This window comes from Micromonospora sp. NPDC049047 (assembly GCF_040649135.1).
GTDB lineage: Bacteria > Actinomycetota > Actinomycetes > Mycobacteriales > Micromonosporaceae > Micromonospora.
In genome coordinates, this window is the sequence record NZ_JBEZEY010000026.1 from 55,966 (window position 1) to 105,585 (window position 49,620).

44 protein-coding genes and 1 pseudogene (1 of these 45 only partly in view) are annotated in these 49,620 nt (G+C 70.7%); 24 read left to right on the forward strand and 21 right to left on the reverse strand.

The annotated features are described in order from the left end of the window. Nucleotides 1–6, forward strand: the 3' portion of a protein-coding gene (locus AB0B86_RS29010) for a hypothetical protein (protein WP_357420216.1). Its footprint begins 900 nt before the window's first position; the window shows 6 of its 906 coding nt (coding positions 901–906); its start codon lies beyond the left edge, outside the window; the stop codon is at nt 4–6. A 102-nt stretch (nt 7–108) separates the two neighbouring features. Continuing rightward, nucleotides 109–438 (forward strand): hypothetical protein, encoded by a 330-nt coding sequence (locus AB0B86_RS29015; RefSeq protein ID WP_357405022.1) that lies wholly within the window; start codon nt 109–111, stop codon nt 436–438. Nucleotides 439–484: 46 nt separating this feature from the next. On the opposite strand, the gene dacB is transcribed toward AB0B86_RS29015, so the two are convergent. Then, nucleotides 485–2,071: a D-alanyl-D-alanine carboxypeptidase/D-alanyl-D-alanine-endopeptidase gene (gene dacB / locus AB0B86_RS29020; protein WP_357420217.1), complete on the reverse strand. Its 1,587-nt coding sequence runs from the start codon at nt 2,069–2,071 to the stop codon at nt 485–487. Between the two features lie 67 nt (nt 2,072–2,138). Next, nucleotides 2,139–2,855 (reverse strand): aquaporin, encoded by a 717-nt coding sequence (locus tag AB0B86_RS29025; protein WP_357420218.1) that lies wholly within the window; start codon nt 2,853–2,855, stop codon nt 2,139–2,141. A 289-nt stretch (nt 2,856–3,144) separates the two neighbouring features. Here AB0B86_RS29025 and AB0B86_RS29030 point away from each other — a divergent pair, with 289 nt between their 5' ends. The 4 genes from AB0B86_RS29030 (at nt 3,145) to AB0B86_RS29045 (ending at nt 6,854) form a co-directional block, all read left to right on the forward strand. Further along, nucleotides 3,145–3,426 carry an adhesin gene (locus AB0B86_RS29030; RefSeq protein ID WP_357405016.1) on the forward strand — a complete coding sequence of 94 codons (282 nt, stop codon included), beginning with the start codon at nt 3,145–3,147 and terminating at the stop codon, nt 3,424–3,426. A 60-nt stretch (nt 3,427–3,486) separates the two neighbouring features. Beyond that, nucleotides 3,487–4,374: a sulfotransferase domain-containing protein gene (locus AB0B86_RS29035; RefSeq protein ID WP_357405014.1), complete on the forward strand. Its 888-nt coding sequence runs from the start codon at nt 3,487–3,489 to the stop codon at nt 4,372–4,374. 239 nt (nt 4,375–4,613) lie between these two features. Continuing rightward, nucleotides 4,614–5,006, forward strand: coding sequence for a cupin domain-containing protein (locus tag AB0B86_RS29040; RefSeq protein WP_357405012.1), 393 nt, complete (start codon nt 4,614–4,616; stop codon nt 5,004–5,006). Nucleotides 5,007–5,054: 48 nt separating this feature from the next. Beyond that, nucleotides 5,055–6,854, forward strand: coding sequence for a glycoside hydrolase family 15 protein (locus tag AB0B86_RS29045; protein WP_357405010.1), 1,800 nt, complete (start codon nt 5,055–5,057; stop codon nt 6,852–6,854). A gap of 19 nt (nt 6,855–6,873) precedes the next feature. Here AB0B86_RS29045 and AB0B86_RS29050 read toward each other — a convergent pair whose 3' ends face one another. After that, entirely contained in the window at nt 6,874–8,064 is a 1,191-nt protein-coding gene (locus tag AB0B86_RS29050) for a threonine synthase (RefSeq protein ID WP_357405304.1), read from the reverse strand. A gap of 132 nt (nt 8,065–8,196) precedes the next feature. Here AB0B86_RS29050 and AB0B86_RS29055 point away from each other — a divergent pair, with 132 nt between their 5' ends. The 4 genes from AB0B86_RS29055 to AB0B86_RS29070 all read left to right on the forward strand — a co-directional run bounded on the left by AB0B86_RS29055 (nt 8,197) and on the right by AB0B86_RS29070 (nt 10,867). Further along, nucleotides 8,197–8,985, forward strand: coding sequence for an aldo/keto reductase (locus AB0B86_RS29055; RefSeq protein WP_357405008.1), 789 nt, complete (start codon nt 8,197–8,199; stop codon nt 8,983–8,985). Nucleotides 8,986–9,111: 126 nt separating this feature from the next. After that, a complete protein-coding gene (locus AB0B86_RS29060; protein ID WP_357405006.1) occupies nt 9,112–9,264 on the forward strand; it encodes a hypothetical protein in 153 nt (50 codons plus the stop codon). After that, nucleotides 9,264–10,229, forward strand: a complete 966-nt coding sequence (locus AB0B86_RS29065) for an N-acetylmuramoyl-L-alanine amidase (RefSeq protein WP_357420219.1) — start codon at nt 9,264–9,266, stop codon at nt 10,227–10,229. The genes AB0B86_RS29060 and AB0B86_RS29065 overlap by 1 nt, the downstream gene beginning before the upstream one ends. A 128-nt stretch (nt 10,230–10,357) precedes the next feature. Continuing rightward, entirely contained in the window at nt 10,358–10,867 is a 510-nt protein-coding gene (locus AB0B86_RS29070) for a hypothetical protein (protein WP_357405302.1), read from the forward strand. Between the two features lie 67 nt (nt 10,868–10,934). Here the strand turns inward: AB0B86_RS29070 and AB0B86_RS29075 are convergent, their stop codons facing one another. Then, nucleotides 10,935–12,062, reverse strand: coding sequence for a cellulose binding domain-containing protein (locus AB0B86_RS29075; protein WP_357405002.1), 1,128 nt, complete (start codon nt 12,060–12,062; stop codon nt 10,935–10,937). Between the two features lie 300 nt (nt 12,063–12,362). Here AB0B86_RS29075 and AB0B86_RS29080 point away from each other — a divergent pair, with 300 nt between their 5' ends. After that, complete coding sequence (locus AB0B86_RS29080; protein ID WP_357405000.1) at nt 12,363–13,469, forward strand: FAD-dependent monooxygenase; 1,107 nt, start codon at nt 12,363–12,365, stop codon at nt 13,467–13,469. 130 nt (nt 13,470–13,599) lie between these two features. Then, nucleotides 13,600–15,357, forward strand: a complete 1,758-nt coding sequence (gene ctaD / locus AB0B86_RS29085) for a cytochrome c oxidase subunit I (protein WP_357404998.1) — start codon at nt 13,600–13,602, stop codon at nt 15,355–15,357. Between the two features lie 503 nt (nt 15,358–15,860). On the opposite strand, the gene AB0B86_RS29090 is transcribed toward ctaD, so the two are convergent. Genes AB0B86_RS29090 through AB0B86_RS29105 form a run of 4 tightly spaced genes read right to left on the reverse strand, consistent with a single transcriptional unit; the run spans nt 15,861 to nt 21,767 of the window. After that, the gene (locus AB0B86_RS29090) at nt 15,861–17,114 is read right to left on the reverse strand and encodes an MFS transporter (RefSeq protein WP_357404996.1); all 1,254 of its coding nucleotides are present in this window, start codon (nt 17,112–17,114) and stop codon (nt 15,861–15,863) included. A 40-nt stretch (nt 17,115–17,154) separates the two neighbouring features. After that, nucleotides 17,155–17,736 (reverse strand): isochorismatase family protein, encoded by a 582-nt coding sequence (locus AB0B86_RS29095; RefSeq protein WP_357404994.1) that lies wholly within the window; start codon nt 17,734–17,736, stop codon nt 17,155–17,157. 49 nt (nt 17,737–17,785) lie between these two features. Beyond that, entirely contained in the window at nt 17,786–19,072 is a 1,287-nt protein-coding gene (locus AB0B86_RS29100; protein WP_357404992.1) for a nicotinate phosphoribosyltransferase, read from the reverse strand. A gap of 16 nt (nt 19,073–19,088) precedes the next feature. Then, complete coding sequence (locus AB0B86_RS29105) at nt 19,089–21,767, reverse strand: LuxR C-terminal-related transcriptional regulator (protein WP_357404990.1); 2,679 nt, start codon at nt 21,765–21,767, stop codon at nt 19,089–19,091. 195 nt (nt 21,768–21,962) lie between these two features. Here AB0B86_RS29105 and AB0B86_RS29110 point away from each other — a divergent pair, with 195 nt between their 5' ends. The 9 genes and pseudogenes from AB0B86_RS29110 (at nt 21,963) to rdgB (ending at nt 29,017) form a co-directional block, all read left to right on the forward strand. Further along, a complete protein-coding gene (locus AB0B86_RS29110) occupies nt 21,963–23,519 on the forward strand; it encodes a hypothetical protein (protein WP_357404989.1) in 1,557 nt (518 codons plus the stop codon). Nucleotides 23,520–23,667: 148 nt separating this feature from the next. After that, nucleotides 23,668–23,958: an ATP-dependent Clp protease adapter ClpS gene (clpS, locus tag AB0B86_RS29115; RefSeq protein WP_110565539.1), complete on the forward strand. Its 291-nt coding sequence runs from the start codon at nt 23,668–23,670 to the stop codon at nt 23,956–23,958. Between the two features lie 2 nt (nt 23,959–23,960). Beyond that, nucleotides 23,961–24,455 carry a DUF2017 domain-containing protein gene (locus AB0B86_RS29120; RefSeq protein ID WP_357405300.1) on the forward strand — a complete coding sequence of 165 codons (495 nt, stop codon included), beginning with the start codon at nt 23,961–23,963 and terminating at the stop codon, nt 24,453–24,455. A gap of 52 nt (nt 24,456–24,507) precedes the next feature. After that, entirely contained in the window at nt 24,508–24,996 is a 489-nt protein-coding gene (locus AB0B86_RS29125; protein WP_357404986.1) for a M67 family metallopeptidase, read from the forward strand. A 66-nt stretch (nt 24,997–25,062) separates the two neighbouring features. Beyond that, nucleotides 25,063–25,362: pseudogene (locus AB0B86_RS29130) on the forward strand (MoaD/ThiS family protein); the annotation flags it as partial. A gap of 212 nt (nt 25,363–25,574) precedes the next feature. Next, complete coding sequence (locus tag AB0B86_RS29135; protein ID WP_357404984.1) at nt 25,575–26,540, forward strand: pyridoxal-phosphate dependent enzyme; 966 nt, start codon at nt 25,575–25,577, stop codon at nt 26,538–26,540. A gap of 224 nt (nt 26,541–26,764) precedes the next feature. Continuing rightward, on the forward strand, nt 26,765–27,508 hold the full coding sequence (locus AB0B86_RS29140) for an MBL fold metallo-hydrolase (RefSeq protein WP_357404982.1): 744 nt from the start codon (nt 26,765–26,767) through the stop codon (nt 27,506–27,508). Between the two features lie 169 nt (nt 27,509–27,677). After that, complete coding sequence (gene rph, locus AB0B86_RS29145; RefSeq protein WP_357404980.1) at nt 27,678–28,403, forward strand: ribonuclease PH; 726 nt, start codon at nt 27,678–27,680, stop codon at nt 28,401–28,403. Further along, nucleotides 28,400–29,017, forward strand: a complete 618-nt coding sequence (rdgB, locus tag AB0B86_RS29150) for an RdgB/HAM1 family non-canonical purine NTP pyrophosphatase (RefSeq protein ID WP_357404978.1) — start codon at nt 28,400–28,402, stop codon at nt 29,015–29,017. Before rph ends, rdgB begins: the two co-directional genes overlap by 4 nt. Before the next feature lie 62 nt (nt 29,018–29,079). Here the strand turns inward: rdgB and hutH are convergent, their stop codons facing one another. The 6 genes from hutH to AB0B86_RS29180 form a co-directional block, all read right to left on the reverse strand. Next, nucleotides 29,080–30,618, reverse strand: coding sequence for a histidine ammonia-lyase (gene hutH / locus AB0B86_RS29155; RefSeq protein ID WP_357404976.1), 1,539 nt, complete (start codon nt 30,616–30,618; stop codon nt 29,080–29,082). Beyond that, the gene (gene hutI / locus AB0B86_RS29160; protein WP_357404974.1) at nt 30,615–31,814 is read right to left on the reverse strand and encodes an imidazolonepropionase; all 1,200 of its coding nucleotides are present in this window, start codon (nt 31,812–31,814) and stop codon (nt 30,615–30,617) included. The genes hutH and hutI overlap by 4 nt, the downstream gene beginning before the upstream one ends. Nucleotides 31,815–31,872: 58 nt before the next feature. After that, nucleotides 31,873–33,234 carry a formimidoylglutamate deiminase gene (locus AB0B86_RS29165; RefSeq protein ID WP_357420220.1) on the reverse strand — a complete coding sequence of 454 codons (1,362 nt, stop codon included), beginning with the start codon at nt 33,232–33,234 and terminating at the stop codon, nt 31,873–31,875. A 322-nt stretch (nt 33,235–33,556) separates the two neighbouring features. Beyond that, the gene (locus AB0B86_RS29170) at nt 33,557–34,759 is read right to left on the reverse strand and encodes an allantoate amidohydrolase (RefSeq protein WP_357404970.1); all 1,203 of its coding nucleotides are present in this window, start codon (nt 34,757–34,759) and stop codon (nt 33,557–33,559) included. Beyond that, nucleotides 34,756–36,444, reverse strand: a complete 1,689-nt coding sequence (hutU, locus tag AB0B86_RS29175) for a urocanate hydratase (protein ID WP_357404968.1) — start codon at nt 36,442–36,444, stop codon at nt 34,756–34,758. The genes AB0B86_RS29170 and hutU overlap by 4 nt, the downstream gene beginning before the upstream one ends. 16 nt (nt 36,445–36,460) lie before the next feature. Next, entirely contained in the window at nt 36,461–37,306 is an 846-nt protein-coding gene (locus tag AB0B86_RS29180) for a MurR/RpiR family transcriptional regulator (RefSeq protein WP_357404966.1), read from the reverse strand. Nucleotides 37,307–37,473: 167 nt separating this feature from the next. Here AB0B86_RS29180 and AB0B86_RS29185 point away from each other — a divergent pair, with 167 nt between their 5' ends. Beyond that, entirely contained in the window at nt 37,474–38,664 is a 1,191-nt protein-coding gene (locus AB0B86_RS29185; protein ID WP_357404964.1) for a hypothetical protein, read from the forward strand. Between the two features lie 152 nt (nt 38,665–38,816). Then, nucleotides 38,817–40,811, forward strand: coding sequence for a hypothetical protein (locus tag AB0B86_RS29190; protein WP_357404962.1), 1,995 nt, complete (start codon nt 38,817–38,819; stop codon nt 40,809–40,811). A gap of 150 nt (nt 40,812–40,961) precedes the next feature. Here the strand turns inward: AB0B86_RS29190 and AB0B86_RS29195 are convergent, their stop codons facing one another. The 7 genes from AB0B86_RS29195 to AB0B86_RS29225 all read right to left on the reverse strand — a co-directional run bounded on the left by AB0B86_RS29195 (nt 40,962) and on the right by AB0B86_RS29225 (nt 49,124). Continuing rightward, nucleotides 40,962–42,467, reverse strand: a complete 1,506-nt coding sequence (locus AB0B86_RS29195; protein ID WP_357404960.1) for a hypothetical protein — start codon at nt 42,465–42,467, stop codon at nt 40,962–40,964. A 222-nt stretch (nt 42,468–42,689) separates the two neighbouring features. Further along, complete coding sequence (locus tag AB0B86_RS29200) at nt 42,690–43,556, reverse strand: glycosyltransferase family 2 protein (RefSeq protein ID WP_357404958.1); 867 nt, start codon at nt 43,554–43,556, stop codon at nt 42,690–42,692. Then, on the reverse strand, nt 43,553–44,467 hold the full coding sequence (locus AB0B86_RS29205; RefSeq protein WP_357404956.1) for a glycosyltransferase: 915 nt from the start codon (nt 44,465–44,467) through the stop codon (nt 43,553–43,555). Before AB0B86_RS29205 ends, AB0B86_RS29200 begins: the two co-directional genes overlap by 4 nt. Then, nucleotides 44,452–46,017, reverse strand: coding sequence for an O-antigen polymerase (locus AB0B86_RS29210; protein ID WP_357404954.1), 1,566 nt, complete (start codon nt 46,015–46,017; stop codon nt 44,452–44,454). The genes AB0B86_RS29205 and AB0B86_RS29210 overlap by 16 nt, the downstream gene beginning before the upstream one ends. Next, nucleotides 46,014–47,093, reverse strand: coding sequence for a glycosyltransferase family 4 protein (locus AB0B86_RS29215; protein WP_357420221.1), 1,080 nt, complete (start codon nt 47,091–47,093; stop codon nt 46,014–46,016). The genes AB0B86_RS29210 and AB0B86_RS29215 overlap by 4 nt, the downstream gene beginning before the upstream one ends. Then, nucleotides 47,090–47,941: a glycosyltransferase family 2 protein gene (locus tag AB0B86_RS29220; protein WP_357404950.1), complete on the reverse strand. Its 852-nt coding sequence runs from the start codon at nt 47,939–47,941 to the stop codon at nt 47,090–47,092. Before AB0B86_RS29220 ends, AB0B86_RS29215 begins: the two co-directional genes overlap by 4 nt. Before the next feature lies 1 nt (nt 47,942). Next, complete coding sequence (locus AB0B86_RS29225; RefSeq protein ID WP_357404948.1) at nt 47,943–49,124, reverse strand: hypothetical protein; 1,182 nt, start codon at nt 49,122–49,124, stop codon at nt 47,943–47,945. 248 nt (nt 49,125–49,372) lie between these two features. Here AB0B86_RS29225 and AB0B86_RS29230 point away from each other — a divergent pair. Beyond that, nucleotides 49,373–49,620 (forward strand): NAD-dependent epimerase/dehydratase family protein (locus AB0B86_RS29230; RefSeq protein WP_357404946.1); only part of this gene is annotated, 248 nt, incomplete at its 3' end.

Consider the following 49,620-nt stretch of genomic DNA (forward strand, 5'->3'; position numbering starts at 1 on the left):
CGCTGACCGGTCGAGCGCAGCGCGGGACAGTTTGTCCGTCGCGGACCGTCGAGGACGCCGTAACTTTCTGCTATCCCCATCCGACTATCCAGTGTGGAGGCAGCGGAGATGAGCAGCAGCACCGCCCACCGCGTCCGTCGCGCCGCCAGCTCCGGCGATGATGAACCGTCCGGGGAGGTGCTCCGCGACATCCCCCTGCCGCCGTACGTGACCGGCGAGGACACCCAGTTCGCGGTGCGGGCGGTGGTGGTGCACGCCCCGCAGCGCTGGTCCGGGGGAGTGGTCTGCCGCAACGACGCCAGCCCGCACCCGTGCCGCCTGCACCGCTGGGGCACCCGGGTGCTCGCCCTGCGCGGGCTGCGGGCCGCCGACATCGACGCGCTGATCGAGCGCGGCGACCCGACGGCGGTCGTCCCCCCACCGGACCGGCCGGCCTGAGCGTACGACCGCCCGGGAGGCGCGGACACGCCTCCCGGGACGTCGCTCAGCAGGTGATCGGCTTGACCCAGGAGCACTCGATACCCTCCGGGGTGCGGGGCGTCTCCGGCACCGCCGGCGGTGCCACCCGTGCCGACGCGGCCGGGCCGTCCTCGCGGTACCCCGCCAACGTCACGGCGATCTGGTCCTCCAACGGCTTGACCGAGGACGTGAGGTAGTTGTTCAGCAGGATGGAGAACGCCAACAGCCGGCCGTCGGCGCTTGTGACATAGCCGGAGAGCCCGGAGACACCGGTCAGGCTGCCGGTCTTGGCGTGCACGTTGCCCGCTGCCGGAGTGCCGGCCATCCGGCTGCGCAGAGTGCCGCCGACGAACCGGTCGGGTTGACCAGCGATCGGCAGCGCCGAGTACCAGGTGGGAAACCACGGTTCGGCGCGGACGGCGCTCAGCAGGTCGACGAACTCGGCCGCGGGGACCAGATTGCGCCGGGACAGCCCGGATCCGTCGCGCTGACGCAGCTGCCCGGTGTCCATGCCGGAGTCGGCGACGTACTCGCTGATCGCGGTGACTCCGGCCGCCCAGGTGCCCGAGCCGGACAGCACCCGGCCGATCTCCTTCGTCAACACCTCGGCGTGGCCGTTGTTGGAGAGCTTGAGGAACGGCGTCATCAGCTCACCCAGGCTCATCGACTCGTGCTGCGCCACCGGGTCGGCCGTCTCCGGGGTGGGTTGGCCGAGCACGGTCCGGCCGAGCACCCGGACGCCGTGCCGGTGCAGCGCGGCCCGGAACACGTCGGCCGCGTAGCCGGCCGGCTGATCGACTGTCACCCAGTCGCTGGCGGGCGCGTCCCCGACGGCGATCTGGCCGGTCACCACGACGGTGTTGCCGCCGTGTTCGCGCTCGAACGAGATGGCGGTCTCGCCGTCGGCGACAGTGCGGGCCCGGTTGTCGATGCGCAGGTACCCGGTGGGCGGGGTGGTGCTGATCACCGGTGCGGCGCCGGCCCGGTCGCCCGCTGCGGCCTGCACGATCACGGTGCCCGCGTCATAGTCGGTGTTCGGTGCGACGGTGAGCGCGGAAACCTGCGCGGCGTAGTAGTAGGGCTCGTCGTCCCAGGTCCAGTCGGGGCCGAGCCGGGTCTGGTCGTAGCGGGTGTCGTCGGCGACCAGGTTGCCGGCGACCACGCGTACGCCGTCGGCGGCGACCTGCGCGGCGAGCGCGTCGTAGTCCGTGGCGAGCATCGTCGGGTCGCCTCCGCCACGCAGGTAGAGGTTGCCGGAGAGCAGCCCGGCGCGGCGCTTGCCGGTGGTGCGTACGTCGGTGGTGAAGTGGTGCCCCGGGCCGAGCAACTCCAGGGCCGCCGTCGAGGTCAGCAGCTTGGTGTTCGAGGCCGGGATCAGCCGGCGGGCACCGTTGCGGTCGTAGAGCGTCTGGCCGGTGCTGGTGTCCACCACCACCACGGACGTCTGCGCGCCGGTGAGTCGGGCGTCGGCGAGGATCGCGTCGATTGTGGCGTTCAGTCGGGTCGTCGCGGGTGTGGGCGACTCGGCGGTGGCGCCGGGCGCTCCGGCGGTGGCCGCGACGGCGGCCAGCGTGAGCAGCGCGAGGGCCCGGGGAAAGTGACGGCGATGCATGCGCTGATGCTGTCACGAAGGTAATCGCCGGAGAAGGGGCTCGGCTGTAGGTTCTTGCCGGACCGGGCTAGCTCGGCCGGCCGACCGACTTGTCGTGCCCACCCCAGTAGTGCCGCTGCGCGCCCATCACCATCGGCGCGACAAGCGCGGCGAGCGCCCCGCCGAGCAGCGGGAAGACGATGAACACCCAGAGCTGCCGCAGCGCCACACCGCCCTCGAAGACCGCCGGGCCGAACGCGCGGGCCGGATTGACAGCGCCGCCGGTGAGCGTCACACCCACCAGTTGGGTCACGGCGAGGGCCAATCCGATGGCCAGACCGGCGGTGCCCGGGTTCTCGCTACGACTCGTCACCACGAGGACGACAAGCACGAAGAGGAAGGTCAGGATGACCTCCAGCACGGCCGCGCCGCCCCGGTTGATGTGCGCGCCGTAACCGTTCGTGCCCAGTGCCCCGGTCTGGTCCGCGACGTCACCCCAGCGGGTCAGTGCCCAGAGCACGAAGGCCGCCACCGTCGCGCCGACGAACTGCGCGATCCAGTACGCCACAGCACCGATCACCGAGATCTTTCCGGAGAGCAGCACACCGAGCGTCACCGCCGGGTTGACGTGGCTTCCGGACAGTGGGCCGATCGTGTAGACGAGGGCGACCATCACGAAGCCGAAGGCCAGAGCGACCACCACCACGCCGCCCTGGATCCGCGCGGCCACGGCACTACCCACCCCGAAGAAGACGAGCAGCAGGGTGCCGAGGAGTTCGGCCGCGTACCGACGAAAGTCGCTCATCCACTCAGCGTATGCGCTGGCCAGGTGGCTGTTGCCGGATTGCCCTGGCTTCCCGATGTGCCCGCGCCGCCGGCTGACCCGGCACGCTCTCGACTGACCTGGCTCTATTTGACGGATGGCCCGCCAGCGGGCACGGTGGGAGTGACGGGGCCGTCAGCTGCCCCGATTCCTGCGACGGCGACGACAGGTCGCCCTCCGGTCGCCTCCCACGTGCGCTCGTACGCGAGCCGACCGTCCGGTCTGCCCATCATCGCGACCGCGAGCCGAGATCCCACGAGGAGTTCCGTACATGCTCACCATGACCGACAACGCCGTGCTCGTCATCCGTGACCTCGCCAACCAACAGGACGTCGGCCAGGACGGCGGCGTACGCATCGCCGCCGACACCGAGGCCGGCTCGCTGACCGTGGAGTTGGTGCCCGAGCCGGTGCAGGGGGATCGGGTGGTCGACAACCAGGGTGCCCGGATCTTCCTCGACGAGGACGCCGCCGAACTGCTCGGTGACGCCTCGGTGGACGCCACAGTCGACGAGGAGGGCGTCATCCAGTTCGGCTTCACCGAGCGGCAGTAGCCGCCGCGGGCGGGTCGGAATTCGGCTGCTCGGCACCGGCCCGATGGCTAGGCTGCGCCGATGCCCACGCCTACGCACCGTTACCGATCCGAGGACGAGGACAGCGCCCGCTGGACCGGCTTCCCGTTCCGCGACGGCGACATCGTGATCAGCACCCGGTCCAAGAGCGGCACCACCTGGATGCAGATGATCTGCGCCGTCCTGGTGCTGGGCACCGCGGAACTGCCGGCGCCGCTGGCCGTGCTGTCGCCGTGGCTGGACTGGTTGGCCGAACCGCGCGACGAGGTGTTCGACCGACTGGCCGCGCAGTCGCACCGGCGGTTCATCAAGACGCACACCCCGCTGGACGGCGTGCCGCTCGATCCTCGGGTGCACTACGTGGTGGTGGCCCGGCACCCGCTCGACCTCGCGGTGTCCCTCTACCACCAGGCCGGCAACCTGGACCGGGCACGCCTGGCCGAGCTGACCGGCGAGCCCGCCCCGGCCGGGCCGCCGCGGCCACGCCCACCGGTGGAGCAGTGGTTGCCGACCTGGGTGGACCGGGAGGTGGACCCGCGCGCCGAGCTGGATTCGCTGCCCGGGGTGATGATGCACCTGACTGACGCCTGGGACCGCCGGCACCAGCCCAACGTCGCGCTCGTGCACTACGACGACCTGCTTGCCGACCTGGCCGGCGAGATGCGCCGGCTCGCCGAACGGTGGGGCATCGCTGTCGTACCCGAACGATGGCCCGAGCTGGTCGAGGCGGCCACCTTCGGGCGGATGCGGGAGCGTGCGGACCGGCTCGCGCCGGACCGGCTCGGCGTGCTGCGCGACCGGCAGGCGTTCTTCCGCCAGGGTCGTTCGGGGCAGGGCCGTGACCTGCTCGACGCGGCCGCGCGGGCCCGCTACCGGAAGCGTACGGAGGCGCTGGCCGCGCCGGACCTGCTCGACTGGCTGCACCGCTAGCCACACGAGCGCGCGGCGCCGCTTCGACCTGAGGGTCGGAACGTCGCCGCGCTCTGGCCGTCTCCCACCACCGCAGCCGTTCGGCGGTACGACAGCGGGGACCTGGCTCGACCGGCAGTTGGTGCCGGTCCGAGTTGTCGATCCCCGTTCCGCCCGGATCCAAACCTGCCGACCAGGGGGACTACCACCATCTGCGATTCCCGGCGTGGCCCGCCACCGAACGGGGTATGTCCGTGGTCATGGAGCATTTCACTATCGCGACCGTCGCCGAGCAGAGTCCGGATTTCCGGCGGGTGCTGTGGACCGGCGAGCACAGCCAGTTGGTCATCATGACCATTCCCGAGGGCGGGGAGATCGGCGAAGAGGTGCACGACGACGTCGACCAGATCCTGACCTTCGTCAGTGGCGTCGGAGAGGCCCGGGTCGCCGGCTCGAAGCGCAAGGTCGTCTCCGGGGATCTGGTGGTCGTACCGGCCGGGACAAAGCACAACTTCGTCAACACCGGCCCCAACCCGCTTGTGCTGTACACCGTCTACGGGCCGGCGGAGCACGCGGACCAGGCCGTCCACCGGACCAAGGAGGAGGCCGACGCGGCCGAGGCGGCGGGCAAGGACGAGCCGCCGACCGAGTGAGGAGTCGGGCGGCGGCCTGATCCGGGCCGATGCGGGTACCCGCGGCGGGTGGAGCGGCAGCCGGAGATCTCCGACTACGGGTTCCTCTCGGACTCCCGTTCGGGCGCCCTGGTCGGCAAGGATGGCTCGATCGACTGGTGGTGCCCGGGCCGGTTCGACGGGGCGTCCGTGTTCGGGCGGCTGCTCGACCCGAGCGGCGGGCACTTCCGGTTGGCACCGGTCGGTGCCGGCGGCCCGGGGCACCGGTTGGAGCGGGCCTACCTCCCGGACTCGTTGGTGCTGCGGACGGTTCATCACACCCCGCAGGGCAGCGTGGCGGTCACCGACGCCCTCGCCGCCGAGGTCGGAGCCCGCGCGCACGAGCTGGGCAAGAACTCGCCCGCCGTGCTGATCCGGGTGGTGCAGGGGTTGTCCGGGCGGGTACGGATGGCGCTGGACTTCGCACCCCGACCCGAGTACGGGCTGCTCACGCCGTACCTGCACGAGCAGCCCGACGGTAGCGTGCTGGCCGGCGCGGGCCCCGTGGTGCTCGTGTTGCGCGCCGACGGGCTGGGCCTGCGGGCGGACGACGACCGGGTGACCCACGAGTTCGAGATCTCCGCCGGTCAGACGGTCGGCATGGACGTGGCGTTCGGCGAGGCGTACGGCACCCCGCCGGCCCGGGTCGAGCCGCTGACCGCCCTCGCCGAGACGACACAGGCGTGGCAGGCGTTCCGGGAGACGCACACCTATTCGGGCCGGTACCCCACACTCGTCCGGCACAGCGCGACAGTCCTGACCGGCCTCACGTACGCCCGCAGTGGCGCGGTCGCCGCGGCGCTCACCAGTTCGCTACCGGAGCAGATCGGCGGCGACCGGAACTACGACTACCGCTACTCCTGGCTGCGGGACTTCTCGTTGACGATGCGGGCGCTCTGGGTGGCGGCCTGTCCCGAGGAGACGTCCCGGCTGTTCGCCTGGGCGACCCGCTCGATCGGCCGGTTCGGAGACGAGCCCGTGCCGGTGCTCTTCGGGTTGGAGGGTGAGCGTGACCTTTCCGAGCACCACTGCAACCACCTGCGCGGCTACCGGGACAGCAGGCCGGTCCGGGTCGGCAACGACGCCTGGCGGCAGCGGCAGCTCGACGTGCCCGGGGAGGTGATGTCGGCGGTGTGGCGGCTGCGCGACTATCTCGGCGCGCGGTTCGAGGACGAGCTGCGGGAGATGGTGCTCGGGTTGGCCGAGCAGGTGGCCGCGACGTGGCGGCTGCCGGACCGGGGGATCTGGGAGACCCGGGGCGAGGAGCGCCACTACGTCTGGTCCAAGGTGTCCTGCTGGCTGGCGTTGGACCGGGCGGTGGGGCTCGCCGACCGGCTCGGCGACCGGGCCGACCCACGCCGCTGGGCCGGCGTACGCGACGAGATCCGCGACACCGTGCTGCGTGAGGGCTGGAACGACCGGATCGGCGCGTTCACCGGGGCGTTCGGGTCGGCCGAGCTGGACGCCTCGGTGCTCGCCATGCCGGTGGCGCGGTTCCTGCCGGCCACCGATCCGCGGATGCGCTCCACTATCGAGATGGTCGAGCGTGAGCTGGGCACCGAGGGTGGCTTGCTGCGGCGGTGGACCACCGACCCGGCCGGCTTCCTGCTCTGCTCGTTCTGGTTGGTGGAGTGCCTGGTGATGGTGGGTGAGCCCAAGCGGGCCGAGGCGCTGTTCGAGCGGGTCGTCGGGTACGCCAACGACGTGGGACTGTTCAGCGAGCAGATCGACCTGAGCACCGGGGTGCACCTCGGCAACACCCCGCAGGCGCTCTCCCACATCGGCCTGATCAACGCGGCCTGGCGGTTGACCGAGCCGAACAGTTTCTGATCGGCCCCGGTGCGCCGGCTCACTCCAGCACTGGTACGCGGGACACGTCGACGGTGTCCGGATACTTCAGCCCCGAGCCGGTGTTGAGCACCACCACCCGTTCACCGGCCCGGATCCAGCCGCCGGCGCGCAGGTGCCGCGCCGCCGTCAGGCAGGCCGCCCCCTCCGGGCAGAGCAGCAACCCCTCCCGGCTGGCGAAGTCCCGCAGGTCGGCGAGGATGTCCGCGTCGTCGACGGCAACCGCGGTGCCGGCGGACTCCCGCAGCGCCGTCAGGATCAGCTCGTCGGCGAGCGGGGCCGGTACGGTGATGCCGAACGCCACGGTGTGCGCGTCCGCCCAGGGTCGGGCCCGATCCTCGCCGGCGGCGAACGCCCGCACGATCGGGGCGCAGCCGGTCGACTGCACCGCCACCAGCCGGGGCAGCTTGTCGCCGACCCAGCCCAGCTCGCGCAGCTCGTGCATCGCCTTGTGGATGCCGATCAGCCCGACGCCGCCACCCGTCGGATAGATGATCACGTCGGGCGTCTGCCAACCGAGCTGCTCGACGATCTCGTACCCCATCGTCTTCTTGCCCTCCAGCCGGTAGGGCTCGCGCAGCGTGCCGGCGTCGAAGATCGCCCCGTTCGACTCCGCGATCAGCTCGGCCACCCACCGGCCGGCGTCGCTGATCAGCCCGTCGATCAGACGCAGGTCGGCCCCGGCCGCGACGCACTCGCGTCGGCAGATACTCGGCGCGTCAAGCGGCATGACGATCGTCGCACCCATCCCGGCCCGCGCGGCGTACGTCGCCCAGGCCGACCCGGCGTTGCCGTTCGTGGGCATCGCGATCTGCTGTACGCCCAGCTCGCGGGCCCGGCTCACGCCGACCGCCGCCCCGCGCGCCTTGAACGAGCCGGTCGGGATCAACCCCTCGTCCTTGACCATCAGGTCGGCGATGCCGATCTCGGCGCCGTAGGCCGGGGCGCGCAGCAGCGGTGTCCAGCCCTCGCCGAGCGTCGTGACGTGTCGTGGGTCGCCGACCGGCAGCAGCTCGCGGTAGCGCCACAGGTCGGCCGGGCGCAGCGGAAAGCGCTCCGGGGTGACCGCCTTAGCCACCGCCGGCAGGTCGTAGCGAGCCAGCAGCGGGGAACCGCACGCGCAGAGGTTGCGCAGCTCGTCGGCGGAGTGCTCCATCGCGCAGCGCGGGCAGTCCAGGTGGGTCAGGTACACGTCGCTCCTCACCGGTGCTCCGTCGGCCGGTCGGTCACAGGGGCATTCTCCGGCAAAGCGCACCGGCGCGTTGGCTGCCGGAGTGTCCGGTTCGCTCGGCGGCGGCGGGCTCGGCGGGGTAGAACGGACCTCATGGACCTCACCGACCAGCCCACCGTCCTGCTCCCCGGGGACGTCCGGATGCCCCTGCTCGGCTTCGGCACCTGGCAGGCCACCGGCCAGGCCGGCTACGACGCGGTGCTGGCCGCGCTCGACACCGGTTACCGGCACATCGACACCGCCGCGGTGTACGGCAATGAGCGCGAGGTCGGCCGCGCCGTGCAGGAGAGCGGGCTGCGCCGCGAGGACATCTTCATCACCACCAAGCTCCCGCCGAACCGGGTGGGTCAGGAGCGCGCCACGTTGGAGGCCAGCCTGGAGGCGCTCGGCGTCGAGCACCTGGACCTCTGGTTGATCCACTGGCCGCCGTCGTCGCCGTCGGACAGCATCCCGCTCTGGCGTGAACTGCTGGCGGCCCGCGACGAGAACCTGGTCCGCGCGGTGGGTGTCAGCAACTACAGCACCGGGCAGATCGACGAGCTGATCCAGTCGACCGAGGAGAACCCGGCGGTCAACCAGATCGAGTGGAGTCCGGCGCTGTACGACAGGCAGCGGCACGCCGAGCACCGGGACCGGGGGGTGGTGCTCGAGGGTTACAGCCCGTTCAAGACCAGCGACCTCAGCGACCCGGTGCTGACCAGGATCGCCGGGGCGCACGGGGTCTCCCCGGCGCAGGTGGTGCTGCGGTGGCACATCGACCACGAGATCGTGGCGATCCCCAAGTCGGTGACGCCGGAGCGGATCACCGCCAACTTCGACGTCTTCCACTTCTCGCTCACCGCCGAGGAGATGCGCGACATCGACGCGCTCGGCGACGCCTGATCTGGCGGTTTCCTTCAGTCATCTCTTCAGGGGTGAAGGGTATCGACATCGACGTTCGTGACGGTATAGCGTGCCCGTCATCACGATCGTCGATCCGTTCGTGCCCGCCGTCGCTGGAGGATCGCCATGACCCGATCACCATCCATCCGTCTACGCCGCCGCGGGGTGCTCGGCATCCCCGCCCTGGTGGTCGCCGCGCTGACGGTCGTCGCGCGCCCCGGCGCGGCGAGCGCCGCACCGAAGGCCGAGTGCCTCGCCGACCTGCTCCGGGACGTCTGATGGCGACCATTCCCTGGCTGGTGGACGTGCTCCGCGGCGCCGGGGTCCAGGTCGTCGTCGAGGGCGACTGGCTCAACCGGATGCGGCCCGGCTCCTTCGACCCGATCGGTGTGCTCTGGCACCACACCGCCTCGACCAGCAGCGCCAGCAACCCGCACCCGGCCCTCGGCATCTGCATAAACGGTAGGTCCGACCTGCCCGGGCCGCTGTGTCAGGCGCTCGTCGACTACAACGGTGTCTTCCACGTCATCTCCGCCGGCCGCTGCAACCACGCCGGGGTCAGCGGTGGCAGCGGGCCGATCCCGGCCGGAGACGGCAACACCCTGATGATCGGGTGGGAGATCGACTACAACGGCGTCGACCAGGAGATGACCGCCGCGCAGTACAACGCGTCGATCGCCGCGACCGCCGCCGTGCTCACCCGGCTCGGCCGGGACAGCAGTTACGCCCGGGGGCACCGGGAGACGAGCACCACCGGCAAGATCGACCCGTCCTTCATCGACCTGAACGTGATGCGCGCCGACGTCGCGGCGAGGATGGCCGGCGGCGGCACAACGTGGTCCGCCACAGTGGACAACGCCACGGCGGGCCGGTTCACCGCCAGCGCCAACTGGGGTGTCTCGACGTACTCCAGCCAGCGCTACGGCGCCGACTACCGCTACGCCGACCCGGTCGCCGTCAGCGATCCCGCCTGGTACCGGTTCAACGTCCCGGCGGCCGGCAACTACCGGGTCGAGGCCTGGTGGCCGACGAACAGCGGCTACAACAGCGCCACCCCGTACATCGTCGCCACCAGCAGTGGCAACCGGACCGTCTACGTCGACCAGCGGGCGACCGGCGGGCAGTGGCGGGTCCTCGGCACGTTCGCGCTGCCGGCCGGGGACGCCAACCGGGTCGCGGTGAGCCGGTGGAGCAACGCCGCAGGTCTGGTCATCGCCGACGCCGTACGCCTCACCCGGGTCTGACCCCTCGCTGCCGGCCGGCCCCGGCCGGCCACGCTCGGGCTTGATCGACCCGGCTGTCCGGAAGTCGGGGCATCCCACGTGGGAGGATGCCCCGACTTCAGGGATTCCGAGGGGATGTCGTGGAGAAGATGAGCGAAAGAGGTGTGCAGCGAGACGCGGGTCTGATGGCGGTGTTACGTCGCCTCGACGATCCTCGGTGGCTGGAGTTTCCCGCCGACTACGGCAGCGCCGCGCTCGCGGCCTCGTGCCGCACCCTGGTCGCGGATCTCGACTCCCGCTTCGCGACGAGTTGCCCGATCGAGCGAGACATCCAGGACTCCGCCCAGTACGGGCGAATCGAAGTGCCGGGGCCGGCCACTGTCTGCGGGACACGGATCGTCGTCCTGGTGAGCAAGTTCACGCCGCTGGCCATGGTCGCCGCCGACAACCCCGGTGCCTTTCTCGGCACCGATGAGGCATGCGCCGAAGGTGAACTCGACGCGGGTGACCTCGAAAAGGTCGAGCAGGCCCTCGTCGGGTCGGGGCACCTGGTGATCCCCGAAGAACTCCTGATGACGCGTTATGACGGGGTTGCCCACCTGCGCTTCTGCGGTTCCGGGGGGCCTTACTGGTGGGACCGGTTCTTCGGATCGTTCTGAATGGTCGTCCAGGCAGGGGTCAGGGCGTGCGCGGCCACGCGCACGCCCTGACGCCACCACGGTCAGTTCAGGAGCGGGAGCAGGTCGCCCCGTTGAGCGAGAAGTTGGTAGGCGACGAGTACGACCCGTTCAGGGTGCCCTGGTAGCCGAAGCTGGCCGTGCCGCCGGGAGCGATGGACCCGTTGTGGCTCACGTTGCGGGCGGTGACCGCGGAGCCGCTCTGGCTCACCGTGGCGTTCCACGCGTTGGTGACCGTCTGCCCGCTGGGCAGGTTGTAGTTGAGCGTCCAGCCGTTTATCGCGCTGGATCCGGTGTTGGTGACCAGCACGTCGGCGGTGAAGCCGTTGTTCCACGAGTTCGCTGTGTACTTCACCGCGCAACTGCCACCACCGCTGGGCGGCGGGGTCGTCGGCGGCGGGTTGGTGGGGTTGCCGCCACCGCCGTTGACGCTCGCCGAGAACGAGGTGACCGCCAGGCCGACACCGCCCTGCCAGGGCTCGAAGCCGGCCTGGATGCTGGTCAGGTACCAGGAGTTGGTGATCGCGCCCCGGTTGCGGGTGTCGTTGATGAAGTCCAGCACGCTGAAGTTCAGGCTGGAGATCGCCGACTGCGCCACGTACGAGATGACGTTGTTGGAGCCGTTGCTGCCCCGCCAGACCTCCCAGGTGCGGCCGGCCAGGTTGGTAGTGCCGACCACCGAGCCGATGGGCTGGATCGAGCCCTGTCGGTTGAGCCAGATCATGATCTCCATCTGGTTCACCCCGTCCCGCTTGGGCGACGGGTCCAGCCAGATGTCGTACGAGGCGTTGTAGGTCGCCCCGCTGACGTACCGGTAGGAGATGCTGCTGGTGGCGCTGCTGATCTGGCTCACCTGCATCGGCAGGTTGGTGCCGGGGGAGCAGTTGGTGTAGTGGCAACCGAAGAACACCGAGGGGTACGCCGTCGGTGCGCCGTTCGTGGGGCTGCTGCCGTTCAGGGTGGTGATCTCGAAGCCGTTGCTTGTGGCGTTGATGCACTGCTGGGCGGTGGTGCCCCAGCGGTTGTTCTGCACCACGTACCGGCCCTGGATCACCGTCGAGCCGTACTGTTCGCAGATCAGGGTGTCGGCGGAGGCGCTGCCGCCGAAGGCCACCGCTACCAGTGAGCCGGCGAGCAGCACGCCGGCCGCGGCCAGGGCCCGAAGTTGACGTTTCATGACGCTCCTTGACTCGGCGCATGCCGGGCGCCGCATGTGGTGGGGTCGTGCGGGAGCGCTCCCACGCTCAACGACACATTTACATGCTTGAAACTGCCGCGCAACCGTAAGCGCCAAACTGGTGAATCGGGCGGATTGCCGTGCACCCACCGGACGGCCGCCGCCCGCCGACCGGCCAAGCGGCACGGCCACACCGACGAGTGAAACCGGGCGACCGATCGGGCCTGGCGTGCGCCGATCGCTCCGAGTAGCGTGTTGCCTCCAACGCGTTCCGCTCCCCCTCCGGAGGCGTACACCACAATGGGTGGCTCCCCCCTGCGCATCCTCGTCGTCGGCGCGGGCATCGCCGGTCTGGCCGTGGCCCGGGCGCTGCGCCTTGCGGGCTTCCGGCCCGACGTCACTGACAAGTTGCCACCGGGGGAGTGCGCCGAAGCCGGCCTCTACCTGCCCGGCAACGCCGCCCGCGCGCTGCACCAGCTCGACCTGCACCACCCGGTCCGCCCGCTCGGTCAGGTGATCCACCGGCAGCGGTTCTTCGACGCCACCGGCGCGCGCCTCTGCGAGGTGGACCTCGACACCCTCTGGGCCGGCGTCGGCGAATGCCGGGCGCTGCCCCGGGCCGACCTGCACCGGGTGCTGCTCAGCGGTGCCGGCGGCGCGGTCCGGCACGGTGCCGAGGTGCGCACCCTGGAGTTGCTGCCGGGCGCGGTCGGGGTCACCTTCACCGACGGCACCGCCACCGAGTACGACCTTGTCATCGGTGCCGACGGGCCACGCTCCTCGGTCCGCGCGCTGGCCGCGCTCGGCGGGCCGCCCCGCCCGGTCGGTCAGGTGGTCTACCGGGCCGTGCTGCGCGACGGCCCACCGGTCACCGAGTGGACCGGTCTGCTCGGCCAACGCTCCGGGTTCCTGATGGTGCCGATGGGCGCCGGGCGACTGCACCTCTACGCCGACGAGGCCGGCACTGAGGCGCCTGCCGACCCGCTGGGTCGACTGCGCGCGCTCTTCGCCGACTACCGCGGTCCGGTGCCGGAGGTGCTGGCGGCACTCGACAGGGTGCACGTCGGGATCACCGACGAGGTGGAGTTGGGCCGCTGGCACCGAGGACGGGTGCTGCTGGTCGGCGACGCCGCGCACGCCACCGCGCCCACGTTGTCCCAGGGTGCGGCGATGGCACTCGAGGACGCCGTGGTGCTCGCGGAATCGTTGCGCGCCGCCGGCAGCGTGGAGGCGGCCCTGGTGGCGTACGAGAGTCGTCGCCGTCCGCGTACCCGATGGGTGCGGGACCGGACCCGGGACCGCAACCGGACCAGGGACGTGCCGCCGGCGCTGCGCGACCCGTTGCTGCGCGGGCGCGGCGGCCGGATCTTCGGGGAGCACTATCGGCTCCTGCTCGGTCCGCTGTAGGCCCGTAGTAGATCGTGTCACGCCACCCCACGCGGCGCTGCGACCTGCCGGGGACTATCCTCCTTGCGGATGACGGCCCGCCGATAACCAGCGTGTGCCGAGCGGGACAACCGAGAACCGGAGGCCACTCGTGACCACCGTCGCACCCAAGCCGGTCGTGACCCGGCCCTGGCCGGTCCGGGAGCCGGTCAAGGGGTCGGCCATCGCGCGGCTGCTGCGAACCACGGACGCGAAGCAAATCGGGATCATGTACATGGTCACCGCGTTCGCGTTCTTCATGATCGGCGGCCTGATGGCCCTGATCATGCGTGCTGAGCTGGCCCGACCCGGGCTGCAGTTCCTGTCGCCGGAGCAGTACAACCAGCTCTTCACGATGCACGGCACGATCATGTTGCTGTTCTTCGCGACGCCGATCGTGTTCGCCTTCGCGAACTACATCGTGCCGATCCAGATCGGCGCGCCTGACGTCTCCTTCCCTCGCCTGAACAGCTTCGCCTACTGGCTGTACCTGTTCGGCGGCACGATGGCGACAGCCGGTTTCCTCACCCCGGGTGGCGCCGCTGACTTCGGCTGGTTCGCGTACGCGCCGCTGAGCAGCGTGGAGCACTCACCCGGCGTCGGCGCCAACATGTGGATCATGGGTCTGGCCATCTCCGGCCTGGGCACCATCCTCGGCGCCGTGAACATGATCACCACGGTGCTCACCCTGCGTGCGCCCGGCATGACCATGTTCCGGATGCCGATCTTCACGTGGAACATCCTGGTCACCAGCCTCCTGGTGATCCTGGTCTTCCCGCTGCTGGCCGCCGCGCTCTTCGCGCTCGCCGCGGACCGCATCCTCGGCGCCCACGTGTACGACCCCGCGACCGGTGGGCCGATGCTCTGGCAGCACCTGTTCTGGTTCTTCGGGCACCCCGAGGTGTACATCGTGGCGCTGCCGTTCTTCGGCATCATCAGCGAGGTCATCCCGGTCTTCTCCCGCAAGCCGATCTTCGGCTACAAGGGCCTGGTCGCCGCGACCGTCGCGATCGCCGCGCTCTCCATGAGCGTCTGGGCGCACCACATGTTCGCCACCGGCCAGGTGCTGCTGCCGTTCTTCAGCTTCCTGAGCTACCTGATCGCCGTGCCGACCGGTATGAAGTTCTTCAACTGGATCGGCACCATGTGGCGGGGTCAGGTCAGCTTCGAGACGCCCATGCTCTGGGCGATCGGCTTCCTTGTCACGTTCCTCTTCGGCGGTCTCACCGGTGTGCTGCTGGCCAGCCCGCCGATCGACTTCCACGTGTCGGACTCGTACTTCGTGGTGGCGCACTTCCACTACGTGCTCTTCGGCACCATCGTGTTCGCGGTCTTCGCCGGCATCTACTTCTGGTTCCCGAAGATGTTCGGCCGGATGCTCGACGAGCGCCTGGGCAAGGTGCACTTCTGGCTCACCATGATCGGCTTCCACACCACCTTCCTGGTGCAGCACTGGCTCGGCAACGAGGGCATGCCCCGCCGCTACGCCGACTACCTGCCCAGCGACGGCTTCACCACGCTGAACATGATCTCCACGATCGGCGCGTTCATCACCGGTATCTCGACGCTGCCGTTCATCTACAACTGCTGGAAGTCGTACAAGACCGGCCCGGTGGTCGAGGTGGACGACCCCTGGGGCCACGGCAACTCGCTCGAGTGGGCGACCAGCAGCCCGCCGCCGCTGCGCAACTTCGACCGGATGCCCCGGATCCGCTCCGAGCGGCCGGCGTTCGACGCGAAGTTCCCGGAGCTGGCCGCCGGCCAGACCCTGGCCGGCCCGCCGGAGGGCGGCGCCAAGCCGCTCACCAGCGAGTCGGACGGCGGCGCCAGCTACCGCGAGGACACCGCGAGCGACGTCGACCGGCACTGACGCGCAGATCCAGCAGTACGACGGGCGCCGCCCCCGGGACCACCGGGAGCGGCGCCCGTCGCCGTGCGCCGGGTCGGCCCGTCGCCGTGCGCCGGGTCGGCCTGTCGCCGTTGCATCCGGGGCGCTGTGCGGACCGGTTGCTGCCTGGTGGCGGCCGGGGATCGTTCCTGGTCGGGGTGGTTCGGCGTGCTCTCGGGCCTGGGGTGTCGGGGTCGTGTTCTGGGTCGGGGTGATTCGGAGTGCCCTTCGGCCTGCCGAGGGCTGTGACCTGATGAGCTTGATTCCGCTGTGGCATCTAGATTCCGCTGCGGCATCACTGTCTCCCGCCGCCCGCCGCCCGCCGCCGGCCGCCCGCTGCCGGCCGCCCGCTGCCGGCCGCCCGCTGCCGGCCGCCCGCTGCCGGCCGCCCGCTGCCGGCCGCCCGCTGCCGGCCGCCCGCTGCCGGCTGCTCGTCGCCCGTTGCCCGCTGTCCGCCGGAGGGCAGCGACGCTGGGGTGCTGCCGTCAGCGAGCGGCGGAGGTGAGGTCCGCGTCGACCGGCGGTGGGGTGGCCGCGGCGGCGCGGCGGCGACGCAGCTCGATCGGGAGTACCACAAGGGTGATCAGGGCGCCGAGCGCTCCGGTGACCGCGAAGCCCCATGGTGGCGAACTGGCGTCGATGACCGCGCCGGCGAGCGGAGCGCCGACAGCGATGCCGACGGTGACCGCCGACCCGTGCAACCCCATCGCCTCTCCGCGTACCTGGGCCGGGACCAGGCGGCTCACCGCGTCGGAGCCGGCCGCGATTGTCGGCGCGCAGAGCGCGCCGGCCGGGATCAGCGCCAGGCACAGCAGCCACCAGTGCGCACCGCCCAGCCCGACCGGGATGGTGAACAGGGCAAGTGCGGCGGTCAGTACCAGCGGGGAGAACGAACGGTGCACGGCACCGTAGGCGAACCCGCCGACCAGCGAGGCGACCGCCCAGATGGTGAGCACCGCGCCGGTCCAACCGACCTCTCCGCTGGCCCGCAGGACGGCGACCACCGCCACGTCGGTGCCGCCGAGCACCAGGGTCGCGGCGGCGCTGAGCGCCAGCACGGCGAGCAGCCGAGGTGTCAGCCACTCCCGGCGGGGCGTCCGGCGTTGCGGGCCGGTGACCTCGGCCGCCTCGGCCGCGTCACGGATCGGTGGGTTCACCAGCCACAGGGCGATCCCGGCGGCGACGATGCCGCCGCCGACCAGGTACATGGTGGTCTGCGCGGAGATCGCGGTGACCAGCGCCACTGCCAACGCCGGGCCGATCATGAAGGACAGTTCCACAGACATCGAGTCCAGCGCGTACGCCGGGCGGCGTTGGTCCTCCGGAACCAGCGCCGCGATCGACTGACGGACCACCGAGAAGATGGGCAGGGCCAGGGAGCCGGCCACGAAGGCAGCCGGCAGCAGCACCGGGTACGGCAGTCCGGGTGCGGTGGTCCAGAAGATCGCCTCCGCGATGCCGGTGAGCACCAGGACCGGGCGCAGGCCACGCCGGTCCACCAGCCGGCCCAACAGCGGGCCACCGATCGCCGCACCCACGGTGACCGCCGCACCCACCAGGCCGGCGGCCCCGTAACCGCGATGTAGGTCGAACACCACGTGGAAGGTGAGCGTCACCCCGGTCGCGGTGAGCGGGATGCGGGCGAGGACGGCGACCACCAGCAGCGATCGCAGGCCGGGCAGGGCGAGCGCCTGCCGGTAAGGCTTCATGTTCACGTGGGTCCGTACCTCCGGCGACATCCTCAACCGGCGGCGTCCCGATGGCCAACCAATTACGGTGCTATGCGGTCCTGATCACAGGTCGGCCGTGCAAGGTCACCCCGGCGCCGTCCATGGCGCGCAGTGCCACGTCGGTGGTCGCCGGAGCGACGGCGGCGGTCAGTTCGAGCAGCACGGTGGTGGCGAAGCCCTCCCGGGCGGCGTCCAGCGCGGTCGCCCGGACGCAGTGGTCGGTGGCGATGCCGACCACGTCCACCCGGTCCACATCGTGCCGGCGCAGCCAGTCGGCCAGGCACTCGCCGTCTTCGGCGTGCCCCTCGAACCCGGAGTACGCCGCCGCGTGCTCGCCCTTGTGGAAGATCGCCTCGACCCGGCCGGTGTGCAGCTCGCTGTGGAACTCCGACCCGCTGGTGCCGACCACGCAGTGCCTCGGCCAGGACTCCACGAAATCCGGCGGATCGCCGAAGTGCGCACCCGGGTCGACGTGGTAGTCCTTGGTGGCGACCACGTGCGACCACCGCTCCGGCTCGGCGGCGAGCAGCCGGGAGATGCCGGCGGCCACCTCCGCACCGCCCTCGACGGCCAGCGAGCCGCCCTCGCAGAAGTCGTTCTGCACGTCCACGATGATCAGAGCGTTGGCCACCGGGGTTCCTCTCCTCACGGTCTGTCTGCGGCAGTGGTGTTCGACGTGCTCAGTCGGCGGGTACGACGGAGACCGGCACCGCCGGGTCGCCGGCCGACAGCTTGAGCCCCTCCCACGGGATGGAGATCAGGCATTCGCGCAGGTGCTCCCGCGACTCGTCGAGGGTGGGCAGCCACGCCGGTTCGCCGGCGACGGCGTACGAGTGTTGGAGCATGCGGTCGTTGGGCTGCCGGTCCGGTACACCCTGCGGCACGATGATCTCCTCGGTGGCGGTGCCGGTCGGCTTGTGCCGGCGGACCGCGACCTTCCGGCCGCCGATTGTCGCCTTGTGTTCGGAGCGCTTCACCACCGGCCGCCCCTCGACCTCGACGAGCTTGTAGACCAGCCCGGCGGTCGGGGCGCCGGAGCCGGTGACCACTGCCGTGCCGGCACCGTACATGTCCACGGGCTCGGCGGCGAGCGCGGCGATCGAGTACTCGTCCAGGTCACCGGAAACGATGATCTTGGTTTCGGTGGCTCCCAGCGAGTCGAGCAGTTCCCGCGACTGCTGGGCGATCACCGCCAGGTCACCCGAGTCGATCCGTACCGCCCGCAGCTCCGGCCCGGCCACCGCTATCGCGTTACGGATGCCCTGGCTGATGTCGTACGTGTCGACAAGCAGCGTCGTGTCCTTGCCCAGCGTGGCGACCTGCGAGGCGAACGCCGCCCGCTCGTCGTCGTGCAGCAGGGTGAAGGCGTGCGCCGCCGTGCCCGCCGTCGGGATGCCGTAGCGCGCGCCGGCGGCGAGGTTGGACGTGAACCGGAAACCGGCCAGGTACGCGGCCCGCGCCGCGGCCACCGCCGCCTCCTCGTGAGCCCGGCGCGACCCCATCTCGATAAGCGCCCGCCCCCGCGCCGCGGTCACCATCCGTGCCGCCGCCGCGGCCACCGCGCTGTCGTGGTTGAGCACGGAGAGCGCCAGCGTCTCCAGCACCACGCACTCGGCGAAACCGCCGGAGACGGTGAGGATCGGTGAACCGGGGAAGAACAGCTCACCCTCGGCGTACCCGTCGATGTCGCCGGTGAAGCGGTAGTCGGTGAGCCAGGCCGCGGCCGCGTCGTCGACCACGCCGGTCCGCCGCAGGAAGTCGACCTCGGTGGGGTCGAACCTGAACTCGCGGATCAGTTCGATCAGGCGGGCCGTGCCGGCGACCACGCCGTAGCGGCGGCCGCTCGGCAGCCGGCGGCTGAACACCTCGAAGACACACCGGCGGTCGGCGGTGCCGTCCTTCAGTGCGGCGCTGACCATGGTCAGCTCGTAGTGGTCGGTCAGCAGCGCGGGGCGGTTGATGCTCACCGCCCCAGCCTAAGGTTCAGTCGGCGTCGCCGTCGTCGTGGCCCGGGATCGCCCGCAGTGCGGCCCACAGCTCGGCCCGGCCGGTCACGCCCAGCTTGCTGTAGATCCGCTGGAGGTGATTCTCGACGGTGCGGGCCGAGAGGTAGAGCTGTTCCGCGATGGCCCGGCTGGCTATGCCGTTCGCGGCGAGACGGGCCACCTGCCACTCCCGCTCGGTCAACACCGGTGCCCCGGCGTGCAGCGCCGGCGTCCGGATCACGTCACAGCGCCCGAGCAACCCGGCCAGCCGTTCCCGGGCGCTGTTGGTCGCCGTCGAGTTCTGCCGGCGCAGCCGCTGCACGGCCTGGGCGGTGGCCTCGGCGGCGTACACGGTCAACTCCAGCGCGGCGTAGTCGTCGGCGACCGCGAGCAGATCCGTTGCGCAGTCGGTCACCGCCGCGCGGGCGTGCCGGGCCAGCAGCGGCGGGATCACCCCGTCGACCCGCTCGGAGAGCTCGGCCAGGCGCTGCGCCACAGTGCGCCGACCACCGTCGGAGCAGGTCGGTCCGACCGGCATGCCGGCCTGCTCCAGCCGGACGAGATCATGCAGGACGAGCACCTCGTGCCCGGCGAAGCCGTCCGAGCGCAGCCGGTCCACCAGGTCACCGAGGTGCTTGATCGCACCCGGCAGGTCACCCGACGTGGCGAGCACCGCACCCCGGGCCTGCTCCAGCCACGGGTAGAGCACCGCCATGCCCGGCGCGTGGGTGCGGTCCGCCTCGGCCATCGCCGCCGCGGCCTGGGCGGCGTCGCCACGCAGCGCGGCCGACTGGGCTCGCTCGGCCTGGGCCAGACCGGCGTAGACCCGGCTGGTGGCCAACACCGCGCAGGCACCGAGCGAGGCGCGGGTGGCGACGTCGCTCTGCCCGCGCAACCGGGCCGCGTACGCCTGGAGGATGGCCAGGTAGCCGGTGCCGAGCCGGAAATCGCCGGCGTCGGCGAGGTCGGCGAACTCGTCGGCCACTATCGCGTCGATCCCGGCCAGGTCTCCGCTGAGCATCAGCCGGGTGCCGCGGGCCAGCTCCAGAGCCAGTTGCAGGTACGGCATGTCGGTGCGCCAGGTGGCGACGGCCGAGTGCACCTGGGCGATAGCCGTGCCGCTGTGGGTCAGCTGGCCCTGCGCGGCCTGGACGTACGCGATGGTGCAGCGGGCCAACTCGCGGGCGGCGACGCCGGCCGCCGGCCGGTCCAGCACCTGTTGGCTGAGCCGTACTGCGGTGGTCGTGTCCATCCGGTGCAGGCGCATGATCGCCTCGAAGGCGTGCACCCGGGACCGGTCCGCCGAATCCTTGAGCTGCTCGACGCGGCTGGCGATCTCCTCCACGGTGGACTGTTGGCTCAACCCCCAGTAGCTGACCATTCCGCGTACGGTCAGCCAGCGGCAGTAGCGCCGTTCGTCGCCGGGCTCGGGGGTCACCGCGTCGAGGACGTCGATGGCCTCCTCCGGCCGGTCGGCGAACATCAGAATGGTGGCCAGCAGCTCCGCCGCGTCGGACCCGCCACCGGCGTGCAACGCAGCCCGCGCCAGGCGGGTCGCCAGCGGCACGTCGTAGCGGGTGAACGCCTGGACCGCCGCGTCCACGAGCAGGGCCGGATCCTGTGCGGTGCCCGAGTCGAGGCGCCACACCGCGACCCGCAGCAGGTCGTCGCGGCGGCGCTTGCCGACCTGTTCGAGAAGCTCCGCGAGGTGTGCCTGAAGCCGGCGGGTGCGGCTGACCGGGCAGCGGCGGCGCATCACCTCGCCGTACAGCGGATGGGCCAGTCGCACGTTCGTCCGTCTGTCGTTCTGGACCACGCTGATCAGCCCGCGCTCCTCGGCGGTCTCCACGTCGACCTGGTCGGCGGCCTGCTTGAGCAGGTGCAGGCCGAGTGGTTCGCCGAACGCGACAAGCTCGACGACCGCGCGGACGCCGTCGGTGAGTTTGCCGACCCGGGTGTCGATCAGGTCGGTCAGGTTGGGCGCCAGCTCCAGCCGTCCGGTCCACTTCCAGAGCCCGTAGGTCTGCTTCAGCTCCGAGCTGCCGTTGGCGGCGTGCACCAGCTCCCGCAGCAGCAGCGGATTGCCGGCCGACAGCTGGCCCAGCCGGTCGGCGGAGTTGGCGTCGACCGGGCCGCCCAGCATCTCGGCCAGCAGACCGGCGGTCTCCGCGGGTGGCATCGGGGTCAGCTCGACGTGCTCGACCAGGTCGTCGGTCCAGAGTGCGCGGATCGGCAGTGGGATCTGCTCGCCGTCGCGCAGGGTGCCGACCACAGTGGCGTTCTCCGCGCGGGCGACCAGGTGGACGAGTGCCGCCGAGGGTGGATCGAGCAGGTGCGCGTCGTCGATGGCGAGCACGATCCGTCGACCGGCCGCCTGCTGTTGCAGCACGTTGAGCGCCCAGCGCAGGATGCCGGCCGGGGAGAGGCCCTGGGGCTGCTCGGTGGGAAGGACCTGCACCAGCCCGCCGAACGGCAGGGCCGCGGTGGTGGCGCTTGCCGCGATGGACCAGATCGCGAAGCGTTCGGTGGGCAACGTGCTGACGCCTTCGCGGAGCAGCCGGCTCTTGCCGATCCCGGCGCTGCCGCTGAAGAAGAGCCCGCGGCCAGCCTCGCCGGTCACCGCCGCCATCAGGCGGTTGAGCTCATCGGTCCGGCCGACGAACTTCCATCGACTCATTCGCGCAGCATATCGACCGGAATCCGTCCGCGCCCGCATCGTCACTCAACGAAGTTGAGTAGCCGCACAATTACCGCTGAGTATCTGAGGTGTTCCACCTGGTTGCCGGCCCGCCCGTAGTCTTCCGGCAGCCGGGTTTTTCGACCGGGTTTCACCTGGCCGGGCGTCCGGCCACCTGCCACGGGAGGCCGCCTGATGAAGCAGGGCCCCCTCTCCTCGGTCGACTCCTCGGACGACGTGGCCGGCCCGAGCGATCCGCCGAGTTGCGGCCCGCTGCCCGCGCGCGTCGGCGTGACCAACCCTGGCCCGGAGGAGCCGCTCGGCGTGGTGGCGGTCGGTCCGGCCGGCGCCGAACGACGCGCCGTGCTCGCCTCACTGCTCGCGCTCGACCCGGTCATGCTCACCGTGCCGTCGGGCAGCTGGTTGCTTGTGCGAAACGCCAAGGTGCCCACCCGGGCGGCGTTCGTGCCCGGCTACCGCCAGCCCCACTCGTACGGGGCCGACCGACACGCCGCCGGCCCGGCGTTGGCCCGTCCACCCCGGCGGGTCGAGCTGAGCGTGCCCGAGCCGCTGCTGCGGCACTTCACGCTCATCGACGTGCCGGACACCGGGACGCTCGGGGTGTCCGGCCGGCAGGTGCTGCTCGACGCGGTGGGCCGGGCCGGCGCGATGCTCTTCGTGATCGCCGCCGACCAGGCGTTCACGGCGGCCGAGCTGAACCTGCTCGCCGAGGTCGCCTCGACCTCGGTGAAGGTCGTCTTCGCGGTGACCCCCGGTGCGGCAGGGCGGTCCCCGCTGGCCGAAGGTGCGGCGACAACGGAGGACGCGGGGGCGTCCGTCTCGCCGGTCGATGGTCAGGCGACCGAGGTGGACGCGGCGGCGGTGACAGTGGCGGCTCACCGTGCGGCGCTGCTGGCCGCGGTGCCGGCGCTGGCTGACGCGCGGTGGTTCCCGGTCGACGCCCACTCCGGCGACTCCGCGGCCGACCTGCGGCGGGCGTTGGTGGGCTGGGCGTCGGAGGAGGGGTTGCGGCGGGCCAGCGTCGAACCGCCGGTGCTGCCGGGGCAGCATGATCGGGTGGCCGTGGCCGCCGATCCGGGGGACTGGTCCGAGCGGCTCGACCGGCAGACCCGGACGTGTGCTCAGCGGATCCGTCAGCACCTCGCCCTGGAGTTGGCGAACATCCACCTGCGGGCCGTCCAGGAGATCGTGTTCGGGGTCGGCTGCGCGGGCCTACCGGATCTCCTGGATCGGGAGATGGCGGCGTTGTCGTTGTTGGCCACCGCGCAGTGTGACCAGGCGGTGCGCGGCATCGTCGCCGACGCCGCGGCCCGGGTGCTCGGCGCGCCACCTGTCGAAGGAGTGCGGCGGCGGATCGCCACCGCCGTGCGGTACGGCCTGGTCGACGACCGGCCGGGCCAGGAGTTGGACAACGTCCTGCTGATCACCAGCACAGCCGGGGTGGCCGGATTGACCGGCCCGGAGGCGATCGACGCCCTCGCCCACTATCCGACGGTGTTCCGCGACGAGGTGCTTCCGCCGATGGCGGTGGCGCTCTCCGGCGGGTGCTGGCAGCAGTGGCGGATGCCCGGCAGGGACGACCACAACGCGGCGCGAGCCTGGTCGCAGCGCGCGGTGCGGGAGGTCGAGTTGGGGTTGTCCCGGGAGATATCCCGACGGTTCGAGGTGATCCGCCTCTCGCTGGGCGTGGTGCTCTCCGATGCAGTCGATCACGGCATCCTGCTCGCCTGACGGTGGGGCCGCCCCCTGGTCCGGGTCCACGCCAGACCACGGATCCGCGGGCGCCCGCGGCGGGTCGGCGGGGTCTCAGGTGCACGATCCGCGCCCGGCCGGCGTTCCGGTTCCTCGGTTCCGGGAAACCGGTGGCACGATGGGGGACATGGCGGCTCCACAGGTTGCACCGGTCGAGACGCCGGACACTGACGAGGTGCCGGCGGCTGACCGGCAATGGGTGACGATCGTGTGGGACGACCCGGTCAATCTGATGACGTACGTGACCTGGGTCTTCCAGAAGCTTTTCGGCTACAGCCGGGAGAGGGCCGAGCAGCTGATGCTTGACGTGCACCACAAGGGCCGGGCAGTGGTCTCCACGGGTGCCCGGGAGCGGATGGAGCACGACGCGTCGCAGCTGCACGCGTACGGGCTGTGGGCGACGGTGGATCGGTCGTGAGCATGTTCCGTCGTCAGGCCGGCCACTACGTCGCCACCTTCGCTGTCGACGAGGTGCGGGTGCTGCGCAAGGTCGCCTCCGAGGTGGTCGGCCTGCTCACCGATGGTTTCGACCACACCGACCCGGTCGTGGGTCGGCTCTTTCCGGCGGTCTACCCGCAGGACGCGCCGGGGACCGCCGAGTTCCGGCGGTACACCGAGGGCGATCTGAAGACTGCGAAGATCGATCAGGCGGGGGCGATCCTGGCCGCGTTGCCCGACGACGCCGGTGGTGAGGTGCGGCTGGACGCCGAGGCGGCCGAGGCGTGGTTGCGGGCGTTGAACGACGCCCGGCTCGCGATGGGTGTCCGGCTGGAGATCAAGGACGGCACGGACCTGGGCGAGGAACTGGACGACGCGGTCGCCGAGGACCCGGGTTCCAGCCGGGTGTTCCAGCTTTCGGTCTACGCGTATCTCGGATATTTACAGGAGTCGCTGCTCAACGCCTTGATCGACTAGGCGTGACCGGCACCACTTCGGCCCGCGCTCATCAGGCGTTAAGGTGGTCCTCGTGCTGAGCATCGACCGGTCGATCGTCGACGCGATCGTCGCCCACGCCCGCCGGGATCATCCCGACGAGGCGTGCGGCGTGGTCGCCGGTCCCGTCGGCAGCGACACCCCGACCCGGCACATCCCGATGGACAACGCCGCGCGATCGATGACCTTCTACGAGTTCGACTCGATGGAGCACCTGCGCGTGTGGCGGGAGATGGACGACCGGGACGAGGAGCCCGTTGTCATCTACCACTCGCACACCGCCACCGAGGCGTACCCGTCGCGGACGGATGTCTCCTTCGCCGGTGAGCCGGGCGCGCACTACCTGCTCGTCTCGACCCGCGATCCCGACTCGGAGGAGATCCGCTCGTTCCGGATCGTCGACGGTGTGGTCACCGAGGAGCCGGTCCGGGTCGTGGAGGCCGGGGTGGACCCGCATGCCGTCCAGTCCTACATGTTCGGGCAGAGCCCGGCGACGGTCGACTACGAGTGTTCCGGCCGCTGATCCGTCAGCGTCCGCTCTCGTCCTGTCCCGTCACCGTAGGCACACCCGATCGAGGAGTTCGACATCATGGCCATTGAGGTTCGCATCCCCACCATCCTGCGCAGCTACACCGGCGGCGCCAAGGTCGTCGACGGCGCCGGCGACACCCTCGCCGAGCTGCTGACCGACCTGGATTCCCGGCACGGCGGGCTGCGGGGCCGGCTGATCACCGAGGCGGGCACGCTGCACCGCTTCGTCAACGTCTACGTCAACGACGAGGACGTCCGTTTCCTCGGCGCCCTGGACGCCAAGCTCTCCGAGGGCGACAGCGTCACCATCCTGCCCGCCGTGGCCGGCGGCGCGTTCGGCTTCGCCGCGGCGGCGGCGATCAGCTCGCACAGCGCCGCGGCGGCGGCGATCAGCTCGCACAGCGCCGCGGCGGCGGCGATCAGCTCGCACAGCGCCGCGGCGGCGGCGATCAGCTCGCACAGCGCGGCGGCGGCGGCGATCAGCTCGCAGAGCGCCGCGGCGGCCGGTTCGCACCGCGCCGCCGACGTGCTGGTCCGCGGCACCGTCGCGGCTCGCTGAGGCCGGCCGCCATGGCGCGGTACGACAGCCTGCTCGACGCCTGCGGGGGCACGCCGCTGGTCGGCCTGCCCCGGCTCTCCCCGACGGTGTCCGACGGGGCGCCGCCGGTGCGCCTCTGGGCCAAGCTGGAGGACCGGAACCCGACCGGCAGCATCAAGGACCGCGCCGCGCTGTTCATGGTCCGGGCGGCGGAGGAGGCCGGCCGGCTCCGGCCGGGTGACACCATCCTCGAACCGACGAGCGGCAACACCGGTATCTCGTTGGCGATGGTCGCCAAGTTGCGCGGCTACCGGCTGGTCTGCGTGATGCCGGAGAACGTGTCCACCGAGCGGGTCCAGCTGCTCCGGATGTACGGCGCCGAGATCATTTTCTCGCCGGCGGCGGGTGGTTCCAACCAGGCGGTCGCCACCGCCAAGGTGATCGCCGCCGAGCACCCGGACTGGGTGATGCTCTACCAGTACGGCAACGAGGCCAACGCGCGGGCGCACTACGAGACGACCGGGCCGGAGCTGCTGCACGACCTGCCCAGCATCACGCACTTCGTGGCCGGGCTGGGCACCACCGGCACTCTGATGGGCACCGGGCGCTACCTGCGGGAGAAGGTCGAGGGCATTCAGATCGTGGCGGCCGAGCCGCGCTACGGCGAGCTGGTCTACGGCCTGCGCAACATCGACGAGGGGTACGTGCCGGAGCTGTACGACGCCTCGGTGCTCTCCCGGCGGTTCTCGGTCGGCACCCGGGACGCGGTGCTGCGTACCCGCCAACTCGTGGAGGTGGAGGGCGTCTTTGCCGGCTTCTCCACAGGTGCCATCCTGCATGCCGCGCTGGCGGTGGCGCACGAGGCGGTGCGTGACGGCCGGCGGGCCGACGTGGCCTTCGTGGTCTGCGACGGTGGGTGGAAATACCTGTCCACCGGCGCGTACGGCGGCACGCTCGCCGATGCCGAGGACGCCCTGGAGGGGCAGCTCTGGGCCTGACCGATTCGGTCTGCCGACTACGGGCCGTCGACATTTTGTCGGCGGCCCGTCCGCTTGCCGGCGTACCGCGAGCGGGTGTCACGTTCGTGACACCTTCCAGCGGATGATTCTTGCTGCCGCCTGCGCCAGCGTAGGCTGCGCAGCGTGACGCAGGCGTCGGTAGAGATCATGGCCGGGACCATCGCCGGCGCGGATGCTACTGATAGTGACAGCGAGACCACTCGATGCGACTGACAGTCCTTGGGTGCGCCGGAAGTTTTCCTGGCCCCGAGTCGCCCTGCTCGGCCTATCTCGTCGAGGCTGACGGCTTCCGGCTGCTTGTCGACTTCGGTTCCGGTTCGATGTCCAGCCTCCAGCGGTACGCGGGGCTGCACGCCCCGGACGCGATCCTGCTGACCCACCTGCACTGCGATCACATCCAGGATGCCGTGACGTACGTGGTGGTCCGCCGGTACGCCCCGGAAGGCCCCCACCCCGCCCTGCCGATGTACGCGCCCTCCGGTGCTCCCGAACAGCTCAGCGCGGCGTACCACGACGACGGCCCGTTGGAGGACGTCTACCAGTTCTACGCGCTCGAACCGGGCACCTTCCCGATCGGCCCGTTCACGGTCACCGTCGACCGGGTGAACCATCCGATCGAGACGTACGGGGTGCGGCTGGAGCACGACGGTCGGTCGCTGTGCTACTCGTCGGACACCGCGCCCTGCGACGCGTTGCTGCGGTTGGCCCAGAACGTCGACGCCTTCCTCTGCGAGGCGAGCTTCCTCGACGGGGTCGACAATCCGCCGGATCTGCATCTGACCGGCCGGGAGGCCGGCGAGGCGGCGACCAAGGCGGTGGTGGGTCGGCTGCTGCTCACCCATCTGGTGGCGGCCTGGGGCAGCGAGGCGCACACCCTGGAGTCGGCCGCGGCCGCGTACACCGGACCGATCGACGTGGTCCGCCCCGGCGCCAGCTACGACATCTGACGCACCGGGTCCCGGTTCGCGCGACCGCGCCCCTGCCCCACCGTCGGCCTGCGGGCCGAGGAGTTCGGCTGGCCGGCGGCGGTCGCCGGAATCCTCCGGGTACACGGCGCGGCCACTTCTCGGGGACACCCCGGCCGAGGTGGATCAGCGCACCGCATAGGGTGCAGGGATGGCGCGACCTGACGGGCGAGGGCCCAATCAACTTCGACCGGTGACCCTGACCCGAGGCTGGAGCACCCATCCGGAGGGCTCGGTGCTCGTCGAGTTCGGCGGCACCCGGGTGCTCTGCACGGCGAGCGTCACCGAGGGGGTGCCCCGTTGGCGCAAGGGTTCCGGCCTCGGCTGGGTGACCGCCGAGTACGCGATGCTGCCCCGGGCCACCAACACCCGCTCCGACCGGGAGAGCGTCAAGGGCCGGGTCGGTGGCCGTACCCACGAGATCTCCCGGCTGGTCGGCCGCAGCCTGCGGGCCAGCATCGACCTCAAGGCGCTCGGCGAGAACTCGATAGTGCTCGACTGCGACGTGCTCCAGGCCGACGGTGGCACCCGCACGGCCGCGATCACCGGCGCGTACGTCGCGTTGCACGACGCGGTGAACTGGCTGGCCGGCCGCAAGGCGTTGGCAGGTAAGCCGGAGAAGGTGATGCACCGGTCGGTGGCCGCGGTCAGCGTGGGCATCATCGCCGGGGAGGCGCGGCTGGACCTCTGCTACGAGGAGGACGTCGCCGCCGAGGTGGACATGAACGTGGTCTGCACCGGCGCGGGTGACTTCGTCGAGGTGCAGGGCACCGGCGAGGCGGGCGTGTTCGCCCGCGACCAACTCGACAGCCTGCTCGACCTGGCCGTGGCCGGGTGCGCGGAGCTGGCCGAAGCCCAGCGGAAGGCTCTCTCATGAACAAGGTCCTGCTCGCCACCCGTAACCGTAAGAAGCTCGTGGAGCTCCAGCGGATCCTGGACGGCGCGCTCGGCGCGCAGCGGATCGCCCTGCTCGGGCTTGACGACGTCGAGCAGTACGCGGAACTGCCGGAGACCGGCCTGACCTTCGGCGAGAACGCGCTGATCAAGGCGCGGGAGGGCTGCCGGCAGAGCGGGCTGCCGACCATCGCCGACGACTCGGGGCTCGCGGTGGACGCGCTCAACGGGATGCCCGGGGTGTTCAGCGCCCGCTGGTCCGGCCGGCACGGCGATGACCGGGCCAACCTCCAGCTGGTGCTGGACCAGATCGCCGACGTGCCCGACGAGCAGCGCGCCGCCTCGTTCGTCTGCACTGTGGCGTTGGTGCTGCCCGGCGGCAAGGAGCACCTCGTCGACGGTCGGCAGCCGGGGCGGGTGCTGCGCGTTCCGCGCGGTGACGGCGGGTTCGGCTACGACCCGATCTTCCTGGGCGACGGACAGGACCGGACGAACGCCGAGCTGACCCCGGCGGAGAAGGACGCGATCAGCCACCGGGGTAAGGCGCTTCGCGAGCTGGCCAAACTGGTCGCCAAGGTGCTGCCGCCCGCCGCCTGACGTGCGTGAGGTGCTGTCGTCCGCCGCCTGACCCGCGGCGGACGACAGCTACCTGACGGAGCTCAGCCCAGCGGGCCGACCTCCCGTTCGATGGCGGCACGCAGCTCCGGGCCGGCGACCACGGCACGGGCCGCCTCCATCACGGGGGCGAGGAACACGTCCGGGCCGGGCTCACCGGCCGCGCCGCCGAGCGCGGCGACGGCCGCCCGGCCGGCCGGGGACGGCTCCAGCGGAGCACGCAGTTGCAGACCGCGCACGCCGGCCAGCAGCTCCACCGCCAGCAGGCTGGTGAGGTTGTCAAGCACGGTGCGCAGCTTCTTCGCCGCCGCCCAGCCCATCGAGACGTGGTCCTCCTGCATGCCGCTGGTGGGCAGTGAGTCCACCGAGGCCGGGGCGGCCAGCCGACGGTTCTCGGCGACGATCCCGGCCGCCGTGTACTGGGCGATCATCAGCCCGGAGTTGACTCCGGCGTCGGGGGAGAGGAACGCCGGCAGCTCGCGGGAGCGGGTGACGTCGAGCAGCCGGTCCACCCGCCGCTCGGCGATCGCGCCCACCTCGGCGGCGGCGATGGCGAGGAAGTCCGCGGCGAAGCCGAGCGGTGCGCCGTGGAAGTTACCTGTCGACTCGACCCGCCCGTCCGGCAGCACCACCGGGTTGTCCACAACGGACACCAGCTCCCGGCCCGCGACCGTACGGACGAAGTCCAGGGTGTCGCGGGCGGCGCCGGCCACCTGCGGGGCGCACCGCATCGAGTACGCGTCCTGCACGGCGTGCGCCAGGTCGTCGCGGTGCGAATCCATCACCCGGGAGTCCTGCAACAGCCGGTGGATGTTCGCCGCCGACGCCGCCTGACCGGGATGCGGCCGGATGGCGTGCAGCTCGGGCAGGAACGGCCGCTCGGAGCCGAGCATCGCCTCGATGGCCAGCGCGGCCGTCACGTCGGCCATGGCGAACAGGTGCGCCGCGTCGTGGCTGGCCAGCAGCAGCATGCCGAGCATGCCGTCGGTGCCGTTGATCAGCGCCAGCCCCTCCTTGGCGGCCAGCTCGATCGGCTTGAGCCCGGCGGCGGTGAGCGCGTCGGCCGCGTCCTGCCGCTCGCCGGTCGGGCCGAGCACCCAACCCTCGCCGAGCAGCACCAGCGCGCAGTGCGCAAGCGGCGCCAGGTCACCGGAGGCGCCGAGCGAGCCGTGCTCCGGCACCCACGGGGTGATGTCGTGATTGAGCAGGTCGACAAGGGCCTCCGCGACGAGCGGCCGGACCCCGGAGCGACCCAGCGCGAGGGACCGGACCCGCAGCAGCATCATGGCCCGGACCACCTCGCGTGGCATCGGGGCACCCACCCCGGCGGCGTGCGAGCGGATCAGCGCGTGTTGCAGCTCGGCCCGCCGCTGCGGGGCGATGAAGGTGTTGGCGAGCGCCCCGAACCCGGTGGAGACCCCGTAGACGGGCCGGCCCGACGACTCGATGCCGTCCACGATGGCCCGGCTGGTCGCCATCGCCTCGATGGTGGCCGGGGCCAGGACGACAGTGGCGGTGCCGCGAGCCACCGCCAGCACGTCGTCCGCGGTGATCCCGGTGGGGTGGATTGTCACGTTCGTCATTGCGGAACTCCGTTGCGTATTACCTGGCGGATCAGGGGTACCCCGGGCCGGTAGGCCAGGTGCAGGTGAGACGGCGCGTCCAGGATCACGAGATCGGCCCGCGCGCCGGGGGTGAGCACGCCGATGTCGTCGCGACGCAGGGCCCGCCCGCCGCCGGCGGTCGCGGCCCAGACCGCCTCCGCCGGGGTCATCCGCATCTCGCGGACCGCCAGGGCCACACAGAACGCCATCGACGAGGTGTACGACGAGCCGGGGTTGCAGTCCGTCGCCAGCGCGACTGTGACACCGGCGTCGAGCAGCCGGCGGGCGTCCGGGTACGGCGAGCGGGTGGAGAACTCGGCGCCGGGAAGCAGGGTCGCGACTGTGGTGGTGTGCGGGCCCTCGTGGCACATGCAGACGACCTGACTCGACGCGAGCGCGTCGATGTCGGCGTCGGACAGGTGGGTGCAGTGGTCCACGCTGGCCGCGCCCAGCTCCACGCCGAGCTGTACGCCCGGCCCGGGGCCGAGCTGGTTGGCGTGCACCCGCACACCGAGCCCGAGGGCCTGCCCGCAGGCCAGGATGGCCCGGGCGTGGTCCACGTCGAAGGCACCCCGCTCACAGAACACGTCGATCCACTTCGCGTGCGGAGCGGCGGCGGCCAGCATCGGCCCGCAGAGCAGTCCGACGTAGTCGTCCGGACGGTCGGCGTACTCGGCCGGCACCACGTGCGCGCCGAGAAAGGTGGTTTCCTCGGTGACCTCGGCGGCGATCCGCAACGAGCGGGCCTCGTCGGCGACGGTCAGCCCGTACCCACTTTTGATCTCCATGGTGGTGGTGCCCTGGCGCAGCGCCTCCCCGCGCAGCCGGCGCACTGTGGCCCGCAGCTCGTCGTCGCTGGCGGCCCGGGTCGCGCGGACGGTGGTGCGGATGCCGCCGCCGGTGTAGGGCTCACCGGCCATGCGGGCGGCGAACTCGGCCGACCGATCCCCGGCGAAGACCAGGTGGGCGTGGCTGTCCACGAAGCCGGGCAGCACGGCGGCCCCACCCGCGTCGAGCCTCCGGTCGGCGGCCGGCGCGGTCGCGGACGACCCGACCCAGGCCACCCGGCCCTCCTCGACAAGCACCGCGGCGTCGCGGCGGATGCCCAGCGGGCGCGTGCCGGGGCCGTTGGTGACCAGTTCCCCGATGTTGTCGACGAGCAGGCTGCCGCTCACGCGGGGCCTCCTTCCGTTCGCGACTGCGGGGCTCGCAGAATCGGCTCATTCCTCGCGTTCACCGGGTTGTCACCGCCTCGATCGCGGCGGCCAACTCGGCCGGCACGTCCACGCTCAGGTGCTGGCCCTCGGCCACCACCACCCGACCGTCCACGAGCACGTGCTCGACGTCCCCGGCGGTGGCCGCGAAGAACGCCCCCACCGCTGGCACCCCGGCGGTGCGGGGGGTGTCCAGCCGTACCGTCACCAGGTCCGCGCGGGCGCCGACGGCGATCCGGCCGGCGTCGGCCCAGCCCAGCGCGGCGTGCCCGCTGACGCTGGCCGCGGTCAGCAGGTCGACCGGCGCGAAGTGGCCTCGCCGGCGGGTACGCAGTCGCTCGTCCAACTCCACAGCGCGGGCCTCCTCGAACAGGTCGATGACGGCATGGCTGTCGCTGCCCAGGCTCAGCCGGATCCCCGCGTCGGCCATCCGGCGGGCCGGGCCGATCCCGTCGGCGAGGTCCCGCTCGGTGGTCGGGCAGAGGCACACCCCGGTCCGGCTGTCGCCGAGCACTGTCAGGTCGGCACTGGTCGGGTGGGTGGCGTGCACGGCGGTGCTGTCCGGCCCGAGCACGCCGTGCTCGGCGAGCAGCGCGGTGGGCGTGCGCCCGTGCACCGCTCGGCACTCGTCGTTCTCGGCGGGCTGCTCGGAGAGGTGCACGTGCAGCGGTGCCCGCCGCTCCCGGGCCCAGTCGGCGACGGTGCGGAGCTGGTCGGCCGGCACCGCCCGTACCGAGTGCACGGCCGCGCCGACCCGGACGTGGGCGTCCGCCGGCTGGAACGCCGCCGCCCGCTCGGCCCAGCGGGCCGCGTCGCCGTCACCGAAACGGCGCTGTGGCCCGGTCAGGGCCTGACCGTCCACGCTTGCGGTCAGGTAGCAGGCGTCCAGCAGGGTGAGCCGGATCCCGGCGTGCGCGGCGGCCTCCACCAGCGCCGCGCCCATCGCGTTCGGGTCGTCGTAGGCGCCGCCGTCGGGCCGGTGGTGCAGGTAGTGGAACTCGCCCACGCAGGTGATCCCGGCCAGCGCCATCTCGGCGTAGACGGCCCGCGCCAGGGCGAGGTAGGTGTCCGGGTCCAGCCGGTCGGCCACGGCGTACATCTGGTTCCGCCAGGTCCAGAAGTCGCCCCGACCGCCGTGGGTGCGCCCGCGCAGCGCCCGGTGGAAGGCGTGCGAGTGCACGTTGGCCAGGCCGGGCAGGGTCAGCCCGGGCAGCCGGGTGGCGTCGGCGTGCACCTCGACCCCGGCTGGCGGTTGACTGCCGGGGGTCAGCGGCGTCACCGCGCTGATCCGGCCGTCCTCGACCTCGATCAGCACGTCGGGGGTCGGTTCGGCGTGCTGAGGCAGCCACGCGTACTCGGCGAGCCAGCGGGTCGCGGTCATGCTCCTCGCCTCCTTTGGAGCTGAATCGTTTGCGACATCAACCGCGACGCGGGCCGCGATAGTGGCGCTGGCATCGGCCGCACCGGCCACGACGTCTGCGTCTGCCGCTGCGTCTGCCGCTGCCGCTGCCGCTGCGTCTGCCGCTGGGTCGATGGCGGGGTTGGGTTTGATGCGTTTGCGACATCAGCTCCAAAGGACGTCACCACCAGGTGTCGACCCCGGCTGGGCCGGAGGCCTGGCGGCCGGAACCCTGGCGGCCGGAACCCTGGCGGCCGGAACCGCCGCAGATCCGTGCCGTCCGTCGACCGGCTCGCCACCTCGTTCAGTGGCATGTCAGCTCCCGCAGCACGCTGGCCAGCGCCCGCACCCCGGCGGCGCAGTCGTCGTCGGTGGCCGCCTCGGCGGGGGAGTGCGACACCCCGCTCGGGTTGCGGACGAACAGCATCGCGGTGGGCAGGTGCGCGGCGAGCACTCCGGCGTCGTGCCCCGCGCCGGTGGGCAGCACCGGTGCGGCCAGCAGCGCGGCCAGCCGTTGGGCAAGCCCGCCGTCGAAGGCGACGAGTGGCGTCGCCGACTCCTCGGTGACGGTCACCGCCGTACCGTCGCGACGGGCCCGCTCGGCGAGCTTGCCCCACACCGCCTCGACCAGACCGGACAGCGTCTGCTCGTCGGCGGCCCGCGCGTCCAGCCAACCGGTCACCTTCGACGGGATCGCGTTGGTGGCGTTGGGTTCTACGGCGACCCGTCCCACTGTCGCGTGCGCGCCGCGCAGCCGGGCCTCCTTGTTGGCCGCCAGCACCGTGAAGGCGTAGGTGAGCATCGGGTCGCGGCGGTCGGCCATCCCTGTCGTACCCGCGTGGTTGCCCTCGCCGGCCACGTCGAAGCGCCACCGGCCGTGCGGCCAGATCGCGCTGGCCACCGCGACCGGCGCGGCCGTGTCGATGAGCGCCCGGCCCTGCTCGACGTGCAACTCCACGAAGGCGCCGAACCGGCCCAGCAGCTCCGGGCGGGCGCCCGCCGGCTGCCCGCCGAACGCCTCGGCGAAGCTCACCCCGGCCGCGTCCCGCAGGCCGGCAGCGCGCTCGGGCGACAGCGCCCCGGTGAGCAGCCGCGACCCCAGGCACGGTACGCCGAAACGCGCCCCCTCCTCCTCCACGAAGGCGGCCACGACAAGCGGCCGGTCCGGGGCCACCCCGGCGGCCCGCAGCTCGTCCACGGCGAGGAACGCGCTGACGATGCCGAGCGGCCCGTCGTACGCCCCGCCGTGCGGCACCGAGTCGAAGTGGCTGCCGGTCAGCACTGCGTCGGAGCCCTCCGGGTCACCCCAGTGGGCGAAGAGGTTGCCGTTGCCGTCCTCGGTGACCGGCATCGCACGCCGCTCGGCCTGCCCCCGGAACCAGGCACGCAGCTTCTGCTCCGGCTCGGTGAACGCGTACCGCAGGTAGCCGCCGCTGTGGGCGTCCCGCCCGATCGGCGCGATCTCGTCCCACAGGGCCCGGAACCGGGCGGAGAGGTCGTCGGTCACGAGTCGACGCCCTCAGCCATCGGGATGCGGACGCCGGTGCGCTCGGCCACCTCGCGGGCGCTGTCGTAGCCGGCATCGACGTGCCGGATCACGCCCATCGCCGGGTCGTTGGTGAGCACCCGCTCGATCTTCTGACCGGCCAGCGGGGTGCCGTCGGCGACGCAGACCTGACCGGCGTGGATCGACCGGCCGATGCCCACGCCACCGCCGTGGTGGATGGACACCCAGGACGCGCCGCTGGCGGTGTTGACCAGCGCGTTGAGCAGCGGCCAGTCGGCGATCGCGTCGGAGCCGTCTGCCATGCCCTCGGTTTCCCGGTACGGGCTGGCGACGCTGCCGGTGTCCAGATGGTCCCGGCCGATCACCACCGGCGCGGAGAGTTCACCGGAGGCGACCATGTCGTTGAACCGCACCCCCGCCCGGTCCCGTTCGCCCTGGCCGAGCCAGCAGATCCGCGCCGGCAGACCCTGGAAGGCGACCCGCTCACCGGCCAGCCTGATCCACCGGGCCAGCGACTCGTTCTCCGGGAACAGCTCCAGGATGGCCCGGTCGGTGGCCGCGATGTCGGCCGGGTCGCCGGAGAGCGCCGCCCACCGGAACGGACCCTTGCCCTCGCAGAACAACGGCCTGATGTACGCGGGCACGAAGCCGGGGAAGTCGAAGGCGCGCTGGTAGCCGCCGAGCTGCGCCTCACTCCGGATCGAGTTGCCGTAGTCGAACACCTCGGCTCCAGCGTCCAGGAAGCCGACCATCGCCTCGACGTGCGCGGCCATCGACGCCCGGGCCCGGTCGGTGAACTCGGCAGGCTTCGCGGCGGCGTAGTCCCGGGCGTCGGCCAGCTCGACCCCCACCGGCAGGTACGCCAACGGGTCGTGCGCACTGGTCTGGTCGGTCACGACGTCGATCTCGACGCCCCAGCGGAGCAGCTCGGGGAAGACCTCGGCGGCGTTGCCGACCACACCGACGCTCAGCGCCCGCCGCTCCCGCTTCGCCGCGCGGACCCGTGCGATCGCGTCGTCCAGGGAGTCGGCGACCTCGTCGAGGTAGCGGTCGTGCACGCGACGGTCCAGGCGGGTGCGGTCCACGTCCACGATCAGGCAGACACCGCCGTTCATGGTGACGGCGAGGGGCTGCGCGCCGCCCATCCCACCACAGCCGGCGGTCAGCGTCAGAGTGCCGGCCAGTGTGCTGCCGCTCTGCCCCTGCCCGTCGCCGCGGGCGTCGGCGAGTTTGGCGGCCACCGCGGAGAACGTCTCGTAGGTGCCCTGGAGGATGCCCTGGGTGCCGATGTAGATCCACGAACCGGCGGTCATCTGCCCGTACATGGTCAGGCCGAGCTGTTCGAGGCGGCGGAACTCGGGCCAGGTCGCCCAGTCACCGACCAGGTTGGAGTTGGCCAGCAGCACCCGGGGGGCCCACTCGTGGGTGCGCATCACCCCGACCGGGCGGCCCGACTGCACCAGCATCGTCTCGTCCTCGCGCAGGTCGGTGAGCGTGCGGACCAACGCGTGGTACGACGGCCAGTCCCGGGCCGCCTTGCCGGTGCCGCCGTAGACGACCAGGTCGTCGGGGCGCTCGGCCACCTCCGGGTCGAGGTTGTTCATCAACATCCGCAGGGCGGCTTCCTGCTGCCACCCGCGGGCGGTGAGCTGGCTGCCCCGTGCGGCACGGACGGGCTGGGTCATCTCGGGTCTCCTCCGGTCATCCGCGGAACAACTGTCGGCGGGCCGCGGAGGCCTCGAACGCCTCCAGTCGGCGTTGGGTGTCGGCCGGTGCCGCGTCGCAGATCGCCTGTAACAACACCATGGCCAGCGTCATCGGGGCGGTGTGCAGGTCGAAGACGAGCTGCGCGCCGACCGCCGCCGGCAGCACCACGTGGGCGTACTCGGTGGCCGGGCTGACCGGTGAGTCGGTGATCGCCACCACTGTCAGCCCGGCCTCGCGGGCGTCGCGGAGCGCGTCCAGTGTCTCCCGGGGGTAGCGGGGCAGGACGAAGGCGAGCACTGCGGACGCGCCGGCCTCGGCGGCCTGCTCCAGCCGGTCGGTGAGCAGGCTGCCGCCGTCGTCGAGCACCCGGACGTCCGGGTGCACCTTCGCCGCGAAGTACGCGAAGTACGCGGCGAGCGGTGCGGCGGCGCGTAGGCCGAGCACCGGTAGGGGTCGGCTCCGGGCCAGCAACCGTCCGGTCTCGGCGATCCGGTCCCGGTCGGCGAGTTGGCCGGCCAGCCGGTCCAGGTTGCCCATCTCCGCGCGTACCGCCTGCTGTAGCTCGTTGCCGGCGTCCGTCGACCCGCCCGGCGTCGCGGTGGTGAGGTGGCGCAGCCGGCGGCGCAGCGCCGGGTAGCCGTCGTGGCCGAGCGCGACGGCGAACCGGGTGACCGACGGCTGGCTGACCCCGGCCAGCTCGGCGACCTCGGCGGCGGACAGGTACGCCACGGCGGGCGCGTGTTGCACGAGGCAGTGCGCGATTCGGCGCTGGGTGGGCGTCAGCCGCACCCCGTCGAACAGGTCGAGCAGTTCGGTGCCCTGCGCACCACTTTCATTCACAGGCCGACTCTATGCATCAAATCTTTCACCTGGCAAGGCGGCGTCCGACGCCGTTCCGGCACGCTTGCGCGCCGTCCGGAGGGTGGTCGAGAGCACGTCCTGACGGGGCAGTCCGCGTTCAGAGGTGATCGGTAGTATCCGCTCGGCGAAACGACCGAGGAGCGCACATGCAGCCGGAAAATCCCTACAGGTTCACCCGTGTGCTCGGCGGGTCTCTGGTGGGAAAGGCGTGGTCCGCCGTCGACGGGCAGGAACGACCCGCGACTGTCATCCTGCTCGACGGGCCGGCGGCGGCTGACCCACGCTGGCGGGAGGCGTTCGCCCAGGCCGTCAGGATGTTGTCCGAGGCACCCGGCGGTCACCCCTACGCGGATGCCGACCTGTCCTCGACGAACCCGTGGGCGGCGTACGAGGGCGACCAGCCGGACGTGCCGGAGCGCCTGTTCGGGCTCCTGCAGCAGGACTACCGGGCTGACGACGCCACAATGCCGCTCGGTGCCTCCGTGACCCCGGTCAGCGGCACCCCCGTGTCGACCGGCGGCCCGGGGCAGGCCCCGACGGGCGGCGACGTCTCCGGCGCGCTTGCGGAGCCGACCCAGCAGGTCGCCCTGTACGCGCAGGCACCGTGGGCCGGGCCGTCGTCCCAGCCGGTCTCGGCGGCACCCTCGTCCGGCGTGCCGGTCCCGCTCGACCGGGAACCGTTCGGGATGTCCGGCCGGCGGATCGCACCGGTCCAGGTCGTCCGGAGAGGCGTGAGCTGGATCTGGCTCGTCGTCGGCGGGTTGGCGCTCACCCTCGTCGCCGGTGTCGCGGGGTACGCCCTCGGTGGACGTGGCGACTCGGACGAGCCGCCGCCCCCCGCAACCGCCTCCCTCCCGCCCTATCAGGCGACCCAGCTCTCCATCAACAAGTCGAAGTTCACCGGCGAGTTGGCGCAGATGGGCGACCTCTGGTTGGCCGAGGTCAGCGGCTGCGTGGTCTACGGTCGCGGCGGCCCCGCACTGCCGGAGAACGAGGAGGGCCACGTCTTCTGCCCCAACGGCGCACTGCAGGTGCACTTTTCGCTGTTCCGGGAAGAAGCCCTGAAGATCGCGGCGCGAGCGCAGCGTGAAGAACTCGGCCGCACTGCCAACGCGTTCGCCCCCGGAGTCCGGGAGGCGACCCGCACGACGGGCGGCGTGACGGGTGTGCCTGGTAGCTACGTCGAGTACGGCTTCCTGTTCGAGGGCCAGGCATACTGCGGTGTCTGGTGGGACCGGGACGACTCCAACGCCGTAATGGTTCTCGAGACTCCCTGCATGGTCGGCATCGCGGGCAACTGGGACGCGCTGCGCGACATGTGGCGTCGGCACAGCTGAGGCTCTGGCACAACTACTACCTGGTCGGCCTGGGCGTTGCGAACGGCCCAGGAGCGCCGCCGCGCTGACTACGGGGTCTTGCGCCGAGGAGGCAGCACGGGCTCCTGCAGCTGACCGCGCAATGCCCTCACCCCTTGAACAGAATGGTACTGATGAACGACATCACTGGTCTCCGTGGCCGGGCCACCCGCGCCGGCGGGAGATTCGTCCGTAGCATCTGGCTCTTCCCGGCTCTGTTGACTGTCGCGTTGCTGGGGCTGACGGCTTTGCAAATCAACGGGTCCTCAATGGGCATGGTCCACAACATGCTGTACGGCGCACAGCAGGACCCGGCCCTCCTGTTCAACAGTCCGCAGGGGATCCGGTCAGACGAGTGGAACGTCAACACTCAAATGACCGTCGCCCAGGACGCGGCCGGTTACCCCCAGATCAACCCGAACATGGGGGAGGAAGGCGAGGATGTCTCCCTGGTCAGGGACGTCCCGTACAAGGAGTGGTCGGTCGCCTTCAAGCCGCACAACCTGGCTTTTCTGGTGCTGCCGTTCGACTTTGCTTTCGCCTTCAAATGGTGGCTGATGGGCTATCTGCTCATCCTGAGTTGTTATTTCTTCGTGCTGGCTCTGATGCCCAGGCAACGATGGTTTGCCGCCGGGCTCTCCCTGGCGCTGTTCTTCAGTCCGTTCGTTCAGTGGTGGTACCAGTACGTGACGTTGTCGTCGATGTACTACGCCCTGTTCGCAGCTACGGTGCTGATTCTTCTGGTGCGTTCGAAACGGCTGCTCGTCACAGTTGCCTGGGGGGCGCTCCTGGCCTATCTGCTCACCTGCTTCGCGCTCGTGCTCTACCCGCCGTTCCAGATCGCCTGCGTCCTGGCGGTGACGCCGTTCGCCATCGGCTACCTGATCGAGCAGGGCCGTGTACTACAGCGCCGACTGCTGCTGCGGCAGCTGAGTATCGTCGCCGCATCGCTTGCGGTTGCGGGTGCCGTGATCGGTGCGTTTATCGCGACCCGGCTGACCGTCATCGACACCATGCAGAGCACGGTCTATCCGGGAAAGCGTGTCGTGGAGAGCGGTGGTTTCGATCTGCTGCACCTGTTCTCCGGGCACACCAGCTTCGGATTGCAGTTCGCCGAGAAGGCCGAGCTCTACCAGGTCATGGACAATCAGAGCGAGAACTCCAATTTCCTGCTCGTATTCCCGTACCTGGTAGTGCCCAGCATGATCCTGCTGTACCTGTTGTACCGCGCCCAGCGGGCCATTGACTGGCCGCTGCTGCTCGCCAGTCTCACGCTTCTAGGCGCATTGGTCTGGCTGTCCGTCCCCCATCTGGACCTTGTCGGCAAGATCCTGTTCCTCAACCTGGTGCCGCACGCGCGGTTGCTCGTCGGCATCGGTCTGCTCAGTGTCATCGGGGTGGTGCTGGTCGTCCGTCGGCTGCAGGACGAGCGATCGACCAAGCCGGGTTTCAAGGTCGTCGTCGGATACGCCCTCGTCGTCCTGCTCGTTCAGGTGCTGCTCAGCCTGCACGTGCAGCGGGCATTTCCCGGCTTCATGCAGTCGCGCGGCTTCCTCTTGTCGATCATCCCGGTTCCGCTGGTCGTGTATCTGCTGCTTCGTCAGCGTTTCACCTGGGCCGCATCCGTCCTGCTGGCCTTCTCGATTGCCATGACGGTGTTCATCCATCCGCTCTACCGCGGCACCGCAGCACTGACCCGCACGCCGCTGGCGGAGTCGATCCGAACCATCCATGCCGAAGACCCCGGCGCCGCCTGGGTGACCGATGTGGGAGGCATTCAGAGCTTCGCCTCGATGAGCGGCGCCCGCTCGTTGTCCGGCGTCTACGCCTATCCTCAGCTGGATCTCTGGCGGACCGCAGACGAGCAGGGCGAGCAGGACGCGGTCTACAACCGTTACGCCCACGTCTGGTTCGTGTTCGATCGGGACCCCGCCCGCGACTCACCGACTACCTTCGAGCTGCCGACGCCCGACCATTTCGAGGTCGCCACCGAACCGTGCGGCAGCTTCCTCCAGCAGCATCAGGTCCGGTACCTGGTGACAGCGACGGCGCTCAACGAGCCGTGTCTGGAACTTCGCGAGACAGTCCGCTATCCGGCTGCCACATTCCTCATCTACAAGATCCGGTAAGCCCGCCCGAAGGCGGAGATTCGCCCGGATGCATCATCGATATCTGGACGAATCTCCGCCTTGCCGAACCGCCGCTGGTCCCCACCCGGGCTTGACCAGAAGCCTTTTACCCACGCCCTGGCGCGCGGTGAATCTTCGGTGCCGGGTTGGTCACCTCTTGCTGATCAGCAGGACCGGTTCCACACCATCGGTAACCTGCTCGACCCGGTAGTCGGCGAACACCTTCTGCCAGTCCTCCGTCTCCCACATCACGTGGGTTCGGATCAGCCATACGCGCCCGCCACCCCGCTGTGATGCCAATGCCAGCGCCTCATCGATCTTGGCGTGTATGAGTGCGATGTCGTGGTGGGGAATCACGATGACGTCGGACCGGGTGGGCATTTCGACCTGCCAGCCGACGGTGTTGTCGGCTGGTGCGACAAGCTTGACCTTGTCGGACCGCGAGTAGTACGCGAAGCCGTACCACGCCAGGTCGTTCATGACGATGGCATCGTTGGACGACCGATGGCTGTTCACGTATTCGGTCGCCGAACGGATGTCCGTCACGCCGATAGCGGTGAAGTAGAACCCCGGGTCGTTACCGTCGAACCGGTACCAGCGGCCGTTGTTGATGCCGAAGATCATGAGCAGGACGGCGCAGATCGCCGCGGTAAGGACTGTCGACGGCACGCGAGGAACCCCGCGGGCAACGAGCGCGGCCATCCCGTAAGCCAGTCCGGCGACACCGAGGCCGGCGACCGCAGCCGTCGCGACGAGCAGGAAGTGCGAGGTACGCAGCTCCAGTAGCGGATAGAACTTGCCGACCCCCAGCGTTGTCACCGCCACCGGCAGCAGAAGCACCGCGATCGCCGACGCGGGGCGGCCCTGCCAGGCGAGGGTGACGACACCAGCGATGAACAGCCCGCCGACGACCAGAGCGGACGCGCCAAGCATTGGGGCCAGGTCGTCGATCTGCCGGCTGAGGTAGCCGGGCAACTCGGTCAGGGTCGGGAAACTACCGACCCAGAATTCCCGCATCGCGTCATTGTTGCCCCGCGCGGAGATACCGAAGTAGACGGCGACGATGACAGTCATCGCGCCGAGCCCTGCCACCACGACGTCCCGGAGCCGCGCCCACTGGCGTTGCAGCGCGGTGACCAGCAACAACCCGCCGAACACGGCGGGGGTGGCGATGGCGGTAACGTGGCTGACGAATATGCCTGTGGCGGCCACGGCCGCAACCACGCCAAGCCGTCTCCGCGACCAGGTCTGCTCGGTCCAAGCGCCCAGAGCGAGCAGGGCCACCGTGACGGCGGCATCCGCTGTGTACTGCTTGAGGTCGTGACGGACCTGCTGCGCCGGCAGGAGCAGGACCGCCATGGCACAGACGAAGCCTGCGACAATTCCGAGCCACCGAGTCGGCCACCGCAGCAACCGCCCGAGCCCGTACGCGGCGACGACACCCAGGCAGAGGAAAGCAAGCGGCACCACACGTAGGTAGTCGGCGTCCGGCACCAGCCGCAGCAGAAGGGTCCACCCGATCGGGGTGGACGCGGTCGTCACCGGCAGGTCGCCGAGCGGGAGCCGGACCGAGAGCGCCACCCACGCCTCGTCGAGCCAGTACGACGCCGTGAGCATCGTCTTGACGTCGTGGACCACCGCGACGAGGGCCAGCAATACGCCAATGGCGATCCAGTCCGCGGAGGTGGGGCGGCGCCTGGTTGTCGGCGCCGCTGGGACGTCCGATGGGGTCACGTTCTCAAGTACGACTTGTCCGACCACGCCATTTTCCATCCAGAGTGCGAAACGACCATGCTTTCCCCCGACGACATCGTCGATGGGTGCGAATTGCGGTGTCGACCGGGCCTGCCGTGCCGGTCGAGGTGGAGCAGGGTGCCGTCAGCTGGCCCCTGCTTGACGACCCGGCGTGGGCAGCGACTCACCCGTGCGTCGTTGCGTGGGCACCGGGGCACCGATCAGGCGTGCCGCCTGCGGGTTGCGCCGGGAGGCCGACGGCAACCCGATGACGAATTCAGGGAACAGACTGAAGAAGGTCTTGGCGCTCTGCAGTTCCAGAGTGTGGGCACGCGACCACTGGAACGAGTTCGTCGCACGGGCCCAGTGGTGGGTCCACCGCACGTCGCCGAGCAGCACCACGGGCATGTCGTGCCGCCACGCCCGCAGACCGAGCTCGTGGTCCTCGTAGTAGAGGAAGAACTGCTCGTTCCATCCGCCCATGGCGATGAAGTCGGCGGTGCGGACGGCGATTGCGGCACCCATGGCCCAGGCGACGTAGACCGCTTCACCGGGGTTCGCCACCACCCGGTAGGTCGCGTGCATCCGGGACAGCGGCCAGATCTTCCGATTGCCCAGTTTGGCGGTGGCGTAGGGGAAACCGCGCCCGTTGGGCTGGGGAGTGCCGTCAGTCGCGAGCAGTTGAGGAGCCACCAGACCGCCGTGGACGTCGAGGTGCCGCTTGAGCACGTCGAGACCGTCCGGGTCGATCTCAAGATCGGGGTTGGCGAATACCACGTATTCGCCCGCCGCCTGGCGCACGCCGACGTTGTTGGCCTTCGAGAAGCCGACGTTCTCCGGCAGGCGAATGACCCGGGCACCCAACTCCTCCGCCACCGCGACCGAGTCGTCGGAGGAGGCGTTGTCGACGACGATCCACTCGTAGGGCTTGGCTCCCCGCCAGCACCTGCGGAGCGTGTCCGCCGAGTTGTAGGTGACCGTCACGACACTCCACTGGTGTCCTGCCATCATGCTCTCCGAACTGTCAGGTAGCTGTACAGGGACGCGAAGCCGAATCGCTTGCCGTTCCACTGCCGTCGGGCGGCCGGGCTCTCCAGCAGGCCACGTCCGACGCCACGGAGGAACGGCCACAGCAGGCCTTGACGGACACGTCGGGCGGCGAGCGCGAGGTGCGCCAGGGCCAGTACCGGCATGGCGAGGAGCATCAGCGGCCAGGTGAAGACCCGGGCCGCGACCAGAAGTCGGTTTCGGGCCAGCAGGAAGGCACGAAAGCCTTGGAGCTTGTTGTCGCCCTCGACGCTGTGCCCACCCGCGTGGGGGAGCACGAGATCGAGCGCGCGGGTCCGGTATCCCGATGCGTAGAGACGGTAAGCCAGGTCAGCGTCCTCGCCCCAGGCGAATAGATGCTCGTAGAACCCCCCGAACTGGTGGAACAGTTCGGTCGGGAAGACGGCGGCGCCCCCCGACGGACCCAGTGGTCCCCGCGCTGCGGTGGCGGTCCTGTCGATGAAGAGCGAGACCGGATTGACGTCGATGCCGATGTACTCCCCACCGTGCATGGCCAGACCAACCGCGATCGGTGTGCCGGGGTCCTCGGCGATGGCGGCGCACACACGCGCAAGCGCGTCATCGGGCAGCCACACGTCTGGGTTGAGTAGCAGCACATGGTTCGTCCTCGCGGCCGCGACCGCGCGGTTGCAGCCCGCCGCGAACCCCGGATTCGAGGAGTCGGGAAGGTACTCGTACCGCTCTTCGTCCAGCCAACCGGCAACAACCTTCTCGCAGCCGTCCTCGGGCCAGTTGTCGGCGAAGATGAACCGCACCGGAAGGCCCTCGGCGCTGCGTACCCAGGTAGGCAGCGTCTGGGTCAACATGTCGCTCGAACGGTAGAGAACGGTGACGACTGTCAGCGCTTCATCCACTCTGGGATCCACCTCATCGGTTTGCTAAGCAGGTAAAGGGCAACGAGGCCAGGGGCGAGAGCCAGCCAGAAGGGTTGCACCACGGGATACAACTCGTAGACACCAAAAGTCGCGAAGTAGATCACGAACGCCCGGGTCAGTTGGTGGGCAGGGCTTGACGTGTATGTCAGCCGCCGATCGACGACCCCGACGCAGAAGCCCAACGCTGAGAGAAAGAGCACCGCGCCGATCGGCCCATAGTCGAGCAGAGGTATGGCCACGAACGTTGCGGTGTTCATGTAGAACGGTTTGCTCAGGCGCGCGGTGATCTTGTAGATGTCAGCCGGACCGAGCAGGCGATCGCCCAACGAACCCGTGAAGGTCAAGGTGTATCGGCCCCAGGTCGGCGGGTGCTGCTCGCGCACCTGCCACAACCGACCGAAGGTCTCGACGGAACTGCTCAGCGACAGGTCCAGCGACCCGACACTGGCATACAACGGGCTGGCGCCATATTGCGCTCGGAACTGGTCCTCGAACTGCCCGGTGCCGGCCAGCGTCCGTTGGCCGCCGAGGAAGACTGCCGCACCCATTGCGACAGCTCCGATCACGAGCACCACGAGCGACACCCGCAGCCGGTTCTTCCGGCTGATGGTCGCCGATCGGCGCACCGAGAGAGCGGCGACCAGCGGCGGCACGATTCCCAGTAGAACGGAGTTCTTGCTCGCGCCCAGCGCCGCGCCGAACGCGAAGATAACGACGAAGACGACGTAGGTCCACCGTCCCTCCGCCTTCCCGGTTAGCGCGCGAAGCAGCGAGATCGCCAAGCCAATCCCCCAGAACTCCGAGAACAGCCCGGTGATGAGGTTGGAGCGCAGCCGTACCGCCTCGCGCGCGGCGTCCGGGTTGTCGGCAAACAGCGGCGGTACCTCACCGCGGAACTTCAACGCCGCACCGATGAGAGAGAGCAGAAGGAGAAAGAGTACGAAGGCCCGGAGCCGACTTTCGGCGGGCCAGCGCAGTTCGGCCCGAGCCGACTCGACACCCGCTCGGTCCATCGGCGGACGCGTCGTCACGGCTGGCATGACGACGGTGTCTGCGGACCCCGTCGTGACGGCTGGCATGACGACGGTGTCTGCGGACCCCGTCGCGACGGCTGGCATGACGACGGTGACCGCGGACCCCGTCGCGACGGCCGGCATGACGACGGTGTTCTCGGTCACCGTCGACTGTTCCGGGCGACGCTTGTTGGCTGCCAGTCGACGGCCGAAATACCAGGCGGCGAGGAACCAGGCCGCGTAGATCCCCAAGATCGGCACTGCGGCGCGACCGGCCGGAGAGTCGTACGGCCCCGGAATGGTGAGGACGGCGAGGAAGACAAAGCCCCAGGCGGCCGTGCATATGGCGAGCCACGTGTGAGCACGGAAGATCAGGGCCGCCACGGCGAGGAAGGCGGCGGCGACGCCGAACTCGGTGTCCCAGAGGAAGACCGCCACGACAATGACGGCCGCCACCACCCAGGGCACCAGGGTCCGGTAAAGGGTGGGGCTGCTGGTCCTGGTTGTTGTGGTCACAGAAGAGACCTGTACAAGCTCTGCCACCGCTCGACACACCGATCGAAGGCATACTCCTGGGCGTACCACTCGGCCACCTGCTGCCCCTCGTCGACGGCACGGCGGCCGAGGGCGTCCCGGATGGCGCCGGCGAGCGCGGCGGGCGCGAGGTCCGCCTGGAACGCCAGGGTGCCGGTGGCGTGGCGGGTGACCTCGGCCAGGCCGCCGGCCCCGGTGTGCACCACAGGTACGCCGAGGGACAGCGCCTCCAGGGCGCTGAGCCCGAACGACTCGACCCGGGACGGCACCACGAGGCAGTCGATCTCCTGGAGGAAGTCCGCGGCGACGACCCGGCCGACGAGGTCGAGGTTGGGCCGGGGGTCGAGCACCATCGAGCCCGCCCCGGCGACCTTGAAGTCCACCTCCGGGAGGAGAGCGGCGATCTCGGGCAGGAGGTCGGCCCCCTTCTCCTTCTCCAGCCGGCCGAGATAGCCGACCACCGGCCGTCGACCCGGCTCCGGCGTGAGTGCCGGCTTCGGGCTGGGCCAGGTGGCCGGCAGCGGGTTCGGGATCAGGTGGATGTTCTTGACACCGCCACGGTCGCGCAGCTCGGCGGCCTCGAACTCGGAGACCGCCACCGTCGCGTGGGGACGGGCCCGACGCATGGCCAGGTCCAGCGTGATGTTGGACTGGATGAGCGCCTTCTGCTGGAACGTCCCGGCGGTGTCCCGGTACTGCCAGAGGCTGTTGTGCAGGGTGACGACGAGCGGGGTCCGCCGGCGTTCCATGCTCAATGCCGCCCGGCAGTGCATGGCGGCGGACAGCAGGTGCGCGCAGACCACGTCTGGTTGCACCTCGTTGACCAGGCGGCGGATCTCCCGCGCGTACGCGAGGTCGATCCGACTTGTCGCGCTGAGCCCGATCCACGGCACCCCGGCCTCGCGCAGCGCGTGGCCGACCTCGTCGTCCGAGGTGGCGGCGATGACCTCCAGGCCCGTTCGGGCATGCGCCGGGATGATCTCGGTCAGGATGCGCTCGGCACCACCGAGTTGCCGCCGTCCGGAGCCACCCGTGGTGCAGACGAACAACACCTTCACGAGGTACGCAGCCCCTCAACGGCGCCCTTGGCGATGGCGCGGCGAACGGGGTTCGCGCCCACCGCGGCGCGCAGCAGCACCCCGCCCACGTACGCCGTCGTGGCGATGCGGCCGCGTCGGCCACCCATGTCCTTGCTCGCCCGGATGAACTCGCGGGTGCGGCGCTCGGAGATCTCCTCCTCGGACCAGCGCCGCTTCGCGGTCGCGTCGTCCTCGTGCATGATCACGGCCTCCGGCACGTACGCCAGTCGCAGGCCCTGCTGACGGACGGCCCAGCAGAGCCGCATGTCCTCGGAGTAGAAGAACGAGGTCTCGTCGACGCCGCCGATGGCGTCGAAGGTGCTCCGGCGCATGGCCACGAAGGGGCCGGTCAGCCAGTCCGCCTTCTCCGGCGGCGCGACGATCCGCAGGTTCGGCAGCACGAAGCTCAGCCCGGTGGCGTGCGCGAGACCCACGCCCAGGCCCAGGAAGCGACCGCCCTCCGTCTGCGACACCCCCGACGGGGTGACCACGCCCGGGAAGGCAGCGCCCACCTTCGGGTCCTCGAGGGCGGTCAGCAGCCGGGTCACGGCGTCTTCGTGCACGATGATGTCGTTGTTGGAGAGGATCACGTTCGCCCGGCTGGTGTGGCGCACGCCGAGGTTCATCCCCCGCGCGTAACCGAGGTTCGAGCCGGACTGGACATACGTGACACCCTGCTCGGCGCAGAACGCGCTCAGCGACTCCTGGATGTGCATCGAGCTGCCGTTGTCGACGACAACGATCTCCGCTTCCGCCGGCAGCGACAGGACGCAGGCGCGGGTGCGCTCGAAATCCTCCCAGGCGAGAACAACAATCGAGACATCCATGTCAAACCGTCCCATGATTCGGCGACTGCGCTCGTCGCAGGCTTGCTCTGGAGGCGAAGGCGTGTACGGCGTAGGCGAGCGTCGAGGCGACCGCCGCCCCGATCACACCCGCCCACGGGATGATCGCAAAGTATGCGGGAATCGCGAAGCCGAGGGTGATCAGTGCGACCACCGTGGTGGCCCGCTCGCCCCGCCTCTTCAGCAGCAGGGCGCTCCAGCTCTTGCCGGCCGCGGTGGCCAGCGAGCCGGGCAGCAGAACGAGGCCGAGGATCCAGGCGTACCGGTATTCCGGCTGGAGGTAGCCGAGCACACCGAGCCCGAGGACGGCGGCCAGCGCGACCGGCAGCGCGGCGGTGACCACCGCTCGGGTGGGGTCGGGGCCGCCGTCACCGTCGCGGCTGGCCAGGATGCGCTGCGCCCGGACGACGGCACCCGCCTGTGCGAACTCGAGCGCGGCGACCGCCAGCGCGTACACGCCGAGTGGGCCGGCGCCGACGAACCTGGCCACCAGGATCTGGTTGAACCGCAGCGTCATCATCTGGGCGAAGATCCCCAGGTGCAGGTTGCCGACGGCGACCAGGTCGGAGCGGTAGTCCAGCGCGGTCGCCTCCGGCCGTGGTGCGGGCCCGATCCGGCGGAGCATCCGCAGCACCAGGGCGCACACGGACAGCGCGCTGACCCACTGGACGACCAGCCACACCATGCTCCACAGGCCGCCGTCCAGGTGACCGGCGAAGTACAGCGCCACGTAGCCACCGACCAGAACCGCCCCGCTCGCCGCGCGCATCGCGTAGACGACCAGGAAGCTCTTCTGGCGCAGCGCGATCGACGAGACGGTGTTGAAGATCGTCAGACCGGCCGCCGAACCCATGCCGACCAGGTAGCTGCCGATCCCGGCCACCGTGGTGAGCACTGCGGCGGCGACGATGGAGAGGAGGACCGAGGCCCCCAGCATGGCGAGGACCCAGGGGCGTCCCCGGGAGAAGACCCAGCCGCCCGGACGGGACAGCAGGAAGGTGTCCAGGGACAGGCCGCCGACGGCGGCACCGAGGGTCGCGCTGACCATGTTCGCGGACAGTTCACCGCGCTCCGCGGGTGGCAGGGCCACCGACAGCACCGCCGCCAGCCCGGTCAGGCCGAGCGCGCCGATGTAGAGCCGTTCGGGTGCGAAGAGCTGCCGCAACAGCCCCAGTGCACGGCGGCCGGGCGATGGTTTCGTGCCGGGACCCGACGATGGCCGAGCAGTATTGACCAGCGACACGCCGTTCACTCGCCCCCCATAGATGCGATACGTGCGGGCACGACGAGTCGTACTTCGCTGGCACTTTCTACCCGAAGGCAGCTACACCTGCAATCGCCCGGGCGGCCCTAACCGATAATGCCGAAACACCTGCCGTCGCCGCCAGTCGGCCGGCGTAGACTCTCGGACCCGTGAGGATCCTCGTCACCGGCGGAGCCGGATTCATCGGGTCGGAGTACGTTCGCCTGCTGCTGGGCAAGCCCCTCGGCAGCGCCGAGGGCGTGCCGCCACTCGAGCCGGCGGTCGTGACCGTGCTCGACAAGCTGACCTACTCGGGCAACCTGGCCAACCTCGACCCCGTCCGCGACGACCCCCGACTACGGTTCGTCCAGGGCGACATCTGCGACCCGGCCATCGTCGACGAGGTCGTCGCCGACCA

Excerpts from the sequence above, each read along its gene's own strand:
- AB0B86_RS29200 (WP_357404958.1), bottom strand. The coding sequence starts at position 43,556 with ATGATGGCAGGACACCAGTGGAGTGTCGTGACGGTCACCTACAACTCG.
- dacB (WP_357420217.1), bottom strand. The coding sequence starts at position 2,071 with ATGCATCGCCGTCACTTTCCCCGGGCCCTCGCGCTGCTCACGCTGGCC.
- AB0B86_RS29080 (WP_357405000.1), top strand. The coding sequence starts at position 12,363 with ATGGGTGGCTCCCCCCTGCGCATCCTCGTCGTCGGCGCGGGCATCGCC.
- AB0B86_RS29090 (WP_357404996.1), bottom strand. The coding sequence starts at position 17,114 with ATGTCGCCGGAGGTACGGACCCACGTGAACATGAAGCCTTACCGGCAG.
- AB0B86_RS29065 (WP_357420219.1), top strand. The coding sequence starts at position 9,264 with ATGGCGACCATTCCCTGGCTGGTGGACGTGCTCCGCGGCGCCGGGGTC.
- AB0B86_RS29165 (WP_357420220.1), bottom strand. The coding sequence starts at position 33,234 with ATGACCGCGACCCGCTGGCTCGCCGAGTACGCGTGGCTGCCTCAGCAC.
- AB0B86_RS29105 (WP_357404990.1), bottom strand. The coding sequence starts at position 21,767 with ATGAGTCGATGGAAGTTCGTCGGCCGGACCGATGAGCTCAACCGCCTG.
- clpS (WP_110565539.1), top strand. The coding sequence starts at position 23,668 with ATGGCGGCTCCACAGGTTGCACCGGTCGAGACGCCGGACACTGACGAG.
- AB0B86_RS29035 (WP_357405014.1), top strand. The coding sequence starts at position 3,487 with ATGCCCACGCCTACGCACCGTTACCGATCCGAGGACGAGGACAGCGCC.
- hutH (WP_357404976.1), bottom strand. The coding sequence starts at position 30,618 with ATGACGAACGTGACAATCCACCCCACCGGGATCACCGCGGACGACGTG.
- AB0B86_RS29185 (WP_357404964.1), top strand. The coding sequence starts at position 37,474 with ATGCAGCCGGAAAATCCCTACAGGTTCACCCGTGTGCTCGGCGGGTCT.
- rdgB (WP_357404978.1), top strand. The coding sequence starts at position 28,400 with ATGAACAAGGTCCTGCTCGCCACCCGTAACCGTAAGAAGCTCGTGGAG.
- AB0B86_RS29140 (WP_357404982.1), top strand. The coding sequence starts at position 26,765 with ATGCGACTGACAGTCCTTGGGTGCGCCGGAAGTTTTCCTGGCCCCGAG.
- AB0B86_RS29190 (WP_357404962.1), top strand. The coding sequence starts at position 38,817 with ATGAACGACATCACTGGTCTCCGTGGCCGGGCCACCCGCGCCGGCGGG.
- AB0B86_RS29025 (WP_357420218.1), bottom strand. The coding sequence starts at position 2,855 with ATGAGCGACTTTCGTCGGTACGCGGCCGAACTCCTCGGCACCCTGCTG.
- AB0B86_RS29120 (WP_357405300.1), top strand. The coding sequence starts at position 23,961 with ATGTTCCGTCGTCAGGCCGGCCACTACGTCGCCACCTTCGCTGTCGAC.
- AB0B86_RS29055 (WP_357405008.1), top strand. The coding sequence starts at position 8,197 with ATGGACCTCACCGACCAGCCCACCGTCCTGCTCCCCGGGGACGTCCGG.
- AB0B86_RS29220 (WP_357404950.1), bottom strand. The coding sequence starts at position 47,941 with ATGGATGTCTCGATTGTTGTTCTCGCCTGGGAGGATTTCGAGCGCACC.
- rph (WP_357404980.1), top strand. The coding sequence starts at position 27,678 with ATGGCGCGACCTGACGGGCGAGGGCCCAATCAACTTCGACCGGTGACC.
- AB0B86_RS29015 (WP_357405022.1), top strand. The coding sequence starts at position 109 with ATGAGCAGCAGCACCGCCCACCGCGTCCGTCGCGCCGCCAGCTCCGGC.
- AB0B86_RS29030 (WP_357405016.1), top strand. The coding sequence starts at position 3,145 with ATGCTCACCATGACCGACAACGCCGTGCTCGTCATCCGTGACCTCGCC.
- AB0B86_RS29040 (WP_357405012.1), top strand. The coding sequence starts at position 4,614 with ATGGAGCATTTCACTATCGCGACCGTCGCCGAGCAGAGTCCGGATTTC.
- AB0B86_RS29060 (WP_357405006.1), top strand. The coding sequence starts at position 9,112 with ATGACCCGATCACCATCCATCCGTCTACGCCGCCGCGGGGTGCTCGGC.
- AB0B86_RS29110 (WP_357404989.1), top strand. The coding sequence starts at position 21,963 with ATGAAGCAGGGCCCCCTCTCCTCGGTCGACTCCTCGGACGACGTGGCC.
- AB0B86_RS29135 (WP_357404984.1), top strand. The coding sequence starts at position 25,575 with ATGGCGCGGTACGACAGCCTGCTCGACGCCTGCGGGGGCACGCCGCTG.
- AB0B86_RS29075 (WP_357405002.1), bottom strand. The coding sequence starts at position 12,062 with ATGAAACGTCAACTTCGGGCCCTGGCCGCGGCCGGCGTGCTGCTCGCC.
- hutU (WP_357404968.1), bottom strand. The coding sequence starts at position 36,444 with ATGACCCAGCCCGTCCGTGCCGCACGGGGCAGCCAGCTCACCGCCCGC.
- AB0B86_RS29070 (WP_357405302.1), top strand. The coding sequence starts at position 10,358 with ATGAGCGAAAGAGGTGTGCAGCGAGACGCGGGTCTGATGGCGGTGTTA.